This window comes from Flavobacterium sp. RHBU_3, from assembly GCF_046613565.1.
Lineage (GTDB): Bacteria > Bacteroidota > Bacteroidia > Flavobacteriales > Flavobacteriaceae > Flavobacterium.
This window is the reverse complement of record NZ_JBKJHC010000008.1, coordinates 115,344-173,014: the sequence shown is the minus strand read 5'-3', so window position 1 is coordinate 173,014 and position 57,671 is coordinate 115,344. Positions and strand designations below refer to the sequence as shown.

The window sequence follows — 57,671 nt, the reverse complement described above, 5'->3', positions numbered from 1 at the left end:
GCCGACTGGCTATCGTAAAACTCGTACTTACGTATATCGGCGCGCGAACCTATGTTCATCAGTTTTTCCTGCACGCTGTAGTTTACCGTTACCTTGTCTTTATTGGTATCAAAGGAAACCGACTCCTTGCTGCTTATAAGTGCCACATCGTCTTTATCGTACTTAGTATGCAGTTCTTTAGCCAGGGTAATATCCTCAGGTGTAGGGTCGATGTTTTTCTGCGCAGTGGCAACAGTAGCCACCAATAGCGCCGGGAGTAAAAAGCGTTTCATGCTAATAATTGATTGTACCGCCAAATATATAGCATTTCAGGATATTAACGAAAATTTAAGAAGGTTTTTAAAAGAGCTATCAGCCACAAGCAATAAGATATAGAGACCTACCCTTTAAAAACATTTATTGTATTAAAGGAATGATAAATCATCCACTTTCACAAAACGCTTTTCAAGGCCGTTCCGTTCAATAAAGTTATAGCCCAGATCCAACGTTTTGCTACCGTCTTCGGGCGGGAATTTGTAATAGCGGCCGTCGGTAATAACCATCTTATGTTCATGGCCGTACTGCATTTTATATTTTGAATTAAAAGTAATGGTAACCGTTTTAGCCTTGTCCAGTCCGGTTACCAGGGTATATTGTTCCAGCCACATTAGGATATATTCTTTTTCCCCTTCAGAAAAAATAACTCCCCATTCGGTCATTTCAGGATATTTTGAACGATACGGCTTAAGGTTTTTATCTGTAAACAGATAGATAAGGTTCCTGTAAGCCCACTGAAATTCAGCCGGGCTGCTTTGCTCGTCGTCCTGCACTTTTTTTACCGTTTTTCCATTTCTAATAAAACTAACGATAGCCGTAGCCCCATCAGACGCTTTGCTTGCATAAAAAGTGTCAAGTGATACCACATTAGCCTTTAAAAAATCACGCTCAAACTGGCTGTACTTCTCTTTGGTTACATTACCTTGAAGATAACCTTCGCTGCCGGTTATACTATTTGCCTTGTAGAGTACATTTCCTTTGCTGTCAATTTTCATACGCCCCAGCGAAGATATTACCTCAATGGCATCATAATGCTCAGCAGGATTAATAGCGTAATGCATCCGTGCCATTTTCACCACCTCGCAGCTGTTTACCCTTAGGGAAAGCATATCTCCCTTAAGATATTCTATCTTATATGCCTGCCACACTTTACCTGAGCCAAGCACAATTTTAAGGCTATCGGCACCTATGGTGTAGGTACACTTTTTCCCATCATAACCTACAACGATCCTGTCATTCAACGTATGTATTATCTGAAAACCGTGCTTATATTCGCATACGCCGTTTTCATAAAAGCCATAACCCAGCACACTTAGCCCGGGCGGCGGCGGCGAAAGTACAGAATCTCTACAGGCGGTTTCAATATACCCTGAAACAAACTTCCACTCCCCCACTATATCGCGCTTCAGCTGTTCCTCCTTTTCGTTTTTACAGGAAAAGAAAAGTAATAACAAGGGGAGGAAATAAAGTGTTTTCATGGTTTATGGTTTACTTGTAAATGTAGCATTTTTACCCCAGCTATGATTACTCTTTTTAAATTTCCGATTTCCATTTTACCACTTCTAACTTCCCTGCCATCAATCTGAAATCTAAAATCTGAAATCTGAAATCTAAAATGTATCTTTGCCGACTGTAAAAGAGTATCATGAAATTTGATTTAGTTACCAAAGACCCGCAAACCAAAGCCCGCGCCGGTGAAATAACCACCGACCACGGCACCATACAAACACCGATATTTATGCCGGTAGGTACTGCGGGTACCGTAAAAGGCGTGCACCAGCGCGAACTGAAAAACGACATTAACCCTGATATTATATTGGGCAACACCTACCACCTGTACCTGCGCCCGCAAACGGCCATACTGGAACAGGCAGGCGGCCTGCACAAATTTATGAACTGGGACCGTAACATCCTTACCGATAGTGGCGGTTACCAGGTATACTCGCTTTCGGCTAACCGTAAGATAAAGGAAGAAGGTGTAAAGTTTAAGAGCCATATAGATGGTTCGTACCACTTCTTTTCGCCGGAAAGCGTTATGGAAATTCAGCGTACCATAGGTGCCGATATTATTATGGCATTTGACGAGTGTACGCCTTACCCATGCGATTACCGCTACGCCAAGCGCAGTATGCACATGACGCACCGTTGGCTGGATCGTTGTATCACCCACCTGGAAAAGCTTCCGTTTAAGTACGGCTACAGCCAGGCGTTTTTCCCTATTGTACAAGGGAGCACCTATAAAGACCTACGCCAACAAAGTGCCGAATATATAGCCAATGCCGGTGCTGTGGGTAATGCCATAGGCGGACTAAGCGTGGGCGAACCTGCCGAAGAAATGTACGCCATGACCGATGTGGTGTGCAGCATACTACCCGAAGACAAACCACGTTACCTTATGGGCGTGGGTACTCCTATAAATATATTAGAGAACATAGCCCTGGGCGTAGATATGTTTGACTGTGTTATGCCTACCCGCAATGCCCGAAACGGTATGCTATTTACAGCTAACGGCACCATTAACATAAAAAACAAAAAGTGGGAAAACGACTTTAGCCCCGTAGACGAAATGGGCATAACGTTTGTAGATACCGAGTACACCAAAGCCTACCTGCGTCACCTGTTTGCAGCCGACGAGTTTTTGGGCAAGCAGATAGCTACCATTCACAACCTGGGCTTTTATATGTGGCTGGTGCGCGAAGCCCGTAAACATATTATAGCCGGTGATTTCCGTGAGTGGAAGGAAATGATGGTACGTAACATGAGCCAAAGGCTTTAATTGTTTTTAGTTGTTAGTTATTGGTTGTTAGGCCATTGAAATTATTAAGCATGATTACCATAAAAGGCCAACAACCAACAACCAACAACTATGAACCGACAACTGATAATAAAAAGTACATGAAAATAATAGACTGGTACATACTAAGGCGTTACCTTGTTACATTCTTTGTAATGCTGCTTATGTTTGTTCCCATAGGGATAGTTATAGACGTATCGGAAAAGGTAAACCGCATGCTGGAAAGCAAGGTGGCCTTTAAAGACATTGCCATATACTATGGTAATTTCACCATCTATTTTGCTAACCTGCTCTTCCCTATATTCCTGTTTCTGAGCATTATTTGGTTTACGAGTAAGCTGGCTAACAATACCGAGATTGTAGCCATACTAAGCTCAGGTATTTCGTTTAACCGTTTCCTTAGGCCCTATATCATAGGCGCCAGCATAGTATCCGTTATAGCGCTGCTTATGGGCTTTTTCTTTTTACCAAGGGCCAGTAAAGGGTACAACGATTTCCGCACCACACACCTTACTCGTAAGGAGGTGCGGCAAAGCACCGATGTTTACAAGCAGATTAGCGACAGCGAATACATATTTGTAAGCAGCTTTAACTATCAGAACAAAACCGGCTACAACTTTAACCTGGAAACCTTCAGGGATAACAGGCTGACAAGCAAAATAAGTGCTAACAGTATTCGCTACAACGAAAAAGACAGCACCTATACCCTAAGCAGCTACACCAAGCGTACCATAGGTTCACTGGGTGATATGATAGAAAAAGCACCGAGTAAGACGTTTAAGTTTAACTTTCAGCCGGATGACCTTACCCCTGCCATATATGCTGCCGAGACCATGACCTACGGCCAGCTAAGCGACTTTATAGACAAAGAGCGCCAGCGCGGTTCGGCTAACCTTAACTCATATCTGGTAGTACTGTATAAAAAGTACACCATACCTGTATCAGCCTTTATACTTACCTTAATAGCTGTATCGGTTTCCAGCATGAAACGCCGCGGCGGTATGGGTATGAACCTTGCTATAGGTATAGCCCTTGCCTTTACCTATGTATTCTTTGACAAGGTTTTTGGCGTACTTGCCGAAAAATCAACTTTTTCACCGTTTGTAGCCAGCTGGATCCCTAACGTTACTTTTGGTATACTGGCTTTTTACCTGCTTCGCAATGCAAGGAGATAATCTTAAAAACTACCTGCACCTGCACCTCATAGTATTTGTATGGGGCTTTACTGCCGTATTAGGCAAACTGATAAGCCTGCCTGCTTTTCAGCTGGTATGGTTTCGCATGGTTATAGCTGTAACTTTTATGTTGGCCTATGCCCTGATCATGAAGGTACCCTTTCGTATGCCCATGAAGGCTTTAATGCGACTGGTATTTGCGGGACTCATCATAGCACTCCACTGGTTTACGTTTTTTCATGCTATAAAGGTGAGTAACATATCGGTTACCCTGGCATGCCTTAGTACAGGGGCATTCTTTGCCTCCCTATTGGAACCGTTGCTGTACGGACGAAAGATTATTATATACGAAGTTATATTCGGGCTGTTTGTAATTGCCGGCCTGTACATCATATTCCATTTTGAAGGAAACTACCTTTACGGTATTCTTACCGCATTATTCAGTGCTTTTTTAAGTACGGTATTTGCCATCATAAACGGGAAATTTGCCAAAGAATACAATGCCACTGCCATATCGTTTTATGAATTACTGGGCGGTATTTTCTTCTTTTCATTATACCTTTTATACGACGGACAGTTTACACCAGGTTTCTTTGTATTGTCAGGTTCAGACTGGCTTTGGCTATTCCTGTTAGGTACAATATGTACCGCTTACGCACAGATAGCTGCTGTAAAAGTAATGGAAACCATTACCCCGTATACCATGATGCTTACCATAAACCTGGAACCTATCTATGGGATAATTCTTGCACTAATCGTATTTAGCGAAAGTGAAAAAATGAATACCTCATTTTACGTAGGCGCGGGTATTATCCTCATCACAGTGATTATCAACGGCGTGCTGAAAAACCGGAAGCCACAGGAGGGTTAATTGGTAATATTATCTATTTCGTATTAAACATAATTACTTATCTTTGTCACTTTCAACTTTTATTAAAATAAAATTTTGCCTCTACTATGGAATACCTGGATTTTGAGCTTCCTATTAAAGAACTGGAAGAGCAGTTAGAGAAATGTACCATCATAGGCCAGGAGAGCGATGTGGACGTATCGAACACCTGCAAACAGATAGAGAAAAAACTCGTAGAAACTAAGAAAAGCATATATAAAAACCTTACTGCTTGGCAAAGGGTACAGCTTTCGCGCCACCCTAACCGCCCATATACTATGGACTACATTAAAGCGCTTACAGGTGATACCTGGTTAGAGCTTTTTGGAGATCGTGCGTTTAAAGACGACAAAGCCATGGTAGGCGGACTTGCCAAAATAAACGGCCAGAGCTTTATGGTTATAGGCCAGCAAAAAGGTTTTAATACCAAAACAAGGCAGTACCGTAACTTCGGCATGGCTAACCCTGAAGGTTACCGCAAAGCATTAAGGCTTATGAAAATGGCCGAGAAATTTGGCATTCCTGTAGTTACTTTTATCGACACTCCTGGTGCTTACCCGGGCCTTGAGGCTGAAGAGCGCGGACAGGGTGAAGCTATTGCCCGAAACATTTTTGAAATGAGCCGCCTTAAAACACCAGTTATCTGCGTTATTATAGGTGAAGGCGCATCGGGTGGTGCATTAGGCATAGGCGTGGGCGACCGCGTATACATGCTGGAAAACACCTGGTACTCTGTAATTTCTCCTGAATCTTGTTCATCAATCCTTTGGAGGAGCTGGGAATACAAGGAGCAGGCTGCGGAAGCACTGAAGCTTACCAGCTTCGATATGAAAAAACAAAAGCTGATAGACGAAATTATACCGGAACCGCTTGGAGGTGCCCACTTTGACAGGGAAACAACCTTTAAAACGGTAGAAGAATACATAACCAAAGCCTACAACGAGCTGAAAGACTTATCAACAGCCGACCTTGTGGAGCAAAGGATGGAAAAATACTTTAATATGGGCGAATTCAACAAATAAGCACTGAATATCAACCCATTAAAAAAGAACTGTCCGAAGCCCCCGTGTTTCGGACTTTTTTTGTCTTATTAACAGAATTTCAAAAGTTATAAACAGGTTATAAACACCTGTCTATTAACAATTACTTAACCCTAAGGATACATTTTTAAGTACATTAGTGGAATGGAAAATATGAGGAACATCAATCCGGGAGTAAAGGTAGATAAGTCGACACTTATCAGCCTGGAAAAAGGCAAACTGCCACCACAGGCGGTAGACCTTGAGGAGGCCGTATTGGGTGCCATGATGATTGACAAAAAAGGTGTAGACGAGGTTATAGACATCCTGCAGCCCGATGCCTTTTATAAAGATGCCCACAAGCACATTTATGAGGCCATTGTACAGCTGTTTAACGACACCCAGCCTATTGACTTGCTTACCGTATCGGCTCAGTTAAAAAAGAATGCCAAGCTGGAAGCAGCCGGGGGCGACTTTTACCTGATACAGCTTACACAAAAAATTTCATCATCGGCGCACATTGAGTTCCACTCACGTATCATTCTGCAAAAGTACATTCAACGCAGCCTGATACGTTTGTCTAACGAAATTATTGAAGACGCTTACGACGAAACCACCGATGTGTTTGACCTGCTGGATAAAGCCGAAGGTAAACTGTATGAAGTAACCCAGGGTAACATTAAACGTAGTTCTGAAACAGCGCAGAGCCTTGTAATGCAGGCCAAAAAGCGTATTGAGGAAATTGCGGGTAAAGAAGGCCTTTCGGGCGTGGCAACCGGTTTCCACGAACTGGATAAACTTACCAGCGGATGGCAGCCGAGTGACCTTATCATTATAGCAGCGAGACCCGGTATGGGTAAAACCGCTTTCGTACTTTCTATGGCGCGTAACATAGCCATTACGTACGGGCACGGTGTGGCGGTATTCTCTCTGGAGATGGCATCGGTACAGCTTATTACCCGTCTTATTTCCAGCGAAACGGGGCTTTCGTCTGAAAAGTTGCGTACCGGAAAACTGGAAAAACACGAATGGGAACAGCTGAGTATCAAGGTAAAAGACCTTGAGCGTGCTCCGCTGTATATAGATGACACACCATCGTTATCGATATTCGACTTGCGTGCAAAAGCCCGAAGGCTGGCATCGCAATACGGCATCAGGATGATTATTATTGACTACCTTCAGCTAATGACTGCAGGCGGAAGCGGTAAAAACGGAGGTAACCGTGAACAGGAGATCTCTACCATATCGCGAAACCTTAAGGCTCTGGCTAAAGAACTTAACATACCTGTTATTGCACTGTCGCAGCTATCGCGTGCGGTAGAAACCAGGGGAAGCAGCAAGCGACCTCTACTTTCTGACCTTAGGGAATCGGGTGCGATTGAGCAGGATGCGGATATCGTATCGTTCATTTACCGCCCCGAGTACTATAAAATTGAGGAATGGGATGATGAAGAGCAATCGCCAACAGCTGGTCAGGCCGAGTTTATTGTAGCCAAGCACCGTAACGGTGGCTTGGATAACATCAGGCTAAAATTTATTGGTAGCCTTGGTAAGTTTGACAACCTGGACGACTTTAGTGCCTCTCCGTTTGACGAGCTGCCTTCGAGCATGAACAGCAGTGGCGGCGCTAACGACTTCCTGACCAAGAACCTGCCAAGCCCTAACGAAGCCTTTGGCAGCAACATGAACAGCAGTGCCAATGACGACGATGTACCTTTTTAGGAGCTACTGAGTTATTGAGCCGATGAGCTCCTTAGCACTTTTAGTGATTTGGACACAGAATACATTAAAACCAGAATATAAAAAACTAAGAAGCTATGTATCTAAGCAGCTTAAATAAAAACCTAAATATAACCAAGCATGAATAACAATATAGACGCGAACGAACTGATACTTACCGAGGAAATTTTAGCAATCACTGTAAAAGATGCCGAAATAGTAATCTCAGAGTAACAAATACAAAGTGCCTTTCGGGGCACTTTTTTATTATATTGCCTTACCAAAACTTCATTATGAAATTCCGTTTTTCTATAGCGCTTGTCTTTTTACTGCAATGGTGTTTCGCCCAAAAGACCTACGTGTTTTTCGGCTCGTATAATTGGGATAAGGAAAAACCCGGCATCTATGTTTACAGCCTAGACAACGCAAATGGCAAACTCATCCCAGTAACACCCTTAACGGCATAAAAAACCCGTCGTTTATTACCCTTGCCCCTAACGGCAAAACACTTTACAGCGTTACCGACAGCAAAACACCCGGTGCAGGCAGTGTAAGCAGTTATGATTTTAATGCGCAAACCGTCGCATTAACCCATACTTCCAGTCAGAGTAGCCTTGGTGAAAACCCGGTGTATGTTTCGGTACATCCTTCGGGTAAATGGCTAGCCTGTGCTAACTACACTGAAGCAGGACTTACGCTCTACCCTATTAACAATGATGGTACTATTGGCAAACCTATTCAACATATTACTTATGATAAAGGCAGCGGTATAAACCCTAAAAGGCAGGAAGCCGCACATGCACACTGTGTAGTGTTCAGCCCCGACGGAAAACAGCTTGTTGTGACTGACCTGGGTAGCGATACGCTATGGAACTATAGCTTTGAACCCACTCAAAACCCTATTGTATCTACAACAAAATTCACCGAAACCAAAATACCACCCGGCAGCGGACCAAGGCATATTACCTTTAATAAAAAAGAAGATAAACTCTATCTTATAGAAGAACTGGGTGGAGCCGTAGAAGTTTTTAATAATGAAAATGGAAAACTGACCCCAGCACAACGCATACCTGCACATGAGGAAAACAAGCGATTAACTGCTTTTGAAAGCTCAGACGTGCACCTGTCGCCCGACGAAAAGTTTCTGTATGCCAGTAATCGCATGGACGAAAACAATATAGCCATATACAGCGTGGATAGCAACGGGCAACTAAAAATTAAAGGTTACCAAAGCACCATGGGCAACCACCCGCGTACCTTTACCCTAACACCCGATGGTAACTTTGCAATAGTGTGTAATGTAAAATCCAACTCGGTTACCGTGTTTAAACGAGATAAAGTAACGGGCTTATTGCAGTATACAGGACAAGAGATACACATTGAAAACGTAACTACTGTAGCCGTGGGGAGTTATTAAATTTTGTATATTTGATAAAAACGAATTGTTATGGAAACAGTACACTTAAGGATAAATGAAGGAGTATATGAGCACGTTATGTGGCTGTTAAAGCAGTTTGACCCGAAGGATGTTGAGATTATTTCGGAGGAGTTTTTACGTACCAAGGCCGAGCTTGAAGAAGACTTGAGAGCCATAGAAGCCGGAGAAATGAAGATGTATTCTTTGGAAGAATTTGAAAAGGAAACAGACGAATTCCTGAAAAAATATGAAGATTAAAATCCTTCAAAGTTTTCGCTTAAAGTTTAATGACCAATTGCTTTATATAGCCGAGGACAAACCCGCCGCAGCTAGAAAATTTAGAAATGATGTACTAGAAAAACTAAAAGATGTACCGTCGATGCCTTACCGCAACAGGAAATCGATTTACTTTAACAATGAAAATGTAAGGGACTTAGTTTTTAAAGGATACATAATCATTTACCGCATCAAACCTGAACAAAACGAAATTGAAGTTTTCGGTTTTATAAAATATACCCGGGAGCCATAAACATAAAAGCCGCAATTACTGCGGCTTTTATGTCTTTTGTAAGTTGTGTGTAACCGCAAACTGAGACTGAGAACTGAGACTGAGAACTGAGACTGCTTACTGAAAACTACTCCTCGCCAAGCAATACACCCGAAACATTCCAGGCGCTAAAACTGCCGCCTTCGGGAGCACCCTGTGGAATTTGCACCTTTATGGTATGCGTACCGGCAGGCAAATCACCCAGTGAAATAAAGTTCGGATTTGTTACCGTACCCGGGCACCAGTTGCTTCGGCTGTAGTCTGACGACGAAAGACCGTTATCAAAATTACCCGAAGCCGGGTTAAACAGGCGGTAACTGCCGCAATCCTGTCGCCATGGTATAAACGCAAAGGTTTCTTTGCCATCCAGCGAAATGGTGTTCTTTTTTGGGATAAACTCATCGCCGTTTTCCCAGCCGCCGTGGCCTGTGGTTATATAGCGCAGTCGGGCATCCTTTAGTGGTTTACTTAGCGTAAAGGTTACTTCAAGCCCTTTATCATTATTAAACATAGTGCTGTACCCCTGCCCTGCCATTTCCATAACGTTTACCGTATCAAACAACGGAATCGCTTTCGTAGACTTGTTGTACGTAAGTTCATCGGTATGTACGGTAATTTCAAGGTTTACTTTGTGTCCGCCTTTATCATAGTTGCCTATAAACACCCCCACATACAGTTCCTTACCACTCAGGTACGGAATCAGCTCGCTAATATCCTGACGATACGGCACGGCATTGTGCCACGTTTTCCCTTTTAACTGAATGGTATTGTACTGGCTGATGCCAAACGGTGTAAAAAAGCGCATTAATTCCAGCAGTGGTGTAAAGGTGGCGGTGCGCACCATGCCTGGGTATTTTTCACCGTTGCCGTTTTCGTACATCGGTAAGGTTTTGGCACCGTTGTTTAGTCCGTCTAAGAACGATTCCTTTTGATCCTGCGGAATTACAAAAACCGAACCGGTACGGTCGTATGCATCCCCTGCCGATTGCTCTATTAATTCGGCAAACACCTGGCTACCGGCTTTAATCTCCGGGAATTTTATTTTGCGCAGCGCAATGGTTCCGTTAGCAAAACGCAGTACGCTGTCGTTAGATTTAGAGGCATCGCTGAAATTTATCTGCTGCTCTGTAAACACCGGTATGGTAGTAAAACGCGCTTTCCATATCTGGTCGCGGTAGCTCAGGTTATCAGTCACCTTTGCATTGGCAGGTAGCGCAACCGTAGCAGGCAGGTGTTTCAGCTTTTCTACTTTAGTAGCCGTAACCACAAAGTTGTTGTTACGGTTGGTTTCCAGCACCAAACCAAGCTCCTGTCCCAGTACCGATGGCGCACCTTTTATCCCCAGGGCATCGGTGTACCAAAGCTCGATGGTATTGCTGTTAATGATAATTTTAGCTTTATGACAGGTGTAACCCAATATGGTTTTAGTATCGGGCAACAACTCGAAGATTTGCTTTTTTAGCGCAACGGTATCGCGCATGGCTACAAATATACCCGGCTTTACTTCGGCAAACTGTGTATAGGATGCAGGATGCTGCACCAAAACCTGTTCGGCAGGCAGGGCTGCTTTCTTATCTAATAATTGCTGGGAAGTAACCAGTGTTTTCTCCTTATCCGAAAAAACAATCACCGGATTGGTTTCATCTTGTACCTTGCCCAGATAGCTTTTCTGATAAGTAACCTTAATGGCTGTTGGGGCTTTTTGGGCGTAAGCCATGCAACCTGCAGCAAGTGCCAGCAGGGTTATAAGCTGTTTCATTGTGTTTGTGTTAGGAGGGCTAATTTCGGGATTTTATTTTTCTACAGTAGCATAATTTTACAGCAATACAAAGCACCTTTCATAGTCCTGTTTCAATCATCGTCACTTTCAGGCTCTTTTACTGAAACGGGAAGAGTACCATAATATTCATATTGATCTAAGATTCCTAAGCCGATGGATTTTTCCTGTGGCGGTATGCTTTTAAGTTTCCTGAACTCATTTTCCTGATCCCATAACGTACTTTCGGGAATTTTATAGCAATCATTAAGTATTGGTATGAACTCAGCCGAAAAAGGTTCAAATCCAAAATCAACAAAACCTGAATCCTTTTTAAATATCCACCAAGGCTTACGGGTATTAGGAAAATAATTGCGGTAAAAGAAAAACTTTGAGGAATCTATAACGCGTTCCCTGTTATATTCATAGTTTTTTTTATCCCTGATTTTAAATTGCCTGCGGGAGGTAACTAAATAAGAATCCTCTCGATTATTTTTTATAAGCAGTACACTGTAAACATCCAGGTCTTGATCTTTTAAAACTTTAATGATAGGATCATTAAACCGATTAAATTTTGAACCGTCTTTTTTCCTGAAAATTATACATATATTTTGTACGTATATATCTCTCAAAAGGGTAGATCCACCATCTAATGCTGGTAAAATATGGCTTACCCGAATACTGCGTACCTCATTGTTTTCACTAATATAAGGATATGGTTCTCCTCCATTCACATCCGGCAAATACAGTTTCATATCTTCATAGAAAGGATTAATCAATTCAATATTAAGTTGCTGTTCCGCAATTTTCCGAATTATAAAATCTTTAAATTCATTATACCCCATCGGGGTTTCCGGCCTAACAATAATTTTAAACGGATCTTCTACATAGGTATCCCATAGAAGATAATCATGATAAGGTGATTTACCATCTAAAAAACGATAGCAAATATTTTTTTTATCGTGTAGAGTTAATGTTACAGAACCAGGAAGGCCTCTAATATCCTGAAAACCCTTCTCATTATATTTTTTATGGTAAGCCATTACGGTATTATACCCGGCAGGGATACTGTCAAAATAATAGTAATGTTCCCTGCTATAATATCTCCCTTTTATAGGGGTTACGCCGTCACCTTCCAGCATAACGTTTGCGCGGGTAACGTATTTTTCGGTTAAGTTATCCTTAAGGTATACTTTTATTGCAGGTTGTTTAGCTTGCCCAAAGGATAAACAACAGGACAAAAACAGGAAAATTAAAAAGGTGAACTTGATACTCATAATAAAATAGTTGGTGGGTTAACTTCACAGGCAATTCATTTATAAAGGTACATTTTACTCAAACACAATTACATATTGCCGTAAAAAAACGCTTAGCCACTGCTTAACAACAACTTACAAAAGTGTAAATAAAACACTTATAACTAAAAGATTTTCAACAAGTTAAACACAAACTTTTGTTTGCCAAAGCGGAAAATAGGGCTACCTTTGCAGCGTTAAATTTAATCTGACAAATGAAACCTAACACACAACAACTAAACGATTTAACCGTACAGGTAAGGCGCGATATTCTGCGCATGGTACACGCCGTAAACAGCGGCCACCCGGGCGGATCTCTGGGCTGCGCCGAATTTATGGTAAGCCTGTACCAAAGCATTATGGACCGCAAAGACGGCTGGGATATGGACGGTAAGGACGAAGACATCTTCATTCTTAGTAACGGACACATATCGCCTGTATTTTACAGCGTACTGGCACACAGCGGGTACTTTCCGGTAAGCGAACTGGCTACGTTCCGTCTGTTAAACTCAAGGCTGCAAGGCCACCCTACCACACACGAAGGCCTTCCGGGCGTACGCGTGGCATCGGGTTCACTGGGCCAGGGAATGAGCGTGGCTGTAGGTGCAGCACAAACCAAAAAACTAAACAAAGACAACCATATTGTGTATACCCTACACGGCGATGGCGAACTTCAGGAAGGACAAAACTGGGAAGCTATTATGTATGCTGCTGCCTACAAAGTAGACAACCTTATTGCTACTGTTGACCTTAACGGTAAGCAGATAGACGGCCCTACCGACGAAGTATTGCCCATGGGCAGCATTAGCGCTAAGTTTGCCGCTTTCGGCTGGGAAGTGGTAGAAATTGCAGAAGGTAACAATATTGATGCTATCCTTACCGGTATGGCCGATGCTAAGGCAAAAGCCTTTAACGGTAAACCGGTAGTAGTGCTTATGCATACCGAAATGGGTAACGGTGTAGATTTTATGATGCACACCCACGCCTGGCATGGTAAAGCACCAAACGATGCACAATTAGCTACTGCTTTAGAACAAAACGCCGAAACACTAGGAGACTATTAGTATTTAAGAATTCAGATTTCAGATTTTAGATTGAGCTTCACTCATACCGGAATTTTTCCCGCAATATAAACGATGAGTGGCAATCTGAAATCTGAAATCATAAATCTGAAATCATAAATCTGAAATTACAATGAAAAAATATACCAATACAGGAAGTAAAGATACCCGTTCGGGATTTGGCGCAGGCCTTACCGAACTTGGGCAAACCAATGAAAATGTGGTAGCCCTGTGTGCCGACCTTATCGGCTCGCTAAAAATGGACGATTTTAAAAAGAACCACCCTGAGCGTTTCTTTCAGGTGGGTATAGCCGAGGCCAACATGATAGGTATGGCTGCCGGTATGACGCTGGGCGGCAAGATACCGTTTACCGGTACGTTTGCTAACTTCTCTACCGGTCGCGTATACGACCAGATTCGTCAGAGTGTTGCCTATTCAGATAAAAACGTAAAAATATGTGCCAGCCACGCAGGCCTTACCCTGGGCGAAGATGGTGCAACCCACCAGATACTGGAAGACATTGGCCTTATGAAAATGCTTCCGGGCATGACGGTTATTAATACCTGCGACTATGCACAGACTAAAGCCGCTACCCTTGCCATAGCCGAACACCACGGCCCGGTATACCTGCGTTTTGGTCGCCCAGTAGTACCAAACTTTACCGGCGAACTGGAGTTTGTTATTGGTAAAGCCATTTTGCTAAACGAAGGTACTGATGTTACCATTGTAGCTACAGGCCACTTGGTATGGGAGGCGCTGGTTGCCGCTGAAGCTCTTGAGGCTAAAGGCATTTCTGCTGAAGTAATAAACATCCACACCATTAAGCCGCTGGACGAGGAAGCTATCCTGAAGTCAGTAGGTAAAACCGGTTGTGTGGTTACTGCCGAAGAACACAACGTTATGGGAGGTCTTGGTGAAAGCGTAGCACGTGTGCTATCGCTTAACCACCCTGCACCGCAGGAGTTTGTAGCCGTGCAAGACAGCTTTGGCGAAAGCGGTACACCGGAACAGCTTATGGAAAAATACGGCCTTAACAGCGAAGCCATTATTGCCGCTGCCGAAAAAGCAATTTCGAGAAAGAAATAATTTAGTTTTTTTGATAGTTAAGAAGGTCCCGGGGCGTAAGCTTCGGGATTTTTTTGTTTTGAAGGTGCGTCAGGGATTGCTGTAATTTCTTTAATTTTAGCGAAAATCAATCAGTCACATGGACATCAGTAGTTTTCTGTATGAAGGATTAAAAATAAATGGGATTTTCATATACCCTGAAATTTTGTTTGAACAATTAGATGAATACCTAAATGATTATTTTATAAATGAACAAACTACAAATCAAAAAATCATTACTTACAAAAATATTGAGTTCTGTTTCATCGATGATAAGCTGTACTATTGGCAAATAGACACTTACGAACGAAAACTTCTACTCGGCAAAAACATTAAAGTATCAGGATTAGGATTTAAGGACTTCTTAAAGTTCCTGAACAAAAAGAAAGTAAAGTGGGCTATTACTCGCGAATTGAGTTTTGACAAACAAATAACAGTTAGAATTACAGAAACAAATGTTGATTTTGTGTTCTCTTTTGAAGAAAAAACAAGCGGTAAAATTGAAATAATAGGATATACACACCCATAATTCGATAGCTAATTTGTAATCCGTGCTTAAATACACTAAAGCATTATGAGATTGCCGCGCTACGCTCGCAACGACGGTGTGTGAAAAACGCAGTGAATACGTTTCCCTACCCCGATGGCTCGGATAAAGTAAATCCCGCCAACAGTAAAAACACTAACATACAAAAAACTCCTGCTGTGGGCAGGAGTTTTTCGTTATAAGGCTTATTGTATTATGGAGCCTGTCGGCAGGCAGCATCAAGGTATATCCTCCTGCGGTTAGGATCGGTAGTATTACCGTCGCAGCTCGGTACATTATCAAAGGTGTATGAGTTACCATTAGAAATGTATAACTCAGACTTAGTAGAGCTGCCATCGCCATCGTCATCGGCATCTATATAATCAGGGTAACCATCGCCATCGGTATCTACATAGCCTATATCGGTACCCGGGCTCATACCATACTCATAGCGGTTTTCTATACCATCGCTATCAGCATCGGTGTAGCCTACGGCATATAGCTTGAAACTAAATATAAGGCTGTCATACGATCCTACAAGACCACTTGACGAGTTATAATACGCAAGGCCCGAAGGTATAAACATAACACCCGCACCGTAGTTTTCGAAGTGCGCAGGGTCTATACTACCCGGCTCATCTACATACGTACCAGCGCCAAACAGTGGCAATATCTCCCTCCAGCCTGCTACGTAAACATCTTCGTAAAGGTTAAGCGGTGCTTGTGGAAAAGGGTCATAGTCAAACATGGTATCATCAAGCAGGTGCCCTCTGTACGATACCAGTACATCATCGGCACGAGTAGGTTTATCACCTGCACCCTCATTAAGGCTAAGGTAATAAATACGATAAGTAACTATGTTTTTAGACTCGCTGTTACCTGCAAGAGCCGAAGGCGTAAAATCTACATACTGCAGTGGGTACTGTTGCTGATCCCATATAGACACCTGTGAAGCGGGATTGTCTATACTGTCCAGCACTATATTAAATTCGGCATCTACACTCTTAATATAGTGGTTTTTAAGATACTTTTCTATACTGTCTTTTTCAGAGGCATATTGCTCGGTATAGTCGCGTGGCGGAGTCACATTGTTGTCGTCTTTATGGCACGAAGCCGTAAAGCCTATCACCGTTACCAAGGCAATTGCCAGTAAAAATCTCTTCATATTAATTTTTTTTCAAGGGTGCAAGATACGATTTTCCCGTATTTTTGTGTTGGTAATAACACCGATTTTTAAGAATTAGTATGAGGATTGATAAATATTTGTGGTGCGTGCGCTATTACAAAACCCGCAGTATAGCCACACAGGCCATACAAAAAGGGCATGTAACCGTAAACGGGCAGCAGGCAAAGGCATCGCGTGATGTGTTTCCGGGTGATAAAGTAACCGTGCGCCGCGACCAGATAAATTATATACTGAGCGTATTAGACATACCGGCAAACCGTGTAGGCCCTAAACTGGTAGATATGTACCGTAAGGACGAAACCCCTGCCGAAGCCTTTGCCCACCTGGAACTACTGAAGCTGAGCAAAGAACACTACCGCGCCAAAGGTACGGGCCGCCCTACCAAAAAAGACCGCCGTGAACTGGACGACTATACCGGAGAAGATGAATGGCCGGATGCCGATGAACTATTAGCCGATGACTAAGCTGGATAAAAACTACTGGGAAAACCGCTACCAAAGCGATGATGCTAAATGGGATGCCAAGCGCGTTACCACCCCGATAAAAGATTTAGTAGACAGCCTCACCGACAAAAAGGCTCATATACTGGTACCGGGTGCCGGCAACGGACATGAGTTTGAATACCTCATCAATAACGGGTTTACCAATACCTACATGCTGGATATAGCCGAAAGCCCGCTTAAAAATGCCATTGCCCGCCTGCCACAGGTAGAGGCTTCATGTTTTATATTGGGAGATTTCTTTGCGCACGAGGGGCAATACGACATCATTATAGAACAAACCTTCTTCTGTGCGCTGGATCCGGCGTTGAGAAGTGAATATGTTGCCAAAATGCACAGCTTACTGAAACCGGGCGGCATACTGGCAGGGTTGCTTTTTAACTTTCCACTTACACAGGAAGGCCCACCCTTTGGCGGAAGCACAGACGAATACAACACCCTGTTTGGCAATCTGTTTCATATAAAAACGCTACAGACAGCCCAAAATTCGATAAAACCAAGACAGGACAGGGAACTGTTTTTTATCTTTGAAAAAAAATAACAACACAACAACTATGAATGTTATCCTAAACAGCAAGGAAATAGAATATAAAACTAGGCGTATAGCCTACCAGATATACGAAACTTTTGTAGACGAAACCGAAGTGGTTATAGCAGGAATAGCTAATAACGGCTATATTTTTGCGCAGATGATAGCCACTGAGCTTGCCAAAATATCGGATATAAAGCCGATACTGTGCGAAGTTTCCATAAATAAGCAACAACCCCAGGAGCCGGTTAAAACATCGCTTACAGCAGACGAATATGCTAATAAAGCACTAATACTGGTAGACGACGTGCTAAACAGCGGCACAACGCTTATATATGGTGTAAAACATTTCCTTGATGTGCCCCTAAAGAAATTCAAAACGGCGGTACTGGTAGACCGTAACCACAAACAATACCCCGTAAAAGCCGACTTTAAGGGACTATCGCTTTCTACCTCCATGATGGAGCACATAATAGTAGAGCTTGAGGGCACCGAGCCTTATGCGGCACTGCGCTAAAGCAGGCTCATAATTTCGTCGGCTACCTGTGCGGGCGTTTTTCCATCGGTTTTTACTACATGACGGGCGTGGTTATAAAAATAACTACGCTCAAAAAGGTGCTGCCCTATAAACGATTCCAGCTCCTCCCCTTCCTTTCCTGCCAGTAGCGGGCGTGTATTGCCCTGCGCCTTAGTACGGCGTATTACTTCGGCTATCCCGGTTTTAAGGTAAATAGATATTACATCTTCGCGCTGCAGCAGCAAATGATTGTTTGCATAGCAGGGTGTACCACCACCTAAAGCCAGTACAAAATCAGTATCGCTATCTAAAAGTTGGGTCAAAGTTTCGTGCTCCAAACGTCGAAATTGTATTTCACCCTGCTGCTTAAAAATGTCCGAAACGCTTTTTTGGGTGTTTTTTTCAATCACCTCATCCAAATCCAGACAGTCAATTTCGGCAGCTTTAGCCAATAATCGGGCTGTTGTGGTCTTTCCGGAACCCATGTACCCACATAAAATTATCTTTTTCATATTAATAAGCCTTTACTAAACAGGCGATTGAAGAAATTAGTCAAAAAAAACTCAAATTTATAATAAAAACGCTTTGATAAATAAATAATACATCCGTATATTTGCACCCGCATTCAGGAAGTGATATACACTTTGATTTATTGGACTCGGTAGCTCAGCTGGTAGAGCACATCACTTTTAATGATGGGGTCCTGGGTTCGAATCCCAGCCGGGTCACAAGAAGACACTTACTGAAATGCGGAGACTCGGTAGCTCAGCTGGTAGAGCACATCACTTTTAATGATGGGGTCCTGGGTTCGAATCCCAGCCGGGTCACTAAAAGAAGTTAAGCACATCGCTTAACTTTTTTTGTTTATATTTACTACTATCGGCCATGTGGAGAAATTGGTAGACTCGCCATCTTGAGGGGGTGGTGCCGCAAGGCGTATGGGTTCGAATCCCATTGTGGTCACTTTTAGCTGTTTTTAAAATAGCGAATTTATTTCAAAAAAGCTCAAAAAGCCTGCAAATCAACAGTTTGTAGGCTTTTTTTAGTTTTAAGCATATCGCAATATTTTTAAAAAAGCTCCTAAATATTGTGGCAGTAGTGTGGCACCTGGAGTTTTGAAAAAAAGCGCCACAACTTTTAGCTTACACAGCTGTTAACCAAGCAGTTAAACTGCTTAACGACTTGATTTTAAAATACTATAGTTCGACCTTTATGTTTAATTAAATTGTTGAATTATGTTAGAGAACAGTTTTAGGCTCACATTTTTTTTAAAGTCACCCAAGAAGGTGACAAGCCAGAGATTAATTTATTTGAGGATCACAGTTGATGGTATAGCGAAAGAGACATCAACTAAACAAAAATGGGATGTTAAACGTTGGGACCAGCATTCTTGCAGAGCTACAGGCAATAAGGAAGACGCTAAGGCAATTAATTTTTATCTTGATACACTCACCAATAAAATCGTTCAATTTAAGGCAGAGCTAATATTGAATTCCCATACTATAACTGCGCAGCGCATTATTGATTACGTACTCGGAAGAGATGTTTCAAGGGCGAAGTTACTGGAGGAATTCCAACAACACAATGATGAATTGAAAGCTCTTGTAAGTACCGGAGAATACGCAATTGGTACACATAAGAGGTTTGTAGTGGCAAAAAACCACGTAAAAGAATTCATTGAATTTAAATATCGTACTGAAGATATCGAATTCAGGGATTTGAAATATGAATTCATAAAAGACTATGAATTCTATCTCAAGACGGTAAAGCACTGCAACAGTAATACGACTCTAAAACATATTACCTATGTAAGAAAGATGGTAATTAGAGCCTTGCACAGGGAAATAATTCAGAAAGACCCCTTTGCCAGTTTTAAAGGCAAAAGGACGAAAGTTCTTAAAAGTCCCTTAAGCCTCGAAGAACTTACGGCAATAGAGGGCTACACCTTTGCAACCAGAAGATTAAGTGTAATACGGGATGTATTCATTTTTCAGTGCTATACCGGACTGGCTTACGTAGACGTATTTAATCTAAAGCATAGTGACATTAAAAATGGTATTGATGGAAAGTTATGGATCATTAAAACACGTCAAAAGACAGCAAGCCCTTTTCACGTGCCATTACTGCCGCAGGCCATTAAAATTATGGAACGCTATAGAGAAGACCCTGTATGCCAGATAAGAGGAACTGTACTTCCTGTGGCTTCAAACCAAAAAATGAATGAATATTTAAAAGAAATTGCAGCATTATGCGGGCTTACATGCAGTCTTAATACCCATAAAGCTCGAAGAACATTTGGTAGTACTGTCACCCTAGCCAATGGTGTCCCTATTCATGTGGTTAAGGAGATGCTCGGGCATAGTTCCGTTAAACAGACCGAAGAATATGCAATTACTGAACAAATGGCAATAGGAAAGGAAATGGAAGTATTAAAAGATAGATTAACCGACCCTGACGAAAGGCAATTATTAGATAATAATGAAATTATAATTCAATTAAGAAAGGAAATTGCGGATCTGAAATCAAAACTTGCAATTCAATAGTCTCAAAGTTTTTATGCTTTTATGTATCATAATTAGTAAAGCCTGCAGCCATTAAATGCAGGCTTTATTTTATATATATTGTGGAAATATCTTCGATGTAGAACTTTTTGTGGCACCGAAAAGATTTTAATAAAGTGCCACACTTTGTATATAATCGTAAAATATACAATTAGTTATAAATAAATATTATGACGAATTCGACTTTTAATATTGTAAGTGATATACAAAATACGACCTAATTATTGAGATTATCTGCTAAATAAATCTCCATCTTCCGGGAGAATATTTTGCGAAGTACAATTATATGTGGCACCGCCAAAATTCTAAAAAAGTGCCACAAATCATCCGGTATTTCACCGTAATACAGTATATTACAAGATTCATTTATACCGATATATAACTACTTTTAATAAAAAAAGGCAATCTATTTATTGAGATTGCCTGCAAAATCTATTTCGCTATGAAGTATTGGATGGTAGGACGGTCTATAAATTATATAGCCAAAAGCCTGAAGATCCTTAAAATATTTATGATAAGTAGGAATTGTACTTATATGGGATAACGCCATAATCTTACTCCTACTCACTCTAATGGCAGTCTTTTTATTCTGCTTTAAAGCCAGGACAATTATTGCATACAACATAGAAATGTGCCAGGCATTCAGCCTATGATCCACCTCAAGCAATCTAAGAATTTTTGCTAAATCACTTATTCCCATTTCGTTGATCATCATTAAATAATTTTTCAATATCACTTTTATTGTAATAATAGGATCCCAAGACCTTTTTAAAGCGAATTTTTCCCATTACCCGTAAGTTTTGCAGTGAGGCGGGAGACATATCAAGCAACTTTCTCACAACTTTACTTTTAACCCATTCGAGGCTAAATTCCGTCTTATCCTTTGGCATCACCTCCGTGAGAGCCTCTCGAAAACTACTGATCATTAACAAACCAAATTGCCTCAAATCTTCTTTTGTTACCACTTCATTCATAATTACATCTTATTTAAGATCTATATTTTCTCTCTCATAATATCAAGGTCTGGGAGCAGGAAAATTTTGCTGGGCTGATTTTTCTTAAAAGAGGGCTCATACCTTATGTAGCCGTATTCCGCCAATTGCTTTATATATTGGTGATACGTACATTGAGTAATTATTTTCGCTAACTCCATAACCTGATGGCTGTACAGGCAAAGCGGATCTTTACTCCCCATTTTTCTCCAAATGCATAACAAAGCGGCATATAAGCCTACATGCCGCATCGTTATACGGGGGTCTTTCACTACACTCTCCCAAAAATTAAAAAGTACATCCATGGGCTTCATAGCTTTAAATACGCTGCTGCCTTTTCTTACTTTCTTTTTTCTCAGGCTCACTATCGCTATCCAACTTACTAGCCTTTGCGTTCTTGGCCGATTGCTCTTTGCCTTCATTTTGTTCCTGGCTGACAGAACGCTTGGCATCAACGCGCTGTAAATTAGCATCGTAGATATTGATATTTTTATATTGCGGGTTTGCTTCTATGTACTGCTTAACTTCCTGTCCTTCTTTCAGGAAAGTAGCAGCCTGTAGGTTTCCTTTCTTTAGCGAGTCAATTAGTTCGGCCTTATATTGATCATTTAGAAGCTCTTTTATAGGATGCTTGGCAAGCTGTGATTCAATATCATAGCCGTAGTTTTTGCCGTATTGGAGTTGTTTGTAATTTCCGCGATCATCTGTATTTTTGAAGTCGTACTTAATCCAAACATTATAATCCTGGCCTTCCTTCGTTTGCAGGTCTTTATTAATAGACCTGCCACTTAACAGGTTATAAGCTTCCTTCATGGTAATTGTGCCTTTATTGTTGACAAATATGTTTTGCTGCAGCACATCGGCATTTTCCCTTTGAAGTTTAACGTTATAGGAATTAAAGAAATACATATCACCCTGTTCCGACTTTTTAAAGTTGAGCGTGGCCTCAACTTTATCTTTTCCATATTCGTTATTGTAGATTAACTTAAACTCAGGTAATTGCTGGTTAATTTTCTGTCTTAGTTCATATTCCAGACTATCTCCGAAGCCTGTATATTTTACCTGATCTTTCAGGTAATTGAAATTGTTCTCGTTCATAACTTTATTATTTTGATTATTATTTTCTTTTTCGAGGCGCTGTAAACGGGCAGTGACCATTGCTGAAATATCTACCAATCCGGCATCTGTAAGAAGTAAGTTTTCATCTTTTAAAGCCTCACTCATCGTACGGTATATAGTCTTGACACCCATAAATTCATAAAAGTCTATGTCGGTGGACATTTCGTAGCAGTATTCTGCTGCGTCATAAGATGTTTCAAAACAGACAAGTTCATCTTTACTTACTGGTCTGGAATCATTAGGGAATGCCACCGCTACATTCCCGCCCCAATTTTGTTCTACCAGATAGTCCAAAATTTCTCTATATTGACTGCTGCTAATTTTCATTTTATAGATGCTTGGCTTTTACTACAGTCTTGTTTTTCACTCTAACTTCCAGGTGCCTGCCTCCATCTTTCTCCATAACCTGCAGGATCACCTCCTTTTTATCAGGTATTGTAAACTTCGGGGCGACAATTACCACAGTCTCTTCCGTCAGCCCTTTTATTACAGAAACAGGATTGTATACATACAATTGTTCAATTTCATTTTCCTGTGATGCTGTTCGCTTGGCTTTCTTTTGATCCCTTATAAACAGCCTCAACTGCCCGATATCATAGTTAATATTTGTTTTATTTCTAATCCTGACTTTAAAGAAAAAAAGGTTCTCGTGCACATAAAATCCCTCTACAAATAATTTTGCTCCGTCATTGCCATTCGTTATACCGTAGATGTCTCTTTTCAATAATGCAGCTGTTGTACTTAACTCCTTTGCCAGTGCCTCATTGTATTCTTGTGTAGCATTTACTTTGCCATTTGTATAATCAAGGTTAAGCTGGGTAGTAGATTCATTATAACCTACGCTATAGGAATACAATTTCCCATCGCTCGTAATCACGGTAAGGTTTGTGGCTTCAAAACATTCCCTCCCGGCCTTTACCTGAAGGATATTTTCCAGGCCTTTGGCTTTCTGCACCAGCACATCCCTACTGCCACGGTCTACGCTTTTGATGGCAAAAGGGTAAATAAGGTTTGTTGTTTTGCCTACAGCGATAGTTAATGATTCAGGTCTTATTTGTACATAATCTGAAGCGGCACTTTCCTGTGCCTGAATGGTTAATGCAGACAGCATTACCAACACAATTGCAATAAACTTTTTCATAGTATCGGAGTTATTTCTTATTAGCTTTTTCATCATATAATAGCACCTGGTATCCGGCCTTAACCATAACTTTTACCAGTTTCACTTTCTTACTGAGCAATGTCTTACCTGCTTCGATACCAGCTCCCATCGCCTGGGACGACCACGAATCATCAATAGTGGTTACACCCAGGGATTGTACCGAGCGGTCAGCAGAACTTTTGGCAACATCGCGGGCAATGGCTCCGGGAATATAGATCCCTTCCATGCCATCCATATCGTACACCTTAAGATCTACCCGAAAGATTGAAGTATCGTATTGCAGGCTCTCGATGTTTACGGTAAGGCGTTCTCCTTTTAGGGAAACTGTGCCAAAAACAAAGTGGTCTTTAGGAATTGTAATACCATTTATCATAATGTCAGTTGTTAGCCTGATTTTGATCACGGCACCATTTACCAAGGTTTGTGTTTCATGTACGACCGCTGTAATGGCATTGCCAACATTGTTGTCTACCATTTCATTGTCTAGCGAATAAAAACCATGACTTTGGTAATTGTTTATGCTACCAAAATTGCGAACCCCATTTTCCAGTACCGATACATTTTCAGGGTTACCGGAGGCTTTTACCGGAAATACCTGCCCACGCATTTGTTCAGATTGCTCCTGAAGGCGTTGCTGTACACGTTCCGGATGCTGGATATCAACTATCCTTTCCAACATGGAACCGAGTTGTTGCAATTCAGGATCTGCTTCGGATGGCTGGTTCATCGATGCCATCATTGACTCAAGGCGGTTAATTTCAGGATTTGTACCTGCTTGCTGCGATCTGGCCGTTGGTTTATTCTTTACCGGTTGCTGTAGTGCTGGATTGTCCAGTGCCCTTTGAAGGGCTTCAAGGCGCGCATGTACTTTTTCTTCAGCCGGGCTGCGGTAAGCCATACTGTTTAACTCTCTTGATGAAGGCTTTTTCTGAATGGGTTCCTGCACAAGGTTGTCGTCTTCCTGAAACGCTTTGTTTGACCCTAAATAGGCTGCGCTGCGTTCATTTTTAGCTTTTCCTTTTAGTGAATCTTCCATTGCCCTGTCATAATAACTCAGCTTATCCAGCGCTTTGTCATCCTTGAAATTTGGATTGGGCAGGTTGGCGTTGAAACCTTTTTCTAACGGCGAGGTAGCAGCGATCGCTGTCGTTGAACCTCCACCCAAAGCCCAGAAGAACAGGCTAAGGAATGGCAAAGCCATAATCGGCAGCATTAAAAACAATTTGCGCTGCCTTAAATCTTTCGGGGTCAATACTTTCTTTTCCATAATCCTAATTATTTTGTTTTGTAATATTCTTCTAACATTTTCAAAGTATCTAAAAGTCCCGGTCGGTAACGCACTATACTGTCGTACTGTGGTTTTCCACTTGGGGTGTTCTTAAGGCTGTCCATGACAAAAAGCAAGTGTTTCATACGTGCTATTTCGTCACTCTCATCCCCATCACATTTAATAATAGGCTTACGCGAATCAGGCCTTGAAATCGAATGAATAGGTATTGCTTTCGTATGATTGACAACAGTAAATCCTTTTATGACTAAAAAGCTACTGTAGGCACAGCAAAAAAGGCAGAGCACAATAAGTACTATCTTTTGCTGGCTTATCGAGAGTCTACCAGCCAGCTTTACCATTTGCCTCACCCACCATTCTTTTATATTCCTTTTTTTCTCAACGAGCCAAATTGCTACCGGGCTTGTTGGTGTTTCCTGTTTCTTTTGCTTACAAAATACCATATGCCCTTATTTTCGGTTTTCAGTAGCAATATCACGGTTCTCTATGGTAGCCCAGTGTTCAATCAGGAAGCCGTGCGGGTTGTTGTCGCTGCGCGACACATTCCTGAGCGCACCTTCGGTAATCAGGCTGCGGGTAACAGTGGTTGTAGCCCTTGTGATCTGCTGGGTAGCGTAGCACCTGAAGTGATAGGGATAGCTTTTTATATCCACCTGTACGCTGTCAACCTCAATGCCCTGACTGATATTCCCGGAAATAATCCCGGCATAATAACCCTTTTCCTTAAGGTCGTCGTACACCCTCTTAGCAGTACCGTCGGCAAGGTTTAGGGCCTTATTAATATTGGTACGTATTACATTCTCGTCCGGGTCAAGGGTAAAAAAGAACGTATGGAATGTCTTTACATGGTCACGCGCCTCTACCGGTATGTTGTCTTTTCGGTCCGCAGCGAAGGCCTCTATAGCTTTACCATTAGCCAGTATGTAGATCTTGCCCTGCATCCGGGACACCAGGCTAAAGCTCTTATACAGGCTGAGGGCAGCAACACCAAGGCTACAGATAATTAATACCAGGCTAAAAATTCTCACATACCGGAATGCGCTGTCGATGTTTTTCATTTTTGTAAACATAACCTCTGGTTTTAATTTCCTTTTAGTTTATCTGCCATATATCCTCCTGCCATTGCCGCGCCCTGTCCTGTTGCTTTCGCTCCATCTACCACGAGTTTCGCCCCATCAGTTGCCGCTCCGGTGGTATATTGCCCGGCACTTGCCGAAGTACTGGCAGCGGTACTGTAGCTTGCACTTAAAATACTTGTTGTTTTTTGCGTTAGGGCACTGCCTCCGGCGGCATGGACGATGTAATTGGCTACCGAGGGTACTGTAAAGTAGCCGATAATACCGATGATCATAAATACCATATAGGCCATGTCAGTTCTGCTGAAAAAGGTATCCCCATAGTTCCCAATCTGGTCAATGTCAATTTCCAGCATCTTCTCCTGTATCTTCCCGATGATGCCCCCGAAGATATTGGCTACCGGCAGCCAGAGGAATATATTTAGATAGCGTGCCAGCCAGGCGCTTAGGGTATTGTGCAGGCCATCAAAGACCGCAAGCCCAAATACTAAAGGCCCTAATATTGATAATACGATAAGCTGGAAGGTGCGCAGGGTATTGATACACAGCGCAGCTGCTTCAAACAATATGCGAAGTACCTCGCTCATCCATTCCTTTACCGAATTCCTGAAATTATAGGACATCTTGGCTGCAGCAAACTTTATATCATTGCCGATACCCTCAAAAAAACCTTCGTCATCCGGGTCGGCATCATCATGGGTATATTTATACCAACGATCGCGGTCGCCACTACCGTCTTCACCTACATACATCTGCCAGACATCGCTATTCATAATAGCTTCTTCTTTCTTTTGCAACAATACTTCAATGGCCTGGTTGGAATTCTCGACCATAGCAGCAGTAGCAGTAACGGTAGGTTTCATTACCCCGTTTATCATGGCCAACACCGAAGGGAATATCGTGATGCAGAATCCCAGTACAAATGGGCGGAAGAGCGGGTAAAAATCTATTGGTTCTGCCGCTGCCAGGTGCTTCCATACCCGGGAGGCGATATACCACAATGCAGCAAACCCGGCTATGCCCTGGGCAACACCCATAAGGTTAGTACATAAGGGCATCATTTCATCATAAAGTTCCTCAAGCACCCCATGCAAGCTCTGCATCTCATCGGCCATACCTTGGGCGAAGGCTCCAATTGGGAATAGGAGTCCCAGGGCTGCTGTAAAAGCAACCGTTCTATATCGTTTCATAAGCCAAATTGTTAAGGGGTTAATTCATGCAGTCTTTCCATTTTTTGTACGTCATGATGCTCTTTGGCACGCTGGATGGAAAGCACGGTTGTATTGTTATTAAAGTCCCTTAGGAACATAAGCTTGTCCTGCATATCTTCATAAATACGGTCGATGGCTTCTAATCGTTCATTGTCGCTCATGCGCGCCTGCCCGGCGGTGACTACGACCAAAAGCTCATCAAGGTTACGCAGGCTTTGTTCCACCAGATTATCATACACCCTGCCAATATAGGAGAGTTCATCTCCGTTAAAGTTGCCACTTCCCTGGTAACGGCTCAAGGCATTGCCCTGTTCGTTAATCAACTTGATTTGCATTTCGATTATTTCGGTTACGCGTTTGTAATTACGGACGGTTGGGCTGACTTCAAGCAGCGCATCCAGAAAGGCTTCGTGCAGGCTAAAATTACCTTGGGTTAAGTCCTTTACGGTGTTGTAACCCTTAGTCAGTATCTCATAACCCTTTTTCATGTCCTTTAGAATTTGCCTGAACTGTGCAAGCTTCTCAATATTAAGCGCCAGTTGTTGCAGTTCCTGCGCCTGTGCGCTTACCTTGCTATAAGGTAACAGCAGCACCAATAGTAATATCACTAACTTTTTCATACGCATGCTTTTTAAAGTCCCTGTAACCTTTGGGCCATTTCCGCATCTACATTCTCCTTCTTGCGGGACTGGACCAGTACTTTGGCCTCACCGGTAAACTGTTCACAAAAGTTATATGCATCCAGCATCTTTTCATACAAGACATCTATGCGCTCAAGGCGTTCGCTGTCTTTCATGGTCAGTTGGTTGTCGGTCGTAACCGCCTCCAGTTCGTCGAGTACCGTTTGGCAGTCATCCAACAGCCTCGCAAAAACACGTTCCAAATAGTCCATTTCATCGCTACGGATGTACTGATTCCCTTGCAGGAAATCCCTTGTATCACCACAACGTTCCAATATCCTTCCCTGCAGGAGCAGCGTCTTACCGACACTTACATAACCCTGTACTTCCGGGTTGACATGCGCCAGTGCATTGAAATAATCGGTATGCAGGTTAAATTCACCTCTTTTAAAATCCCCGATTACATCCAGCCCTTTCTTTACAACGGAGTAGCCCTTTTGCACATAACCGATATAGACCTGTAGCGCAACAATCTGTTCCATCATCGTTTTCACCGTTTTGTTCTGCGCTTGTACCGGAGTTGCAATACATCCAAAAAGCAGTATCATCAGCATCATCTTTTTCATAACATTTTGATTTTAAGGTAATCCGTACATTCTTTTGATTAAATCCACATCCGCTTTACTGCGCGCACGTTGCAGGCTAAGCAGCATGTTCTGTTTGTTAAACAGTTTGAGGTCGTCGTAATTTGCTTCAATACGGTCTGCCGCTGCGTTAATCATTTCAAGGCGCTCAGCATCGCTCATAGAAGTGGTAAAGGATTCAACAACCATAAAAATCACATCAATATTCTCTATGCTTTCACCCAGTATACCGTTGTATACTTTTTCCATATAAGCTATTTCATCACTGGTAAAATGGTCGTCCTGCTGCAAAAGCCCCCATGCGTCCTGATATTCGCTGACAAGCCGCTGCTGCTTATCCACAATATCACGGATACGCTGGTAATACGAAACCATGGCCTTTACTTTCATAAGCTCTTCATAGTAGCCTTTGTAAAGTTCCTTTTGTTTCTCCGTCCACTCGGATATCTCATCCAATTTGAGCTTTGACAAGGCATTTTCAATCTGCTTCTGAGCATTCTGTAACCAGATCGTTTTGTTTTGTAACCTCTGGATTCGCAAGTCAATGGCCTTGATAATTTTCTTTAAGGCTTCCTTTATAATGGTCAGCAATGGTAACGCGGCTGCGCTACTGGCTTCTGCCGCAACTACCGGAGCCGCTGCTACAGGCATTACCGATGAAAACAACAGGGTAAGGCTTAGCATCACTATTAAAATCTTCTTTTGTACCATCGTGGTATTATTTTGTATTCCTCATTTCATTAGCCAGGGCGGCAATGCCCTTTTTAATGTCCCCTCCAAATTTTTGGGCGTAGGCCTGTACTTTTACCTTTTCGGTCTCTTCGGTAGTATAGGCCAAATATTCTTCCAGCGACACCTCTGTACGGTAAACTTTCGAGAGTACCCCACCAAGGGAAATAAAGACTTCCTTGTACTTGCGGGACGGATCGTTCGCTTTGTTAACCGACAACACCAATGCTTTCTCCTTTTCGGTAAGGCCAAGCAGCTCCTGTATCTGGTCAAACTTGTTTTGGTACTTGCTTTGGTCGAGCAGTATCTTGCAGTCACTGTTGTTTATAATCGCCTGCTTTACAATCGGCGAGGAAATGATATCCTCCACTTCCTGGGTTACCACAATAGCCTCACCAAAGAACTTACGTACCGTCTTAAAGAGGTATTTGATATATTCCGCGAAGCCCTCTTTCATTAAGGCTTTCCAAGCTTCTTCAATCAGTATCATCTTGCGCATGCCTTTCATCTTGCGCATCTTGTTGATGAATACCTCCATAATGATAATGGTTACCACCGGAAACAGTATGGGATGGTCTTTGATGTTGTCGAGTTCAAAAACGATGAAGCGTTCCTGAAGCAGGTTCAGGTTTTCGGTGGCGTTCAACAAATAATCAAACTCACCGCCTTTGTAATAGGGGCGCAGTACGTACAGGAAATTATCCACATCAAAATCCTTTTCCTTTACCTTATCACCTTCCAATACCGCTACATAATGATCCCTTAAAAACTCATAGAACGAATTGAAACTCGGGAAGAGGCCTTCATTGTTATTCAGGTAGCTATAATAGCCGCCAATGGCATTTGACAGCGCAACGTACTCACTACGCTTAAAGGCTTCATCATCTTTTTTCCATAGTGCTAAAAGCAGCGTCTTAATACTTTCTTTCTTCTCAGTATCCAAAGTATCGCCTTCCCCGATATAGAATGGATTGAAGCGTATGGGATTGGCCTCGGTATACGTGAAATAATAACCGTTTACCATATCGCACAGTCCTTTGTAACTGTGCCCGACATCCACCAGAACAATATGGGCTCCCTGCTCATAATAGCTCCTTACCATATGATTTGTAAAGAACGATTTGCCGCTGCCCGATGGGCCCAGGATGAACTTATTACGGTTAGTACAAATGCCCATCTTTACCGGTTCATCACTAATATCTACATGTACAGGCTTACCGTTTAGGCGCTCGCCCAAGCGGATGCCCATAGGGCTAAGTGATGAGCGGTAACCGGTTTCAAGGTTAAAAAAACAGGCGGCCTGTTCGGCAAAGGTGTCAAAAGTGTCATTCATCGGGAAGTCCGCCGCATTGCCGGGCATACCGGCCCACCATATCTGTGGTGCACCCACGGTTTCCTGACGCGCCACCGCATCCATCTGCGCCAGGGCTGAGGATACCATATTCTTTATGTCTTTCAGCTTATCCTTAGCATCGGTCCAGGCAAGTATATTGAAATGGGCTTTGACCGGAAGGCGTTGCTGGCTAATCGCCTCATTCAAAAAATCATTAGTGGCATCACGGGCTAGACTGTTTTCTCTGCTGTAACCCGAAAGCGATTGTAACCTGAGCCTTTTTGCTTCCATTTTCTGGATGGTCTTTTGCGGGTCATCCAAAAAAAGGTACTGGTTGTAGATATGGTTACAGGATAACAATTGCCCCAGTGTTGAAGCAAAACCGATACTGAACTTGGTACGGTCAGTGGAATATTTATCGTAATTAATACGGGAACCACAAAGGCCCGGCAGGTCAGCCGCATCGGCAAGGGCGTATAATTGGCTGTACTTATCGTTTACACGCAAGCCATCTTCAAAGGCAATGTCGCCAAAGACAAAAGGATGCGGGCGCTCGGCCAAGAGACAGTACTGCTCAATAAATCCCATATTGCTATGGCTGCTGGAGAGTTCCTTTTCTGTAAGCCTTTGCAGGGTTATAAATCCACTGTCTTCTAATATCCTTTTAAACTGTCCGGCACTGTCTAAAAAATCTTGCAAAAGCTGAGGATTTAAAGTCTCTTCCGGGACTATACTGCGCTTGAGCAGGCTGGAAAATATCGAGTTTACGCTCTTACGTCCCTCTGGTTTTTTGGTAAGCATGATGTAGCAGCTGTGATCTAAGAAAGGTCGCTCATTAAAAAATCGCTCGCTGCTCTGTGAAAGAAAGCTGTTGTCCTGTTTTGAAAAATCAGCTTTATAATGGCTTTCCAAAAACCAGTCCTGCTTGTGAAATACTGTATGCTTAGGTAAGACTTTTAATGCCTTGAGCCATATCTGGTGGAACGCCTCATATTCCTGATCCGACAGGGTAAAAAGTTCCGGCAACGCTGCTTTAAATACAATCGTTACATCACCCTGCTTTGACAGAATACAATCATGCTCTACAGCCATAATGGGCAGTATCTTTTCGATATCCTTTTCCATATTACTTGCTTTTTTGGTTTAAGAAAAATACCGTTCGGCTTTTCAATTTCAGTACTCCGGGAAGCTGCTTTTTGGCCAGTGCTTTCATAAGTCCATACTCCCCATATTTATGACTGAGGCGGTAGATGTGCATTACCGATAAGGTTCCTGCCACTCCGATTACACCAATACAAACCAACGATGGAAGCCCAATAATGTACATGATGGCAAAAACTACCATCAGGGCTACGACCGCTCCGCCCAGATACCAGATATACTGCGCCTTGAGCCCTTTAAATTCAATACTTTGATTAATCCCTTTATTTACTTGATATACGCTTGCCATAACTTTAAAATTTCATTCGGTTGTTCTTGCGCATTTGGGCGTACATTTTCTCGTCCATCCTGTTCCTTTTGGCTGGTTTTTCATCCTTCACTTCAATAGCACTTTGCCCGTTATCCGGTATTTTTTGGCTTTGATCGCCGGAAATACCATCTTCAGACTGCAACTGCTTTTCCTGTATCTTCAAGGCTATATCCCTTTCAAGAGCTGCCAATTGCACTTTCATGCCCTGTAACTCCGCTTCTTTCTCAAATGGCTTTTGACAGAGCTTTTCCAGCTTAGGGATTTGGCTGCTGATGTTTTCCACTTCCTTGGCATATTTATCACTCAGTGGCTCTGCCCGGTCAATCGCATTGAGGAAGTACCGTGCCGCCAGCTTTGGGTTGTCAATATTGGGTGCGCCCTTGTTGTAGGTGTATTTGACACCATCAACTTCGCGCTGGGCAAAAAATACGTTTGAGTATTTAAAGCTGTAACGGTCTCCCTCCCTAAACATCTCCCGTTCATGCCTGATATACAGGTTAAAACCATACAAAGAGCCAATATGTTTGCCGTCTGCCTCTCCGGGCTGTGGTGTCCACTCCCTGTAAAGCTGTATGATGAATTTGCCTACATCATCCGGGCTTGTGATGTGCCGGCCTTCCAAAAGTAGCGGGTTGGCTTTTGTGCCATCCGCATCATAGACAAGCCGGTCTTTATAAAAAAGCGCATCAGCCTGCAGTTTCTGTAATGTGGCAGTTTTCGATTCTTTCTCATTATTCAAATATTCGAGTTGGTTTTTATTAACTGCCAGTTCCTTATAATGTGCCAGGCGTAACCCTTCCAAAACGGCTACTTTCTTTTCAAGCTTTGATTTTTCAAGTAGCGAGGTATCCCCGGAAAGTATGGCGATGTACTCCGAAAAGTTCATACCGCTTTGCTCATCCATCGAACCCTCGTCGATCGTGCGGACATTCAGCTCGCAATTTTTCATCTGGCTGATGAACGTCTGCTTGTTCTTTAGAAGGTTAAACTTGTAGTTATCCAGCGACTGCTCAGTTGCATAGATGTAGTTTTGCACCTTATTTCCATAATGTTCCTTTGCGATCCAATTGCCCTGCCGTCCGCCACGTCCGTTGCGCTGCTCAAATTCTGAGGGCTTCCACGGTATGTCCATGTGGTGCATGGCCACTACGCGCTGCTGTACATTCAGCCCGGTTCCGGCCTTGTCAGTGCTGCCGATTAGTACCCGTATTTCTCCGGCATTCATTTTCCGGAACAATTCGGGCTTTTGTTTGTCCGTCCAGTCGTGGATAAAGGTTACCTCTCCCGGTAACAGGCCCAAATCCCTGACGAGTTTGTCACGAAGTGCGTCATACAAGTTAAAGGCATCAGATTTTGGTGTACCGATATCACAGAACACTATTTGTGTCCCCCTGTAAGGCGTACTGTCCTGGTAAATTTCTGCTATTTTACGGGCACAGGTATTGACCTTATTATTGGGATGGTCACTGTAACCATCATCAATCAGGCGCATGTCGGCAGCCATCTTTTTGGCGTAGTTCGTAGCAATCAGCATCCTGCCCATATCTTCTTCGCGGGTAAGGGGTGCCCGCCCGATAAGACGTGCATCACCACTCTTGGCAAACTGCATTAGCCTTTGGATAAAATCGGCCTGCTCGGGACTGGGTGGTATGTTGACAAGTGTCTCTGAAATTTCCGGGCGGTCCAGTTGTATGTGCTTTGCCGTTTTATAATCTGTAATCTCATTATAAAAAAGAGCGAGCTCCGGCACCTTGATAAAATGCCTGAAGCGTTCCTTAGCTACAATCTCATTGGTGACACTGAACTCAAAGTCTGTGGTCTTGCGCGCATACACCGCTGCCCAGGCATCAAAATTGGATATACGTTGGCGTTCCATTTCTTTCGGCCTCATATATTTGAAAATAAGGTACATCTCCGTCAGGCTGTTCGATATTGGGGTACCTGATAAGAATGTAGCACACAGGTCACTGCCATACCGGTCCTGGAGTGTGCGCACCGCGAAAAGCATGTTAAGTGCTTTTTGGCTGCCCTGCATATTGCCGAGCCCGGCCACACGGTTGTGCCGTGTGGTAAAGGTTAGGTTCTTGAACTTATGCGACTCATCCACAAATAAATGGCTGACATTCATCTCTTCAAAATCAATCCCTTTGTCCTTTTTCTCCTCCATTTCCCTCTCAAGGGTTTTGAGCTTTACATCCAGGTTATTCCTGCGTACCTCAAGCCCCTTGCGCATCTTTTTGGAGATATCGCCGCCGAGCTCGATTACTGTATCAAGGTCTTTTTCAATACTGGCGAGTTCCTGGTTAAAGATACTTTTCTGGATATCGGGCGACTGCGGCACTTTACCAAACTGGTCATGGGTCAGTATGATACAGTCCCAGTTATTATTCTTGATCTCATGGAAGAGCTGTGTCCTTCTAGAGGGGGTAAAATCATTTTCTACCGGAAACAATACCCGCGAACCCGGATAGGCCTGTTTGTAGGTCTTGGCAATCTGGCTCACATTCGACTTTAGTGCCAATATCATAGGCTTGGGCGAAATACCCAGCCGCTTCATCTCGTGCGCTGCGACCACCATGGTGAGGGTTTTACCTAAACCAACCTCATGATCTACCAGAGCGCCACGGTTTTGGATGATCCGCCAAATGGCATTTTTTTGTGAGCTGTACAAATCATCAATACCGAGTGCTTTTCGGTCCAATCCGGGAAAGGTCAGGTGGCTGCCGTCGTACTCGCGTAGGCGGTAGCAGTTGAACGTATCGTTGTACTTTTGCTCCAGTTCCTTTTTGTCGCTTTGCGGTAAATCTCCGAGCCAATTAATAAAGCCGTTACGTATGGACTCTATCTTTTGGTGGGCCAGTTGTATCGCTTCGTTATCCGGCAACCTGAACGTTTTGCCATCTACACCTTTTACCTCATAGGTAAAAAAAGGTGCAGTATTCTCAAGGGCGTGCTCCAGCATGGTATAGCCATAGGTAGTCCTGCCACTTTTAGGGGTTACCGCATACTCATTGTCCACCTTGGTATTATGTCCCATGGTTACCTTAAAGGCATCCAGCGACTCAAAGTAATTTACCTGTACCTCCGTTTCAAAGAACTCCGTGGCAAACTTCTCGTAATAGTGCTCCGGTATCCACCGCTCACCGAGGTTAAAGTCCAGCAACTCAAAACCAATTCGCTCGGGCTGAACTTTTTCGAGTGCTTCAACACTTTTATGGAATTGTATGTTGTCCGGTTCCGATTCCAAAGCTGCTTTAGCTAACTCTAATTTCTCTACCACATTGCCGCTCAGGTACTCATCCTGGGTTTCAAAATCACCTGTGGATGGGTTCAGATAAATATGGTTGCCCAACTGCTGTATAGCCTCTTCCCCTGTTAGGCTGGTCGCTGCTGTAATAAAATCCAAATCCACTTTCCCGGTTTCATTGAGCCCACGGGCAAGTGCTTCGACTACATCATCCGTATAGTAGCGTTCTTCCTTTTGTATCAGGGGAGCCGTCAGGATATCCGCTTTTACAAAATTTCCTTCCTCTTTACGCTCCAGTGAAGATAGCATCGTAATCCCAAAAGCGCTGTCTTCCATGATAAGCCTGGCATTGGAGGCATGGTTTAGTAGCCCATATTGGCGTGTAAAACCCTCGTACGCCTTATTAAGGCTTTTGCGAAGCTCCTCATCCGGTACTCCGGACTGCTCACGTGCAAACAGTATCTTGTACATATCCCTAAGCTGTACATATTGATTGAATAGCACAACATTTCCCTGGCTTGCCAACGGGTAGAAATCCGCTTCTTTCGTTTCCGGCCTGATATTACGCAATGTACCTACAGCACCATCAAGCACGACCAATGTACCCTCAGTATAAAAAGGCTTAAGTTCAAGTTCCAGTGGTTTCTCTTCTTTCAGCCTGAAGGCTTTTTCCAAAAGTGCATCGCCCTCATAGCGGTACTCATGACCGAACTTTTGCAGTTGGTTGGACACCGAAGCGATCTCATGGGTTAGAAGGCCCGCGTTCATCCAGTTGGCGGGCATCGGCTGTAACTCTTTGACATTCGCATACAACTTGTACAGGTACTGCCTGGATTTTAGCATCCTTGCGGCAACCAATATCACACTTTCATGCTCCGGGTTGTCCTGGGTGCGGATGGTGCTCAGGATACGCCCCGACTTTTTATCCACTACCGTGGCATCCATTTCATTGATGTAATCGGCTGCACGCCCCAGGCTTTCCGCAGGCAAGGTATCAAACAGGCCTAACTGTATCGGCGCGTCCATTTCCTGACGCTGCGGCATCGCCGTATAAGTAAGTTTAGGTTTTGCATCCACCCTTGGGACATAGTCTTGTAATGACTCTTCAAACTTTTTACTGCTGAGCCTTGCCTGCAAACCTTCACGTATGGTTTCGGCCAGCTTTTCTGCAATACCGTCCAAGGAACCATTTTGCCAAACCTCCTGGTGGGGCTTGCCGTACTGGTCAGTACCCGCCTTGACTTCATTGCCAACAATAAGCTCCGGACGTTCCAGCAGGTAGCGGTTAATGTCGTAAGTGCCAAAACTGTTTTCTGTTTTTACGGACTGTACCAGTAGCTTTTCATCCTCGGATAAACGTTGCTTGGCCGAGTTCTTCTGTACAATCAGCAGGTGGCTGGGTGCCTGGGTGTTGCCCGTATCGCTCATCAGGTTATCGGGCATGACACTCACACTTATAAAATCAGCATTTACGAACAGGTGTTCCCGAGCCGCATGGTTGGAAGGGCTGTCCAAAAAAGCATTGGTGGTCAAATACGCCATGACACCACCCTCGGCCAGCTTGTCCAGCCCCTTGGCAAAAAAATAATTGTGTATCCTTCCAGATAACGCCTTATCCGGGAATGCCGGATCATAAACACCGAAATTCCCAAAGGGTATGTTGCTGACTACAAGGTCATACGTGCCGTTGTCATCGGTCGGTGCTTCTTCAAACGGACTTTGGAAAGTGGTGATTGTGGAATTATTGCTGCTGTTTACAGCCGCCAATACTAAAGCACTGAGCTTATCCTTTTCCACGGCTGTTATTTGCTCCAAGGAACCAAAAACCTTCTCTGCTTCAGTAATAAAAATACCCGCACCAGCTGAGGGCTCGTAAAGTCTTTTGGGCGTAAGCCCCGCTTCCTTGAGCGTCTCGTATAAGGCCCTCGGCACTACTTCCGGGGTATAGAAAGCAGTCAGCACACTGTTACGTAATGAGCTTACAACCTCATGGTAGCCCTGCTCACCAAAAGCATCTTCAAGAATGCGGTGCAGGCGCATCATCTCGGGGTAAAGTTTCATATCGGACTTGGTCGCGCCGTTAGCGAGCCAGCCCTGCTTGTCGCCTTTTGGATAGAGTATTGGCTTGATACCCCCAAATCCCGCATAGCTTTGTAAAGCCTGCTGCATGGCATCGGTCAGCACAGCACCGTTATCCCAGGCGATAGCTGCTTCAATAGCCGCAATATTACCCTGCAATTTTTCCCTGACATTGTACGCCATAACCTCATCCTTTCATCACCATTCATGCTCCGCATACAAAAAGCCATACAAATGGCCGATCACCGCATTCCGGATATCCGGATCTCCTTCATTATGGACTGAAAAGCCCATCTCATCCAACAATTCCCTGCAATACTCCAGCATGTTAATGACCTCGCAGACCAGTATCCCCGAATCGCCATACAGCGCCGCCTCGTCGGCAAACTCTTCTTCAAAGATGCCTTTCAGGTACAAATAGCGGGATGGCTTTAAGTCCCCGGTGAGGGCATCCAGGCAGCGCGCCTGGATAAAGTATTTGGGATAATCGTCTTGCAGCATCTGGATAGCCATCGGCTGTACCCCGCGTACCTTTTCGTCAAGATATTTACTAACGGCATAATTCTCCTGTAGATCGTACATCAGCTCCGGGTTGTGCGCAACTATATAGTCCCACAACGCCTCCTTTAACAGCGTTTCCATAACGCATAACTTTACACGCCGAAGAACGACTGGATTACTGTAGCCACCACCACAAGAAAAATACAACTGCCAAACCAGGCTGCCGCCACCTTGCTCGTATCCTGGTCACCGGCATTCCATTTCTGGTACACTTTGACAGCCCCGATAAGGCCGAGCACCGCGCCAATGGCGTACATAAGGTTACAGCCCGCATCAAAATAACTGCGTACCTGGTCATTAGCCTCATTAATACCGGCAAGGCCGTCCTGTGCATTCACATGCTGTACCGTAAACAGTACCGCTACCGTCAGGGCGCAAATGATGCGGCCCCTTCTCAAAAGTTTCCTTCTCTTTTTCATACTACATTCCTTTTAGATTATACATTAAGAAAGCGGAGGGATTACGGTTGCCTCGTTCCCACAGTTTGTCACGTATCTGCCTATCGCGCCGGGATGGGCAGGCGAAATACCTCCGCTTATTTTTTAGCTACTACCAAAGTTGTCTTAAATGCTGCTCTGTAAATTGGAAAGGCAAGTTGCCACGAGCGATTTCGGATAGTATAAATTCATTGACCTGGCTTTTAAATACCGACTGCCCCAGCAAAGGATATTCAGCCAGCAATAGCCGGAGGTAATTTGTGAATTCTTCTTCCACCACTGTACTTTGTATTTCTGAAAATAACTTTTTTAGGCGCCCTATTAGGTGGTCAACTTCCTGAAAAGTATCATCTTCAAGTTCACTTATACGTATCGGTGGGGTTGTTGGCTGATCAATAAAGATATTCTCACTGGGAGTTGCCCCATCTGAAAGCCTATTGCCAGAGCCTGCCTTTTTCTTGCCGTGAAAAAATGCGAGAAGTTCAATTTTATAATATCTCAAGCCTACATAAATATACCAGGTTAGAGATACCAGGGCAAATGCAATGAGGTAATTACCCCAGGAAATAGTTGTAAACATACCTTTTCATTTTATCGTTCAACATCACGTTTGTAATATAGTAAGGTGATGTCCCGTATGTTTGGGTAACATTTACAGGACAAAGTAACGGATGAAATAAAAGCATATCAAGTACAATTTAGGGTACAACGGTAAAGTTGTACCCTAATTAAATTTACAAATCCCTGATTTTTTTTATGAGCTGCTGTAACAGATCTATTGTGCTTTCCCTGTCTTTCTCATCGAAGAGATAGGACTTGCTCCGAATGGAATCCGGCGATAAATCACTTGTTCGTAAGCTGGAAAGATGCGGAACGACAGCTTTAAAAACTGCCGAAAGTGAAGGGGCTCTTACGAGTTGCGCCTGGTCGGCTGCCCGGAGCAAGATAGCCAATTGCGTAGCTGAAAAGGTACAGACGATTTTCGGCAAAACTTTGAGATTAGGAGGGGCCAGCCCCTTATAGGCTTTACCATAGGGCAGCGCTGTACTGATTTTTCCCTCAGAAATTAATGAAAGCTGGCTCTCAAACCATCCGCTGATCATTCCTTTTATATTTTCTTTCCCATGATGCAATGCGATATGGGTGTTGCAATACAAGCGTTTGAATTTCCTGTATTTCTTACTTAAAAAAGCGGCTTGTTCCCCTGTAGTTTCTAGTGTACCGGCAAAACCGGTAAGTTCACGGGTGTAATATTCAAGGTACCCCAGGCTATTATAGTTCATGTATATAAGCAACTCATGCAATGCCTTTGGCATTTGCCCCATCTTGACAGACTTGGATAAACCTTCCATTTCCGTAATGAGTTCCTTGCGATAAAGAAGTGCACGCAAAGGCAAATGCCGGTGCCGCTTGGCATGGATAAAACGCATAATGTTCTCACGTACAAAACCATATAGCTTTTCCGCACCAGCCTCCCTATAACTGCTTTCCATTTCCTTGAGCCGGGACTTCCACTGCTTTTGAGAAAGTGAAACATAGTGGGCAGGAAGTTCAGATTCCGGATTCAGGTAAGCAGAGAAACGTTTTTCTATAAACAGCAGCATATCGTTAAGGATTTTGTGAATCCTTACAAAAAAATCCTCTCTGGATAATGCTTCCTCCTGCTCAAGGAATTCATCAATGAGTAATACCATCGCCCGATGGTATTTTTCGATGAGAAGGCATACCTGCTTTTCTTTCCTAAGCCTGAAGACAGCATTCGATAAACTCACTTTGAAGTTTTCAGACTCCTGCTGTATCTCGCCAATTATATGTTCTAAATTCGATACTGTACTGCTCATGCCAGTATCATTTGAGCCAAGCCTTGCTACAAGGCGCTCAATTTCATAGAGTAAATAGCCTTGTGCCATATCACTACTATTTATATACTATGCCTGCCAAATAAGCCAGCCTGCTCAAAAGCAGGCTGGTTCATCTTTGGCACATGGTCTTTATAATTGCGTGGCAGCCTCAAAACTCACGGAATACACTATCGATGAAGCAATGTCGTAACCGGCTCCCTGCGCATCTGCCATTATTCCCGTTATCAGCAAATCCCAATCCTTGTCTTTAGGCTTTTTACGGTAATAGGTACCATAACGCTGCAGGGAAGTCAAAGTTAAAATGAATTGTTTTTCGCTGTTGGTATATGCTGAGGAACCGACAACCTGGTTTTCAAAAGTGACAATATAATTGTAAAGGTTTTCAAAATCGACATCATGGGCATCAAGTAATCCTTCAAGAAAAGCCATCACCTGAACTTTATTTTGTGTTGAAAGCGGAAAGCCCAGGACAATATCGTCAAGTGTCGGGGCACTTTGCAATAGTTCATCCAGTTCTGTTGTAGTCGGCGGATGAAAGGAAGCGGTCTTAAAGGTATTGAATCCATTACTGGCATGGGCCAGATCGGTGACTGTCTTAAGAAGGTTCTCCTGCGAGATGCCTTTGGGTACGCCATTCATTACGCCATCCAGTACTGCATTACGCAGAGCCCCTGCATCGTCATAGGGATTAAGGGGGTTGGCTGCTTCTGATAGGGCGGCGGATTTTGCGCTGTAAGCGGCTAACGTATCGGAGTCTGTAGTTGTGTCCGGGGCACACGATACAAGCAATAGTAACGCTATTGCAAGTAATGCATTTTTTTTCATGTTTAGTAACTTTTGGATTAGTAAAAGCATCTGATGCTCCCGGGTGGCGACAAATGGCTGGACTGTTTGAATTCAGGACAAAACAAACTCAAGCACAAGAGCTATGCAAGCCTGTAATTAACAAATTCCAGAATATATGAGTGTTAAATTCCGGAATTTCATAGTGAAATATGAGCCTTTTGCTTATTATTATGGAAAATGTAGGAACGACACTTTTAATTTGCAAGCCCCTGATTATAAACCGTAAATGAGATACATGCGCTGAAAAACACCACTTATGTTACGAGTTATACTGCCTTTGTTTTGCCTTTTATTTCCGCTTTTTGCTTTTAGCCAATCCCAAAATCATAGTGCAAAAGATACGTTAATCAATTTATCATTTGCTTCTTTGCAGGAGAAGCTCGATGATGCCACAACCCAAAGCACCGCCTTTGCTTATAGCAATGCTATTATTAGAAAAGCAAAGAAATACAACAACGCCCAATACCTTGCGCAAGGATATAAAAATAAACTGCACCTGCAAGAGGCCTATCCTGTGCGCTTACAATATGCAGACAGTATGGTACAGGCGAGTAATACCCTGGATAAAAAAGCACAGGCAGCAGCTTTGCTTACAAAAGGGGCAGTCCACTATAGCGCAAGAAAACATATCCCCGCTTTGGAATGTTATTTAAAAGCAGGGGATCTTATCACAAATGATATTGAGGATCCCTTATATTTTAAAACCCTTTATTGCATCGCACAGGTGAAGTATTATTTGGGCTACTACGGCCCCGCCATAAATCTCCTACACCCACAACTTACTAATTTTAAGAAATATGAGCCGCGCGGCTATATCAATGCCCTCCATCTTATAAGCCTATGCTACAACCGCCTTGGACAATATGAGGCATGCACAGCTATAAACAGGCAAGGGATAGCAGAAGCTTCAAGGCAAGAAGAGTCAGAAATGCTACCCTATTTTCTACACAGTGAGGGGGTCAACCTCTATTTCAAAAAGAATTACACTACAGCTATCAGGCACCTTCAGAGTACACTTACTTTTCTTGAGTCCAGGGAGGATCAGTACAATATAGCAGTAGCATACTATTATATGGGCAAGATAAGGGAGGCTTTAGGTCAGGAGGATAAAGCGTTGGATTGCTTTAAAAAAGTTGTAGGGGTTTTTAACCAAACCCACTACCTGCGCCCGGATCTTTTACCTGCGTTCTCCCGGTTGATTAGCAATAGTAAAAGCAAGGGAAACATTGAAGAACAGCTTCAATATACCAATGCGCTACTCTACGCAGACAGTACCCTGCATGCCGACTACAAATACCTTGCCTGCAGGCTTTCGAAAGAATTTGACTCAAAGAAACTCCGGGAGGAAAAAGAAATGCTTAAGAAAGCATTGGCCCATAAAGGACACGAAAGTTCCATCTGGATAATAACCTTTTTCATTACCCTTGGTATGGGTCTGTATATTTGGTGGCTTATAATACAAAGCAAAAAAACAAAATTTACGGCTATGAAAGCCCCGGAGAATGAAACCGTTAAAACAAACACCTCTGCTTCAATTAAAGAAGAAGTTCTCATCGTATTGTTAGAACGCCTCAGAAAATTTGAAGCTGACAAAAAATACTTAGGTCGGGATATGAACCTTGCACGTATGGCAAAGTTACTCGATACCAATACCAAATATGTCTCCAAACTCATCCATGAACACCGCGGAAAAAAGACGCCTGATTATCTCAACGACCTGAAAATCGACTATTTGGTTCAATTGCTTGCAACAGATAAAAAAGCACGAAATTATACGCATAAGGCCTTAGCCGGTGAAATCGGCTATAGCACCACTATAAGCCTGCATAAAGCATTTCTTAACCGGATTGGAATTCCTTTTACCGAATATATGGAGGCCTTACAACAGGAAGCCCTTAGCATTACCTATCCTGAAATAAACACCAACTCCAGTGGCGCTCATCCAAGTACTCCCTTATAAAAGTGATTACGCCCGGGGCGCGTTCTCTAGCTACATCAAAGAAATGGATGTGTAAGTCCGGGAACTTATCGGCCAAATGAATAATATCAGTATATCCCCTCTGTATTAAAATCCCCCTGAAACGCAAAAGCTCCTGTTGCTCTTGTGGCAGTAGTTCCCGCTTTGTTTCAAATGCAATGCGTGTAAACATAGAAATCTATTTGTTATGGAGTTTCTTGACATCATTACGAATCTCATAGAGTAAATCACGTATGCCTTCCGGTGAAATATCATCCGGCTTGAAAGCCTTTGTATCCATACTTAAAACAAACGCCCAAATTTCCAGGATATCAAAATAGCTAACCTTGTATGGCGCGTAAAAAGGATTATCTGAACTTAAAATCAGGCTGTCGCCCTCTATGGCTGCAACCCGTTTATATACAATCCCTTCGGTTTTAGTAAGAAAAATATAAGTACTCCCTATCCTGACAGCCTCCCTGTCATCAAGATATTTTCCCACTACGAAGGAACTTTCTCGATACGGCGGCATAGAATCCCCCTCAATAGCAATAGCCCTGAAGGTACCGTCTCCCAAAAAGGGTAGCGAGATGTGTTGCAGGCTTTCTATAAACTCTGGATCGCTATAACCAGTCAGGTAGCCCGCTTTGGCTTTATGAGGCACAATTTCGATGATGCTCTCGCCTTTAAAATCTACAGTGACAGGCAGAACAATGCGGTTGTCGTCCAGTCTAATAAGGCCTTCCATATCAACTTTCCTGATATCTGTGGTTAGTAACAAGTCGATACTAACATGGTAATATTTCGAAATGCGTTTCAGTATATCATAGGGTGCCTCAGACGTCCCGGACTCGTATTTGACATACCGTGACCGCGCTATAAGAAGCGCCTCAGCCAGCTTTTCCTGCGAAATACCTTTTTGGGACCTCAGGAACCTGATGTTGTCGGAAAATAAAGACATGTGATAAATTGTTGCTATTTGGAACTGCAAATATATATTATTTTGTTGCTATCTGGTCTAATTTTGTTTCGTACAAAGAAGAATTATTTATGGAGCGTGCGATAGTACATATGGATTTAGATACTTTTTTTGTGTCTTGTGTAAGGCTGCAAAACACTAGCCTTGAAGGGATTCCCCTAATTGTTGGCGGTGGCGACCGTGGTGTAGTAGCATCCTGTTCCTATGAAGCACGCCGCTTTGGGGTACACGCTGCCATGCCCATAAAGATGGCCCTACGGCTATGTCCTGAAGCACGCATTATCAAAGGTGATATGGAGTTATTTTCTCGATACTCCCATACCGTTTCACAGATTATTGAGGAAAAGGCTCCTGTTATGGAAAAAGCTTCTATCGATGAATTTTACCTTGACATTACCGGGATGGATAAGTTCCACGGTTCCTACAAGTGGACCAACCAGCTCTCATCACTGATTACGCATGAAACAGGTTTACCCATAAGTTTTGCGCTGTCTGTAAACAAAACCGTTTCCAAAATTGCCACCGGGGAGGGCAAGCCAAAAGGCAATCTGGAAATACCCCAGGCTTTGGTGCAACAATTTTTAAATCCATTATCAATACGCAAAATCCCAATGGTGGGCGATGCGACTTTTAAACTCCTGTCCCGTATCGCGATCCGAAACATACAGACCCTCGCCGAGATGCCTGTTAACGTGTTACAGGAAATGATCGGCAAAAACGGCATTGAATTGTGGAGGAAAGCCAACGGTATTGATAATAATCCAGTGGAACCCTACCGTGAACGTAAATCATTATCTACCGAAGATACCTTTCATCAGGATACAACCGACCTGGTTTTCCTGCGCTCAGTACTGTGCACTATGGTAGAACGTTTGGCTTACCAATTGCGTAGCGAGCAGTGGCTTACTGCAAATATCACAGTAAAGATCCGGTATTCCAATTTTGATACCGAGACACGCCAGGTGAGCCTACCTTATACTTCGTCTGACCACATACTAACTAAAGCCGTATTGGAAGCTTTCGAGAAGCTCTACCAACGGCGGATGAGCCTGCGGCTTGTGGGTATCCGCTTCAGCAGGCTGGTACGGGGCTCCTACCAAATTAACCTTTTTGAAGATACCCAGGAAATGATGTCACTGTACCAGGCTATGGACAAGATCAAAAACCGTTTTGGAGCCAACGCCGTGATGAGGGGCAGCGGTATCTACCAATCTAAAGCTTTGTAAAATGTATTTGAATTGCCACTCCTTCCATAGCCTGCGCTACGGGACAATTCCCGTAGGCGATTTGGTAGCCCAGGGCAAAAGCCTTGGCGCTACGGCTATGGCATTAACTGATATCAATACAGTTACAGGTATTTACGAATTCTATAAAGCTTGTAATGAAGCAGGTATTAAACCCATTGTCGGTATGGAGTTCAGGGAGAATAATAAACTACTGTACATTGCCTTGGCAAAAAACCGTTCAGGGCTGGCAGAGATCAACCTCCACCGTACAAAATATAACCTTCAGGGATTACCCGTACCTGCTTTCGCGCCTGACTTTAGGGATGTGTTTATTATCTATCCGACAGATAACTTTCCGGAGAAACTTCGGGACTTTGAATATATCGGCCTCCGTAATGAAAAGCTTTCCGTACTGATACGCCCCGAGTGGAAAACAAGGCTGGATAAGATGGTTGTATTGCAGCCGGTCACCGTCAGGAATAAACTAGAGCATAACCTGCATCGCATCCTGCGCGCCATAGACCTCAACACCCTGGGCAGCAAGCTCACCCCGGAGGACTATTGCCGGGAGGATGAGATGATGGGGGTACAGGAGGAAATAATGGCAGGCTACAGCCAATATCCCAAAATACTGGAGAACACCTTTGCAATCATTAACGAGTGCCATTTCCACTATGAATTTGGGGTGCCCCGTAACAAAAAGCATTACACCGCAAACAGGGATACCGATCTGGAATTGCTGACGAGCCTGGCGCACCAAGGGATGGTAAAAAGGTATGGAAATGATAATATTTTGGCAAAGCAGCGCGTTGAGAAAGAACTTGCGGTCATACACCAGCTGGAGTTCAGCGGCTACTTCCTCATTACCTGGGACATTATCCGTTACAGCAATTCCATGGGCTTTTTACACATAGGCCGTGGCAGCGGTGCCAACAGCATCATTGCCTATTGCCTGGGCATTACCGACATATGCCCGTTGGAACTGGATCTGTATTTTGAGCGCTTTTTGAACCTCAACCGTAAAAGCCCACCAGATTTTGATATTGACTGGTCCTGGAAAGAACGCGATATAATACTGGACTATATCTTTAGGCGTTACGGCGCTGACCATGTAGCATTCTGCGGTACTAACGTCGAATTCAAATACAAGTCCATATTCCGGGAGGTGGGCAAAGTTTTTGGCCTGCCCAAAGAGGAACTGGACGCCCTCTCGGGAACTTCTATGGACCGGCACGATAAAAATGATGTGGTCAGGCTCGTACACCGCTATGGCATGATGATGGAAAAATACCCGAACCAGCGTTCTATGCACTCCTGTGGTATCCTTATTTCCGAAGATCCTATCACGGATTTTACGGCCCTGGAGATGCCACCCAAGGGATTTCCTATAGTACAGTTCGACATGCACGTAGCCGAAGAGATCGGATTTGACAAGTTCGATATCCTCTCACAAAGGGGGATCGGGCATATTGACGATTCGGTAAAGCTGATAAAAAAGAACCGGGGTATTACCGTAGACATACGCGATACATCCCTTTCCAAAGACGAAGCTGGATGTAATGAATTCCTGGGCCGGGGCAAAACCATCGGTTGTTTTTATATCGAAAGCCCTGCCATGCGTGGGCTGCTTAGAAGGCTAAAGTGCGACAATTATAAAGTACTGGTTGCAGCATCATCCATTATACGCCCCGGAGTAGCCCAAAGCGGAATGATGAAAGAATATATTTTTCGTCATAATCACCCGGATAAATTCGAGTATTTCCACCCGGTTTTTGAACAGCAACTGGGCGAAACCTACGGCATCATGGTCTATCAGGAAGATGTGATCAAAATTGCATTGCATTATGGCGGGCTTGCCGCTGCTGATGGGGATATACTGCGGCGTGCCATGAGCGGCAAAGGGCGTTCTAAGGCTGCGCTTCAAAAAGTGAAGGATAATTTCTTCGCCTCCTGTGCCGCCAAAGGGCATCCGGAACAATTAAGTGCCGAGATCTACCGGCAGATTGAATCCTTTGCGGGCTATTCCTTCTGCAAGGCACACTCAGCCTCCTATGCCGTGGAGAGTTACCAAAGCCTCTACCTGAAAGTACATTACCCCATTGAGTTCATGGTCGCAGTCATCAACAACCAGGGGGGCTTTTACCGCACTGAAGTCTATGTCCATGAGGCGCGCATGTCCGGGGCTTCCATCCACAATCCCTGTGTCAACAAAAGTGAGGTGGAAACCACACTCTATGGCAAGGATATCTATCTGGGATTTATGCACCTGCAGGGATTGCAGGGCGAGATTGCACGCAACATTGTAGCAGAACGCGCTGCTAATGGAAACTACAGTTCGCTGGAGGATTTTATCAACCGCATCCCGATCGGCATCGAAGGGCTGCAACTGCTGATCTACATCGGGGCTTTTCGTTCTACAGGTAAAAACAAGAACGAGCTTCTGGTCACCGCAAGGCGGATCATGATGCACTTTAAACCCGAGAACCGCCAGCCTCAACTGCTTCCGGAGCCGGTACGTGAATACAAGCTCCCGGAGCTCAGGCGTTCGCCCTTTGAGGATGCTTTCGATGAGATTGAGTTACTCGGCTTCCCGGTTTCGGTAACGCCATTTAACCTTTTGAAGACTGGCTACAGGGGCACCGTAATGGCCCGCGATTTGGTACAGCACCATAAGAAACAGGTCAAGATGCTGGCCTACCTCGTTTCGCGCAAGCATGTGCCCACCAAGATGGGTGCTATGTATTTCGGGACATGGATCGACGCTAATGGAGAGTTTTTTGATACAGCACACTTTACAGGCAGCTTAAAACAATATCCCTTTAAGGGTGGTGGTTGTTACCTGCTCCTCGGTACGGTGGAAGTAGATTACCATTTCCCAACCATTACCATATCCAAAATGGAGAAAATGCCTTTTATCACCGACCCTCGGTACAGGGAAACCGATGCCGAGAGCACCAGAACACAGGAAAAACTGCGGGAAGATGTATCCATGACCCATCGCGCTCCCTATCCTCAAGAGCAGGAAATTAACCTGCCAAGACATAAGATGTACGAAACACCGCAAAAGAAAACAGTATGAAAATGACCCAATATGCCATAGTAGATATTGAGACCACTGGCGGCAATGCCAGTGGTAGCCGCATCACCGAAATTGCCATCATTATCCACGACGGCAGCCAGGTGATTGACCGCTTCGAAACGCTGGTCAACCCGCAAAAAGAGATACCCTTGCCCATATTTGCCCTTACCGGTATTAACAATGACATGGTAAAGGATGCGCCCATCTTTGACGATATAGCCGAAAAGGTATATGAGATGCTTTCAAATCGCATTTTTGTGGCACATAATGTGAACTTTGACCATTCTTTTGTCCGCCATGAACTCAGCAGGGCCGGGCTACAGTGGACTGCCAAAAATAAGCTGTGTACAGTTCGAGCGGCACGCAAGATCAAACCGGGCCTACCTTCCTACAGCCTGGGGAACCTTTGCCGATCCCTGGATATACCTTTATTAAAGGCTCACCGTGCGGGCGGGGATGCAGATGCTACTGCTGTGTTGCTATCCCGACTGCTGCTATGGGATGTTGAAGCCGTGATAGAGAAAATGATTAAAAAGAACGCACAAGACCAGCGGCTGCCACCCAACCTGCCACCAGAGGATTTTGATGCCCTGCCTGAAAAACCGGGGGTGTATTATTTCTATAGCAGCGAACGGAAAGTCATTTATGTAGGTAAGGCAAAGAACCTGAAAAAACGCGTGGCACAACATTTCTCAGGGCACAAGATTACCCCGCAACGCCAGCACTTCCTCAGGGACATTCATGGAGTTTCATTTGAGATATGTGCCTCGGAATTTATGGCCTTGCTACTCGAATGCTGCGAGATCAAAAAGCTGTGGCCCATACATAACAGGGCATTGAAAAAATTCGATCCTAAATTCGGATTATATGAATATGAAGCGCGCAACGGTTATAAATATCTGGCCGTAGGAAAACTGGTCAAACATCAGCACTACCTTGAGATGTTCCACTCCCTGCATGAAGGAGTGGACCTGCTTCTAAAGCTTGCAGGGCAGTTTACAATTGACTACCGGTTTATCCACTATGGGGCATCTTCTGCAAAAACAGCGATTAAAGACGCTACTTCGCTACCCGATACGGAATATCACAATGATGCGGTGAGCAGGGCGCTGGACTTTCTTGAAGGTTCCCGGCCAAGCTATGCTATTGTAGATAAAGGGCGAAGCCTTGAGGAGCGCAGCTGTGTATGGGTGGAAAAAGGCCATTTTTATGGTATGGGCTATATCAGTTCTGATATAGCGATTACCTGTATTTCGGACATTAAAGAGCATGTAACACCGTATAATAGCAACGGATATATTATGCAGCTTATCAATGCCTATACTGTCAGGTATCCGGGAAAAGTTCTAAAACACGGACAAAATGAAGTAACCCGGACCTACAGCTATGACACTATTTAACGATACCGACCTTTTTACAACCGGCAGCAGCCCTAAAAAATATCTTGAGCTGCCGGATTTGGAATTAATGCAGTATGATGGGTTCATACCAAAGCAAGAGGCTGATAGCTATTATATACAATTGCTTCAGGATACACCATGGCGGCAGTACCAGATGCCGATGTATGATAAAATGGTTACGGCACCACGCATGATTGCCTGGTATGGCGAGCAGGAAGAACCAGGGGGAAATACGCTACCATGGACTCCCGTACTTTTAGCATTGCGCAGGAAAGTTGAACAGGAAACAGGGCTTAAATTCAACGCCGTGCTTTTAAACCTTTACAGGGATGGAAATGACAGTGTGGCCTGGCATTCCGATAAGGAGCAAAAGATTGGCCGCAACCCCAATATAGCATCGGTTACCTTTGGACAAACCCGGCCTTTTAAGTTTCGGCACAAAACCAATAAAGAAATTGGGCAGGTTGAGATACCATTGCATCACGGTACTTTGCTACTTATGTCCGGAACAACAAATACGTTTTGGGAACACCATATCCCAAAATCGGCAAAACGCTTACTTCCCAGGATTAATTTGACTTTTAGGCAAATTAAAATTTTACATCAATGACATAGTAATCATGTTTGGAATTCTACATGCATAAAATATTGACAATAAGGTGCTTATGACAGATAAAAGAAATATCCGTATGTCTTTCCAGAAGAATAATACGGAACATAAAATGCTAACTTTACAGCTAAAAAAGCTGCTTCCTATTTCAGGATAAAAACAACCAATAATTTATATAAACGGCGACATAAATAATGAAAAAAAAACATCTTGAAAGGGTTGCATTCTTTTCAAAAGAAGATTGGGCGGCGGGCCACAACCTGGGGCGTGCTGAAAAATTGTTGGAATCCATTAATCTCAGTGATGCTCTTGATATCAACGACCTTCTCGAATTGTACCATGTGAAATTGTACTTCGACAACGATATGTTTTTATTAAGTTGGGATGATACACTAAAAGGTAAATTCAATGCAAGAATCAATCAGGCCTGGGCACTAATAAAAAGCTTTTGGCTGGGTATTGACAATGAAAATGTGATGGGGTACATAAACCAGTTGGAATTCAACTATAAACCCTCCTTTTGGGAACTGGTGGACTACTTTCAGGTCTACAAGAAAATTGACAAGGCTGTTTTTGTCAACATCATGGATACGTTTTCTTTCCAGATATCGTATATATTGGCCTGCAAGAACATCGTACAATTCTTTGACCGGGAAATAAGATCTTTTTTGATGAAACATCCCACCTCGGCCGAGTTGCTGCTTTCAAGGCTTGAGGAAAAGCATACAGGGAAACGGCCCGAAGCGTACTTTCCAAAAAGCTTAAATCTTGCCGACCGGGAAGCCATTATGGATAGCTATCTCAATGGGCCAGATCCCAATGTAAATTACGTGAGGCTGATCGAAAAGTGTAAGGATTCGCCTCAGTTAAAGCTCTCTGCGAAATTAAGGCTAAAGGCAAAGCGGACGGCAGCCGCCCTGAACACTACGATTTTCGAGAAAGGACATTCATGGAAAGAAGGCGTTCAGGTCTCCATTTCTAAAGACCAGCAAGACCCCGTAAAATACTCCCGTAAACAGGGTATTCTTGAAGTGTGCTACGGCGAGGATTTCTTTAACCGTAACAAAACAGATATTTCACTATTCCAGGTTTTCAGAAGGCTTTTTGCCTACCTCGACCTTACGGGGCTCATTACCCTGGTAAGCAAGGAAAGCGAGCTTGATACGCTGGAGAAAGTACTTATGCAATCAAAGCACGAGTATGTGATCGGCACTACTTACCAAAGAAAAAGCATGCTGGCCTATCTTCAGCTAGTAATCTATGCCGATTATCTCAACAGGCGAAGCCTTTCCCTGGAAGTAATAATTGAGTCTGTAGTCACTGATTTTTTTAAAGCGCAGCATCAAATTACCCTTCAGTTTAAGTTTCCCTCAGGCAATGCTACCTATCTGGAGAAGATCCGTACACTTGCTCCCGATTTCGAATTCCTACTGCGGCAGTACCAGGCTTTTGTTAAAGAAGGTGAAATCGATATGGAGCTGTTACAGATTAACTCAGTACCGCTCTATTTTAGCGAGATACCAAGTCTGCTCCCAAAAAAGTACGCATATTCGGATCATGAAAAGATCCGTTACCTTAAATATTTGTTCTTTTCGGACCAAAGCCTACTGCATTATGTGGAGCCCTTTAATAGTCAATATAGGAACCTGTATGACCTTTTGGTTAATGAAGAAGTAAATATTGAAAATTTCGCCAATTTTCAACAAGCGGAAATTCATAGGCTGATTACCGATGATTACTTGCGCCTTGACGCAAATAATGTTGTACGTATTAAGCAATCCTATTTTTTGTTTGTCGTAGGGGAATTGTACACAAATAACGTGATTAGTTACTGGCACTATCCCGATGCCATACGCAGTGTAATTGACGATATGGCCGTAAATAATCTCCTAGTCTTTGAAAGTACCCTGTTCACTAAGGAAGAATTGGGATACTTTAATTATCATCTAAATAAGAAAGATTACACCAATGGTATTGATTTGAGAAATAAATATGCCCATGGCACAAACACGACTTCAGAAAAAGAGCACCAGTCGGATTATTACATCCTATTAAAATTACTTATTTTAGCGGTATTAAAAATTGAAGACGATTTGCTGCTTCACCAACAATTCAGCTAATTAAAAATAGCTCGTAAAAATGCTTAACACAGATTACCAAATCAGGCATTTGTCATGGTTGGTTACGTAAAGACCGGCGACTACATTAAGATAACAATTCAATAGGTATGATAATAAATTTATAAGAGAAGGCATGAACAAGAAACGGATTGCGTTACTTAAGGAAAACGTCTTTTAATCATGATAGCTTTTCTTGCAGTACAGAAAGGTAGCCGAGAATGAGTAAAAGCAACTTGCACACCCACTATTAAAATTACTATTTTTGCTTTCCTTTATAAATAAATTATCATGAACGAATTACTGGAACAAATCAATGCCGAAATCGCAACATTCCAAAAGGAATCGCAAGCAAACGCCGAAGGCAATAAAGCGGCAGGCGGGCGTGCACGCAAAGCAACACTGGAATTAACCAAACTCTTCAAAGACTACAGGAAAGTGACTATTGAAGAGGCTAAAAAGTAATCCTGCAAAGCTCCCGTTTTTTAGGGGGCTTTGTTTTATTCATCCTGCCACATCCTTTGCATATGAAATTATATGATTTTCTCGCTCTTGATGATAATAACCAGTACCAGGCCGTCTGGGAACAGGGCAGGCATGTCGATGATATTATTGTGGATAACATCCATTACCAGCTTTACAGCATTAATGATTTCTTTGTGGAAATTCATTACAACCCCGCAGACAATAAAATAGTTGGAAAGCTGCCTTTTAAACAAGGCGAACCTTTGGATAAATACCTGCGCAGTCTTGAGCTTTAATTAGCGATGGATCCCTTCTGCCTGAATCTGTTAAACAGAACATCATTGCGTACTATTACCATTGATTTATAGATGTAAAATAATTTTTATTTAACCTTAGTTGGAGGCATTGAACTTCATAATTTTTTCGAGTTTTTTTCTTCGCCATTTATAATACCAGTTGGGCACTAAAGTACTGTCCTTGCGATTACAATAAATTTTGTCCTGAATGCCGCGAAGTTCTTCCATGGAGGGATCACCCTCTCTCGCTTTAAGCTGAAGTACCGTTTTCTTCAAATCCGCGGATACTGTGAGGGATTTTTTATTTTCTACAATTATTTTTAATGTTAGTGAAATCATAGGCAACACCGGTACCAAAACAACGGTAATATATTCACTTACCTTGTTGCCTGCTATTAATGAAATAACTAGGGATATTACGAATATAGAAATACAGGTCAGGATATTTGCCATTTTAAAATGTTCGCGCAACTTCCCGTCATAAAATAGATTAGTTTCCTGACACAGTAAGATAGCGCGCTCTTTTGATAAACCTTCAAGATTAATATCATACCAGTTTTCTATAGGTGACTTCGGATCTGGTTTATACTCTGATACGCTTTCCCTGATTATGTAACTTTCCAGTTCAGACCCGCTATTTATTTTGTTCCATGGCAATTCATAAAGTGTACAGTCAAACTTTTCCTGAGCCTTGGCACCAGAGGTACGCAGCCCCGAAACATAAAAATTAAAAAACAGGATATCGGCAAAAACAATGAGTATAGAAGCTATACCTAAAAAAGCATTTAACTCAAAACCTAGGTTTTCCTTAGGGATTAATTTAAGGAAACTAAAAGTGATGGTTAAAATTACAGTCACTACGATCTGGATACCAAAAGCTACTTTAGCCCTGCTGTAAAGCACACTGCTGGCCTTAAGATAATCAAGGTTAACAGGAAGGTTTTGTTTTTGTAGTATATCGTTCATTAGAAACCTTATTTATAAATAGGGAATTCATTTCCAAAGATAGCAATCCATTTGCCTATGGCCTCACTCATTTTGCCTTCGCTCTCCAACTTTAGAGCTTCAAGGGAAAGATGGTAGTCCGTCTTGGCTTTGGCTTGGATTGAATTTCTTTCATCATTTGTCAGATGGTTAATGTCGTCCTGAAAACCTTTCGGGTCTTTTAAGGACTTATGGACATTATGAAAGATGTAGGCAAAAATAGTAGGCAGCTCCGCATTCGGGTACTTTGAACTTCTAACGCCCGAGGCGTAATAATTTAAGATCATGTTTTCCAGGAAATAGGATTTCATAGTAGGCATTGTGGGACGTTTTGTCCAATACTTAATAAGCCGCACCACATCTAATACCGATACCTGTTGGCCAGCATTCACATCCACCATACGTTTTTGATCGACTCGGGGATCCGTAGCCTTCCAATTCCCCTTGCCGTCCGGGATTAGATAAAAGGACGAACCGTCCGGAAGCGGGTTGGTAATGAAGCATGGCACTATATCATAGACCCACTCGTATGACTTCAAATTAAGGGTTACAGCCTCCTGGTTTCTTTTGATTTCCGCTTTATCATAAAAGGAAACCTTAGAGAGGTATTCCTTGAATTTATTGATAACCTTAATGGAATTCAATGTATTGGTGCCATCGTTGCACAGGGCAAGCTGCCTAGTGGCATTATTGGGAACGGAGATCTCGAACCTGTCGCTGTATTCCGTGCGCCAGTTGCCCTGGGCGTGCAAAATGATCATCAGATCAATGTCATCCAGAGGCCTGATTTTAGTTTTCCTGGCAAAAGAACCATAGTCAATACGCACATCGGGATGCAGGTAAAGGAATTTACCATCATCCGGAAATTTCTCGATTTCCGCTACCAAGGTATTTTTACTGGCTTTTGCGACGTTTGAACGGCTTGTATCCAGACGGACGCTGTCTTTCATGAACTGGTCAAAAGCATCATTTACAGTTGTTGGCATACTTTTTTTGGAGTTCTATATTAAAATCTCTACAGAAAATTAAGTTAAAATTAGTAATTCCTCAAATAAATAAATATACCTAATAATAGGTAATTTTATAGTTGCCTTAGCACTGATAAAACTTAAAAACCAAAATTGATTGCACTAAAACAGTTCTGTTTTATCTTTATCGTATGAATCCCGAAGAGATAAAACGCTATTTCGAAAAAAATCCACCGCCTTTGGAAATCCAGTGGAAACCGTGGGCAAAGATTACCGATAGCCAGAAATTCTTGGATAACTGTTATATAACCATCAGCAACTACAAGGGCACTATTGAAAACTGCCCCGCCTGGTGGAGGCTCAAAGAATTCTACCAGGATATGCTCGATAGGGTAAAACAACAAGAATAGCACGGGGCACCTTCACGCGCCCTATGCTTGTATCTTTTCCCTGTGGAAAAGGATGCCGCGGCGGTCACGGGTGCATAATCTTACAGTGAGCCAACTTCACTATTTCAAATCTGGGACTCTTCAATAGCTCGGTTAATCGTCGATACCCTACTGAGCAAATATTCGCCAAATTCAGTGGTAATTCGTAATTTGTCAGCACCCCGGTTTAAACTTCCGTAACTGTTTTTACCACTGGGTGTAATATTGAATAGCCCTTTATTAAGAACCTCTGCCCGTTGGTTAGTTGCCTTTATATTATACTGTATCCAGAGGCCTCCATAAAAAGGTGTCAGGTTCTCACCGATCACATAATTAGGCCAGCGGTCATTGGGGTCACCGGTGTTTAGTATTCCCGATTTCACCCGGTATACCGATAATATGTTTTGGTGCCCGACAGCATAGCAGATGAGGATGTCCCCGACCTTTACACCCTTTGGCTTTAACTTGGAGAAATGGAGTGGTTCCTCAAGGGTATCAAAAGCGCGATCTTTGGATATGGGATTTCCGCTAACCCCGATAGGTTTTAGCCAGTAGGTGGCCTTGCTACCAATACCATAGTAATTGCCTTTTTCCTCCAGTAAGAACGTAAGGTCGAGCGAAATCGTATTGCCCCCCGGTTTGGGAATAGGATGACCAGCAATCTGTTTCAGGCAGGCATCAATGACCGACTCGTCCAGTTCCTTGTAAAGGACTTTATCCAGCACACCCTTTTTGACCCTGCCGGCCACCTGGCTATCAGTAACCAAGATTCCCCACTCATTATTGAGCCGCAAACCATTATGGGTAAAATTAGCGGAGGTGATTATAGCCCGTGCCTGCTGATTATCATACTCAGCTACGAATATCTTCCCATGAAGGCTGTTTTCAATTAGCACAGAAAACGTTATCCCTAATGCATTTAGTCTTTGGTACAGGTATTTAAAATAACGAACCTTGGAGTATTGGTCCTTATCGAAGGCCTTAAGGGTAGTGACAAATGTCAGTTTCCTCAGGTGGGGTAACCTCTCAAAACGAAACAGGTTGGGGTCATCAGTGATAAATGGGCTTATGACCGTGATCTCTAAAGCTTCTTCGAAAATAACATGCAAATGATGCAGGTGGTTTTCCTTGGTAAGATTACTTAGTACTTCCATGGGCTTTTATAGTTGCAGGTGATACCGGCTGTGGCTGTAAAACAGCAGAAGGAGGCAATGCTCGGTTAATTTCTACAGGAGGGTGCATCGATTTTAGGAGTTCCTCATATTGTACCTTGTCAATCTTCACTTCCTGCTCAGGCTTGTCCTTAAGGTTGCTCCATATATTGAACAAAAAAGCCACAAGGGCTACCCCTAAGGCAATCTGCGTAAATAAAATTTGCCTGCGGAAACGCTGTTCATCCCTTGGGACATAGCCATTTTCGCAAAACCTTTTGAACTCTTCGGTGGTGTAGATTTCCTTATTGGTATAATCACAAAGTAATGATATCACATTAGGGTCATTAAAGGAATACCCAACCGATGGCAGGTTACCAACACACCGCCCAAACTTCTGTGCCGCCCTGCTGTTTGTACCTCTTTCGAGAAGTAGGATATAGCCGTCTTTTTCTAACATTTTTATCAGGCTGACAACATGAAGCACCAGTAAAGAAATTTCTTCCGTTTTGCTGATGATCCAATCGGTTTCAGCCTTGGTGGGGGTTGCATTGTTGATTGTGAATTCCAGCGATGCCGACATCGGCGTATGGCTTACCAGAATGCAGGTATTGACTAGCTCCCTGTCTATAATATTACCGATGTAATTATTCGCCCCACTGCCCGCAAGTATACGGTCGCAGAGTGTCTTCTCCGTTTGGT

The 57,671-nt window shown here is 43.2% G+C and carries 53 protein-coding genes, 3 tRNA genes and 1 pseudogene (2 of these 57 cut by a window edge); 27 read left to right on the top strand and 30 right to left on the bottom strand.

Annotated elements, in window-relative coordinates; genetic code table 11:
* On the bottom strand, nucleotides 1-272 hold the start of the coding sequence (locus tag ACLI1A_RS12820) for a transglutaminase-like domain-containing protein (RefSeq protein WP_411409068.1). The gene continues 1,627 nt to the left of window position 1, outside the view; only the first 272 of its 1,899 coding nucleotides appear in the window; the start codon lies at nucleotides 270-272; its stop codon lies beyond the left edge, outside the window.
* A 132-nt stretch (nucleotides 273-404) separates the two neighbouring features.
* Nucleotides 405-1,514 (bottom strand): DUF6438 domain-containing protein, encoded by a 1,110-nt coding sequence (locus ACLI1A_RS12815; protein WP_411409067.1) that lies wholly within the window; start codon nucleotides 1,512-1,514, stop codon nucleotides 405-407.
* A 167-nt stretch (nucleotides 1,515-1,681) separates the two neighbouring features.
* Between ACLI1A_RS12815 and tgt the strand changes: the two genes are divergently transcribed.
* The 8 genes from tgt (at nucleotide 1,682) to ACLI1A_RS12775 (ending at nucleotide 9,578) form a co-directional block, all read left to right on the top strand.
* On the top strand, nucleotides 1,682-2,812 hold the full coding sequence (gene tgt, locus ACLI1A_RS12810; protein WP_411409066.1) for a tRNA guanosine(34) transglycosylase Tgt: 1,131 nt from the start codon (nucleotides 1,682-1,684) through the stop codon (nucleotides 2,810-2,812).
* A 119-nt stretch (nucleotides 2,813-2,931) separates the two neighbouring features.
* The gene (locus ACLI1A_RS12805) at nucleotides 2,932-4,005 is read left to right on the top strand and encodes an LptF/LptG family permease (protein WP_411409116.1); all 1,074 of its coding nucleotides are present in this window, start codon (nucleotides 2,932-2,934) and stop codon (nucleotides 4,003-4,005) included.
* A complete protein-coding gene (locus tag ACLI1A_RS12800) occupies nucleotides 3,992-4,876 on the top strand; it encodes a DMT family transporter (protein ID WP_411409065.1) in 885 nt (294 codons plus the stop codon). Before ACLI1A_RS12805 ends, ACLI1A_RS12800 begins: the two co-directional genes overlap by 14 nt.
* Before the next feature lie 86 nt (nucleotides 4,877-4,962).
* Nucleotides 4,963-5,916 carry an acetyl-CoA carboxylase carboxyltransferase subunit alpha gene (locus ACLI1A_RS12795; protein ID WP_411409064.1) on the top strand — a complete coding sequence of 318 codons (954 nt, stop codon included), beginning with the start codon at nucleotides 4,963-4,965 and terminating at the stop codon, nucleotides 5,914-5,916.
* A gap of 162 nt (nucleotides 5,917-6,078) precedes the next feature.
* Complete coding sequence (gene dnaB, locus ACLI1A_RS12790; protein WP_411409063.1) at nucleotides 6,079-7,635, top strand: replicative DNA helicase; 1,557 nt, start codon at nucleotides 6,079-6,081, stop codon at nucleotides 7,633-7,635.
* 460 nt (nucleotides 7,636-8,095) lie between these two features.
* The gene (locus ACLI1A_RS12785) at nucleotides 8,096-9,049 is read left to right on the top strand and encodes a lactonase family protein (RefSeq protein WP_411409115.1); all 954 of its coding nucleotides are present in this window, start codon (nucleotides 8,096-8,098) and stop codon (nucleotides 9,047-9,049) included.
* A gap of 30 nt (nucleotides 9,050-9,079) precedes the next feature.
* Nucleotides 9,080-9,307, top strand: coding sequence for a hypothetical protein (locus ACLI1A_RS12780; RefSeq protein WP_411409062.1), 228 nt, complete (start codon nucleotides 9,080-9,082; stop codon nucleotides 9,305-9,307).
* Nucleotides 9,297-9,578, top strand: a complete 282-nt coding sequence (locus ACLI1A_RS12775; RefSeq protein WP_411409061.1) for a type II toxin-antitoxin system RelE/ParE family toxin — start codon at nucleotides 9,297-9,299, stop codon at nucleotides 9,576-9,578. Before ACLI1A_RS12780 ends, ACLI1A_RS12775 begins: the two co-directional genes overlap by 11 nt.
* Before the next feature lie 106 nt (nucleotides 9,579-9,684).
* Here the strand turns inward: ACLI1A_RS12775 and ACLI1A_RS12770 are convergent, their stop codons facing one another.
* Both ACLI1A_RS12770 and ACLI1A_RS12765 read right to left on the bottom strand, forming a co-directional pair.
* Nucleotides 9,685-11,355, bottom strand: coding sequence for a PNGase F N-terminal domain-containing protein (locus ACLI1A_RS12770; RefSeq protein WP_411409060.1), 1,671 nt, complete (start codon nucleotides 11,353-11,355; stop codon nucleotides 9,685-9,687).
* A 92-nt stretch (nucleotides 11,356-11,447) separates the two neighbouring features.
* Nucleotides 11,448-12,629: a hypothetical protein gene (locus ACLI1A_RS12765; RefSeq protein ID WP_411409059.1), complete on the bottom strand. Its 1,182-nt coding sequence runs from the start codon at nucleotides 12,627-12,629 to the stop codon at nucleotides 11,448-11,450.
* A gap of 233 nt (nucleotides 12,630-12,862) precedes the next feature.
* Here ACLI1A_RS12765 and ACLI1A_RS12760 point away from each other — a divergent pair, with 233 nt between their 5' ends.
* The 3 genes from ACLI1A_RS12760 to ACLI1A_RS12750 all read left to right on the top strand — a co-directional run bounded on the left by ACLI1A_RS12760 (nucleotide 12,863) and on the right by ACLI1A_RS12750 (nucleotide 15,342).
* The gene (locus ACLI1A_RS12760) at nucleotides 12,863-13,711 is read left to right on the top strand and encodes a transketolase (protein WP_411409058.1); all 849 of its coding nucleotides are present in this window, start codon (nucleotides 12,863-12,865) and stop codon (nucleotides 13,709-13,711) included.
* A 130-nt stretch (nucleotides 13,712-13,841) separates the two neighbouring features.
* Nucleotides 13,842-14,795: a transketolase family protein gene (locus tag ACLI1A_RS12755; protein WP_411409057.1), complete on the top strand. Its 954-nt coding sequence runs from the start codon at nucleotides 13,842-13,844 to the stop codon at nucleotides 14,793-14,795.
* A 118-nt stretch (nucleotides 14,796-14,913) separates the two neighbouring features.
* Entirely contained in the window at nucleotides 14,914-15,342 is a 429-nt protein-coding gene (locus ACLI1A_RS12750; RefSeq protein ID WP_411409056.1) for a hypothetical protein, read from the top strand.
* A 211-nt stretch (nucleotides 15,343-15,553) separates the two neighbouring features.
* Here the strand turns inward: ACLI1A_RS12750 and ACLI1A_RS12745 are convergent, their stop codons facing one another.
* Nucleotides 15,554-16,504: an FKBP-type peptidyl-prolyl cis-trans isomerase gene (locus ACLI1A_RS12745; protein WP_411409055.1), complete on the bottom strand. Its 951-nt coding sequence runs from the start codon at nucleotides 16,502-16,504 to the stop codon at nucleotides 15,554-15,556.
* 80 nt (nucleotides 16,505-16,584) lie between these two features.
* Between ACLI1A_RS12745 and ACLI1A_RS12740 the strand changes: the two genes are divergently transcribed.
* The 3 genes from ACLI1A_RS12740 to ACLI1A_RS12730 are packed head-to-tail and all read left to right on the top strand — an operon-like array spanning nucleotide 16,585 to nucleotide 18,071.
* A complete protein-coding gene (locus ACLI1A_RS12740; protein ID WP_411409054.1) occupies nucleotides 16,585-16,989 on the top strand; it encodes an RNA-binding S4 domain-containing protein in 405 nt (134 codons plus the stop codon).
* Nucleotides 16,982-17,566 (top strand): methyltransferase, encoded by a 585-nt coding sequence (locus tag ACLI1A_RS12735; RefSeq protein ID WP_411409053.1) that lies wholly within the window; start codon nucleotides 16,982-16,984, stop codon nucleotides 17,564-17,566. Before ACLI1A_RS12740 ends, ACLI1A_RS12735 begins: the two co-directional genes overlap by 8 nt.
* A 13-nt stretch (nucleotides 17,567-17,579) precedes the next feature.
* The gene (locus ACLI1A_RS12730; protein WP_411409052.1) at nucleotides 17,580-18,071 is read left to right on the top strand and encodes a phosphoribosyltransferase family protein; all 492 of its coding nucleotides are present in this window, start codon (nucleotides 17,580-17,582) and stop codon (nucleotides 18,069-18,071) included.
* Here the strand turns inward: ACLI1A_RS12730 and ACLI1A_RS12725 are convergent.
* Entirely contained in the window at nucleotides 18,068-18,583 is a 516-nt protein-coding gene (locus tag ACLI1A_RS12725; RefSeq protein WP_411409051.1) for a shikimate kinase, read from the bottom strand. The two genes, ACLI1A_RS12730 and ACLI1A_RS12725, sit on opposite strands and share 4 nt — an antisense overlap.
* A gap of 143 nt (nucleotides 18,584-18,726) precedes the next feature.
* On the opposite strand from ACLI1A_RS12725, the gene ACLI1A_RS12720 reads away from it, so the two are divergent.
* The 4 genes from ACLI1A_RS12720 to ACLI1A_RS12705 all read left to right on the top strand — a co-directional run bounded on the left by ACLI1A_RS12720 (nucleotide 18,727) and on the right by ACLI1A_RS12705 (nucleotide 20,614).
* A tRNA-Lys gene (locus ACLI1A_RS12720) sits at nucleotides 18,727-18,799 on the top strand.
* Nucleotides 18,800-18,825: 26 nt separating this feature from the next.
* A tRNA-Lys gene (locus ACLI1A_RS12715) sits at nucleotides 18,826-18,898 on the top strand.
* A 54-nt stretch (nucleotides 18,899-18,952) separates the two neighbouring features.
* Nucleotides 18,953-19,034 (top strand) — tRNA-Leu (locus ACLI1A_RS12710).
* 272 nt (nucleotides 19,035-19,306) lie between these two features.
* The gene (locus ACLI1A_RS12705; RefSeq protein WP_411409050.1) at nucleotides 19,307-20,614 is read left to right on the top strand and encodes a site-specific integrase; all 1,308 of its coding nucleotides are present in this window, start codon (nucleotides 19,307-19,309) and stop codon (nucleotides 20,612-20,614) included.
* 704 nt (nucleotides 20,615-21,318) lie between these two features.
* Here the strand turns inward: ACLI1A_RS12705 and ACLI1A_RS12700 are convergent.
* From ACLI1A_RS12700 to ACLI1A_RS12615, 18 genes are all read right to left on the bottom strand, one after another.
* On the bottom strand, nucleotides 21,319-21,606 hold the full coding sequence (locus ACLI1A_RS12700) for a DNA-binding protein (RefSeq protein ID WP_411409049.1): 288 nt from the start codon (nucleotides 21,604-21,606) through the stop codon (nucleotides 21,319-21,321).
* 336 nt (nucleotides 21,607-21,942) lie between these two features.
* Entirely contained in the window at nucleotides 21,943-23,070 is a 1,128-nt protein-coding gene (locus ACLI1A_RS12695; protein WP_411409048.1) for a hypothetical protein, read from the bottom strand.
* 1 nt (nucleotide 23,071) lies between these two features.
* Nucleotides 23,072-23,884: a conjugative transposon protein TraN gene (gene traN / locus ACLI1A_RS12690; RefSeq protein WP_411409047.1), complete on the bottom strand. Its 813-nt coding sequence runs from the start codon at nucleotides 23,882-23,884 to the stop codon at nucleotides 23,072-23,074.
* Between the two features lie 10 nt (nucleotides 23,885-23,894).
* Complete coding sequence (gene traM, locus ACLI1A_RS12685; RefSeq protein WP_411409046.1) at nucleotides 23,895-25,172, bottom strand: conjugative transposon protein TraM; 1,278 nt, start codon at nucleotides 25,170-25,172, stop codon at nucleotides 23,895-23,897.
* Nucleotides 25,173-25,180: 8 nt separating this feature from the next.
* On the bottom strand, nucleotides 25,181-25,636 hold the full coding sequence (locus ACLI1A_RS12680; RefSeq protein ID WP_411409045.1) for a hypothetical protein: 456 nt from the start codon (nucleotides 25,634-25,636) through the stop codon (nucleotides 25,181-25,183).
* Nucleotides 25,637-25,642: 6 nt separating this feature from the next.
* Nucleotides 25,643-26,263, bottom strand: coding sequence for a conjugative transposon protein TraK (gene traK / locus ACLI1A_RS12675; RefSeq protein ID WP_411409044.1), 621 nt, complete (start codon nucleotides 26,261-26,263; stop codon nucleotides 25,643-25,645).
* Between the two features lie 11 nt (nucleotides 26,264-26,274).
* Nucleotides 26,275-27,459, bottom strand: a complete 1,185-nt coding sequence (gene traJ, locus ACLI1A_RS12670) for a conjugative transposon protein TraJ (protein WP_411409043.1) — start codon at nucleotides 27,457-27,459, stop codon at nucleotides 26,275-26,277.
* An 11-nt stretch (nucleotides 27,460-27,470) separates the two neighbouring features.
* The gene (locus tag ACLI1A_RS12665) at nucleotides 27,471-28,100 is read right to left on the bottom strand and encodes a TerB family tellurite resistance protein (RefSeq protein WP_411409042.1); all 630 of its coding nucleotides are present in this window, start codon (nucleotides 28,098-28,100) and stop codon (nucleotides 27,471-27,473) included.
* An 11-nt stretch (nucleotides 28,101-28,111) separates the two neighbouring features.
* Nucleotides 28,112-28,726, bottom strand: coding sequence for a hypothetical protein (locus ACLI1A_RS12660; protein ID WP_411409041.1), 615 nt, complete (start codon nucleotides 28,724-28,726; stop codon nucleotides 28,112-28,114).
* A gap of 12 nt (nucleotides 28,727-28,738) precedes the next feature.
* Nucleotides 28,739-29,455 carry a conjugal transfer protein TraI gene (locus ACLI1A_RS12655; RefSeq protein ID WP_411409040.1) on the bottom strand — a complete coding sequence of 239 codons (717 nt, stop codon included), beginning with the start codon at nucleotides 29,453-29,455 and terminating at the stop codon, nucleotides 28,739-28,741.
* A 7-nt stretch (nucleotides 29,456-29,462) separates the two neighbouring features.
* Nucleotides 29,463-31,931 carry a TraG family conjugative transposon ATPase gene (locus tag ACLI1A_RS12650; protein ID WP_411409039.1) on the bottom strand — a complete coding sequence of 823 codons (2,469 nt, stop codon included), beginning with the start codon at nucleotides 31,929-31,931 and terminating at the stop codon, nucleotides 29,463-29,465.
* Between the two features lies 1 nt (nucleotide 31,932).
* Nucleotides 31,933-32,256 carry a DUF4133 domain-containing protein gene (locus ACLI1A_RS12645; protein ID WP_411409038.1) on the bottom strand — a complete coding sequence of 108 codons (324 nt, stop codon included), beginning with the start codon at nucleotides 32,254-32,256 and terminating at the stop codon, nucleotides 31,933-31,935.
* Nucleotides 32,257-32,260: 4 nt separating this feature from the next.
* On the bottom strand, nucleotides 32,261-37,786 hold the full coding sequence (locus ACLI1A_RS12640) for a helicase-related protein (RefSeq protein ID WP_411409037.1): 5,526 nt from the start codon (nucleotides 37,784-37,786) through the stop codon (nucleotides 32,261-32,263).
* Nucleotides 37,787-37,801: 15 nt separating this feature from the next.
* On the bottom strand, nucleotides 37,802-38,245 hold the full coding sequence (locus ACLI1A_RS12635; protein WP_411409036.1) for a hypothetical protein: 444 nt from the start codon (nucleotides 38,243-38,245) through the stop codon (nucleotides 37,802-37,804).
* Between the two features lie 11 nt (nucleotides 38,246-38,256).
* Nucleotides 38,257-38,583 carry a DUF4134 domain-containing protein gene (locus ACLI1A_RS12630; RefSeq protein ID WP_411409035.1) on the bottom strand — a complete coding sequence of 109 codons (327 nt, stop codon included), beginning with the start codon at nucleotides 38,581-38,583 and terminating at the stop codon, nucleotides 38,257-38,259.
* 130 nt (nucleotides 38,584-38,713) lie between these two features.
* On the bottom strand, nucleotides 38,714-39,181 hold the full coding sequence (locus ACLI1A_RS12625; protein ID WP_411409034.1) for a hypothetical protein: 468 nt from the start codon (nucleotides 39,179-39,181) through the stop codon (nucleotides 38,714-38,716).
* A 154-nt stretch (nucleotides 39,182-39,335) separates the two neighbouring features.
* Nucleotides 39,336-40,511: a hypothetical protein gene (locus tag ACLI1A_RS12620; RefSeq protein ID WP_411409033.1), complete on the bottom strand. Its 1,176-nt coding sequence runs from the start codon at nucleotides 40,509-40,511 to the stop codon at nucleotides 39,336-39,338.
* An 81-nt stretch (nucleotides 40,512-40,592) separates the two neighbouring features.
* Complete coding sequence (locus tag ACLI1A_RS12615; protein WP_411409032.1) at nucleotides 40,593-41,288, bottom strand: hypothetical protein; 696 nt, start codon at nucleotides 41,286-41,288, stop codon at nucleotides 40,593-40,595.
* A gap of 277 nt (nucleotides 41,289-41,565) precedes the next feature.
* Between ACLI1A_RS12615 and ACLI1A_RS12610 the strand changes: the two genes are divergently transcribed.
* Nucleotides 41,566-43,269: a hypothetical protein gene (locus tag ACLI1A_RS12610; RefSeq protein WP_411409031.1), complete on the top strand. Its 1,704-nt coding sequence runs from the start codon at nucleotides 41,566-41,568 to the stop codon at nucleotides 43,267-43,269.
* A 196-nt stretch (nucleotides 43,270-43,465) separates the two neighbouring features.
* On the opposite strand, the gene ACLI1A_RS12605 is transcribed toward ACLI1A_RS12610, so the two are convergent.
* Complete coding sequence (locus ACLI1A_RS12605; RefSeq protein ID WP_411409118.1) at nucleotides 43,466-44,014, bottom strand: helix-turn-helix transcriptional regulator; 549 nt, start codon at nucleotides 44,012-44,014, stop codon at nucleotides 43,466-43,468.
* 81 nt (nucleotides 44,015-44,095) lie between these two features.
* Nucleotides 44,096-44,227: pseudogene (locus ACLI1A_RS12600) on the bottom strand (helix-turn-helix domain-containing protein); the annotation flags it as partial.
* Between the two features lie 89 nt (nucleotides 44,228-44,316).
* Between ACLI1A_RS12600 and dinB the strand changes: the two are divergent.
* The 7 genes from dinB to ACLI1A_RS12565 all read left to right on the top strand — a co-directional run bounded on the left by dinB (nucleotide 44,317) and on the right by ACLI1A_RS12565 (nucleotide 53,438).
* Nucleotides 44,317-45,471 (top strand): DNA polymerase IV, encoded by a 1,155-nt coding sequence (gene dinB / locus ACLI1A_RS12595; RefSeq protein ID WP_411409030.1) that lies wholly within the window; start codon nucleotides 44,317-44,319, stop codon nucleotides 45,469-45,471.
* A gap of 1 nt (nucleotide 45,472) precedes the next feature.
* The gene (locus ACLI1A_RS12590) at nucleotides 45,473-48,550 is read left to right on the top strand and encodes a DNA polymerase III subunit alpha (RefSeq protein ID WP_411409029.1); all 3,078 of its coding nucleotides are present in this window, start codon (nucleotides 45,473-45,475) and stop codon (nucleotides 48,548-48,550) included.
* Entirely contained in the window at nucleotides 48,547-49,950 is a 1,404-nt protein-coding gene (locus tag ACLI1A_RS12585; RefSeq protein WP_411409028.1) for an exonuclease domain-containing protein, read from the top strand. The genes ACLI1A_RS12590 and ACLI1A_RS12585 overlap by 4 nt, the downstream gene beginning before the upstream one ends.
* A complete protein-coding gene (locus ACLI1A_RS12580) occupies nucleotides 49,937-50,560 on the top strand; it encodes an alpha-ketoglutarate-dependent dioxygenase AlkB family protein (RefSeq protein ID WP_411409027.1) in 624 nt (207 codons plus the stop codon). The genes ACLI1A_RS12585 and ACLI1A_RS12580 overlap by 14 nt, the downstream gene beginning before the upstream one ends.
* A 194-nt stretch (nucleotides 50,561-50,754) precedes the next feature.
* Nucleotides 50,755-52,680: a hypothetical protein gene (locus ACLI1A_RS12575; RefSeq protein ID WP_411409026.1), complete on the top strand. Its 1,926-nt coding sequence runs from the start codon at nucleotides 50,755-50,757 to the stop codon at nucleotides 52,678-52,680.
* Between the two features lie 288 nt (nucleotides 52,681-52,968).
* Nucleotides 52,969-53,142: a histone H1 gene (locus tag ACLI1A_RS12570; protein WP_411409025.1), complete on the top strand. Its 174-nt coding sequence runs from the start codon at nucleotides 52,969-52,971 to the stop codon at nucleotides 53,140-53,142.
* 62 nt (nucleotides 53,143-53,204) lie between these two features.
* Nucleotides 53,205-53,438, top strand: coding sequence for a hypothetical protein (locus ACLI1A_RS12565; protein WP_411409024.1), 234 nt, complete (start codon nucleotides 53,205-53,207; stop codon nucleotides 53,436-53,438).
* Nucleotides 53,439-53,534: 96 nt separating this feature from the next.
* On the opposite strand, the gene ACLI1A_RS12560 is transcribed toward ACLI1A_RS12565, so the two are convergent.
* Both ACLI1A_RS12560 and ACLI1A_RS12555 read right to left on the bottom strand, forming a co-directional pair.
* Nucleotides 53,535-54,404: an S-4TM family putative pore-forming effector gene (locus ACLI1A_RS12560; protein ID WP_411409023.1), complete on the bottom strand. Its 870-nt coding sequence runs from the start codon at nucleotides 54,402-54,404 to the stop codon at nucleotides 53,535-53,537.
* 8 nt (nucleotides 54,405-54,412) lie between these two features.
* Nucleotides 54,413-55,408 (bottom strand): hypothetical protein, encoded by a 996-nt coding sequence (locus ACLI1A_RS12555; protein WP_411409022.1) that lies wholly within the window; start codon nucleotides 55,406-55,408, stop codon nucleotides 54,413-54,415.
* A 173-nt stretch (nucleotides 55,409-55,581) separates the two neighbouring features.
* On the opposite strand from ACLI1A_RS12555, the gene ACLI1A_RS12550 reads away from it, so the two are divergent.
* The gene (locus ACLI1A_RS12550; protein ID WP_411409021.1) at nucleotides 55,582-55,800 is read left to right on the top strand and encodes a DUF6965 family protein; all 219 of its coding nucleotides are present in this window, start codon (nucleotides 55,582-55,584) and stop codon (nucleotides 55,798-55,800) included.
* 104 nt (nucleotides 55,801-55,904) lie between these two features.
* Here the strand turns inward: ACLI1A_RS12550 and ACLI1A_RS12545 are convergent, their stop codons facing one another.
* Both ACLI1A_RS12545 and ACLI1A_RS12540 read right to left on the bottom strand, forming a co-directional pair.
* The gene (locus ACLI1A_RS12545; protein ID WP_411409020.1) at nucleotides 55,905-56,972 is read right to left on the bottom strand and encodes a restriction endonuclease PLD domain-containing protein; all 1,068 of its coding nucleotides are present in this window, start codon (nucleotides 56,970-56,972) and stop codon (nucleotides 55,905-55,907) included.
* Nucleotides 56,956-57,671: the 3' portion of a hypothetical protein gene (locus tag ACLI1A_RS12540; RefSeq protein WP_411409019.1), read on the bottom strand. It continues 13 nt past the right edge of the window; the window shows 716 of its 729 coding nt (coding positions 14-729); the start codon falls outside the window, past its right edge — the gene reads right to left on this strand; its stop codon occupies nucleotides 56,956-56,958. Before ACLI1A_RS12540 ends, ACLI1A_RS12545 begins: the two co-directional genes overlap by 17 nt.

Excerpts from the sequence above, each read along its gene's own strand:
- ACLI1A_RS12815 (WP_411409067.1), bottom strand. The coding sequence starts at position 1,514 with ATGAAAACACTTTATTTCCTCCCCTTGTTATTACTTTTCTTTTCCTGT.
- tgt (WP_411409066.1), top strand. The coding sequence starts at position 1,682 with ATGAAATTTGATTTAGTTACCAAAGACCCGCAAACCAAAGCCCGCGCC.
- ACLI1A_RS12805 (WP_411409116.1), top strand. The coding sequence starts at position 2,932 with ATGAAAATAATAGACTGGTACATACTAAGGCGTTACCTTGTTACATTC.
- ACLI1A_RS12800 (WP_411409065.1), top strand. The coding sequence starts at position 3,992 with ATGCAAGGAGATAATCTTAAAAACTACCTGCACCTGCACCTCATAGTA.
- ACLI1A_RS12795 (WP_411409064.1), top strand. The coding sequence starts at position 4,963 with ATGGAATACCTGGATTTTGAGCTTCCTATTAAAGAACTGGAAGAGCAG.
- dnaB (WP_411409063.1), top strand. The coding sequence starts at position 6,079 with ATGGAAAATATGAGGAACATCAATCCGGGAGTAAAGGTAGATAAGTCG.
- ACLI1A_RS12780 (WP_411409062.1), top strand. The coding sequence starts at position 9,080 with ATGGAAACAGTACACTTAAGGATAAATGAAGGAGTATATGAGCACGTT.
- ACLI1A_RS12775 (WP_411409061.1), top strand. The coding sequence starts at position 9,297 with ATGAAGATTAAAATCCTTCAAAGTTTTCGCTTAAAGTTTAATGACCAA.
- ACLI1A_RS12770 (WP_411409060.1), bottom strand. The coding sequence starts at position 11,355 with ATGAAACAGCTTATAACCCTGCTGGCACTTGCTGCAGGTTGCATGGCT.
- ACLI1A_RS12765 (WP_411409059.1), bottom strand. The coding sequence starts at position 12,629 with ATGAGTATCAAGTTCACCTTTTTAATTTTCCTGTTTTTGTCCTGTTGT.
- ACLI1A_RS12760 (WP_411409058.1), top strand. The coding sequence starts at position 12,863 with ATGAAACCTAACACACAACAACTAAACGATTTAACCGTACAGGTAAGG.
- ACLI1A_RS12755 (WP_411409057.1), top strand. The coding sequence starts at position 13,842 with ATGAAAAAATATACCAATACAGGAAGTAAAGATACCCGTTCGGGATTT.
- ACLI1A_RS12750 (WP_411409056.1), top strand. The coding sequence starts at position 14,914 with ATGGACATCAGTAGTTTTCTGTATGAAGGATTAAAAATAAATGGGATT.
- ACLI1A_RS12745 (WP_411409055.1), bottom strand. The coding sequence starts at position 16,504 with ATGAAGAGATTTTTACTGGCAATTGCCTTGGTAACGGTGATAGGCTTT.
- ACLI1A_RS12740 (WP_411409054.1), top strand. The coding sequence starts at position 16,585 with ATGAGGATTGATAAATATTTGTGGTGCGTGCGCTATTACAAAACCCGC.
- ACLI1A_RS12735 (WP_411409053.1), top strand. The coding sequence starts at position 16,982 with ATGACTAAGCTGGATAAAAACTACTGGGAAAACCGCTACCAAAGCGAT.
- ACLI1A_RS12730 (WP_411409052.1), top strand. The coding sequence starts at position 17,580 with ATGAATGTTATCCTAAACAGCAAGGAAATAGAATATAAAACTAGGCGT.
- ACLI1A_RS12725 (WP_411409051.1), bottom strand. The coding sequence starts at position 18,583 with ATGAAAAAGATAATTTTATGTGGGTACATGGGTTCCGGAAAGACCACA.
- ACLI1A_RS12705 (WP_411409050.1), top strand. The coding sequence starts at position 19,307 with ATGTTAGAGAACAGTTTTAGGCTCACATTTTTTTTAAAGTCACCCAAG.
- ACLI1A_RS12700 (WP_411409049.1), bottom strand. The coding sequence starts at position 21,606 with ATGAATGAAGTGGTAACAAAAGAAGATTTGAGGCAATTTGGTTTGTTA.
- ACLI1A_RS12695 (WP_411409048.1), bottom strand. The coding sequence starts at position 23,070 with ATGAAAATTAGCAGCAGTCAATATAGAGAAATTTTGGACTATCTGGTA.
- traN (WP_411409047.1), bottom strand. The coding sequence starts at position 23,884 with ATGAAAAAGTTTATTGCAATTGTGTTGGTAATGCTGTCTGCATTAACC.
- traM (WP_411409046.1), bottom strand. The coding sequence starts at position 25,172 with ATGGAAAAGAAAGTATTGACCCCGAAAGATTTAAGGCAGCGCAAATTG.
- ACLI1A_RS12680 (WP_411409045.1), bottom strand. The coding sequence starts at position 25,636 with ATGGTATTTTGTAAGCAAAAGAAACAGGAAACACCAACAAGCCCGGTA.
- traK (WP_411409044.1), bottom strand. The coding sequence starts at position 26,263 with ATGTTTACAAAAATGAAAAACATCGACAGCGCATTCCGGTATGTGAGA.
- traJ (WP_411409043.1), bottom strand. The coding sequence starts at position 27,459 with ATGAAACGATATAGAACGGTTGCTTTTACAGCAGCCCTGGGACTCCTA.
- ACLI1A_RS12665 (WP_411409042.1), bottom strand. The coding sequence starts at position 28,100 with ATGAAAAAGTTAGTGATATTACTATTGGTGCTGCTGTTACCTTATAGC.
- ACLI1A_RS12660 (WP_411409041.1), bottom strand. The coding sequence starts at position 28,726 with ATGAAAAAGATGATGCTGATGATACTGCTTTTTGGATGTATTGCAACT.
- ACLI1A_RS12655 (WP_411409040.1), bottom strand. The coding sequence starts at position 29,455 with ATGGTACAAAAGAAGATTTTAATAGTGATGCTAAGCCTTACCCTGTTG.
- ACLI1A_RS12650 (WP_411409039.1), bottom strand. The coding sequence starts at position 31,931 with ATGGAAAAGGATATCGAAAAGATACTGCCCATTATGGCTGTAGAGCAT.
- ACLI1A_RS12645 (WP_411409038.1), bottom strand. The coding sequence starts at position 32,256 with ATGGCAAGCGTATATCAAGTAAATAAAGGGATTAATCAAAGTATTGAA.
- ACLI1A_RS12640 (WP_411409037.1), bottom strand. The coding sequence starts at position 37,786 with ATGGCGTACAATGTCAGGGAAAAATTGCAGGGTAATATTGCGGCTATT.
- ACLI1A_RS12635 (WP_411409036.1), bottom strand. The coding sequence starts at position 38,245 with ATGGAAACGCTGTTAAAGGAGGCGTTGTGGGACTATATAGTTGCGCAC.
- ACLI1A_RS12630 (WP_411409035.1), bottom strand. The coding sequence starts at position 38,583 with ATGAAAAAGAGAAGGAAACTTTTGAGAAGGGGCCGCATCATTTGCGCC.
- ACLI1A_RS12625 (WP_411409034.1), bottom strand. The coding sequence starts at position 39,181 with ATGTTTACAACTATTTCCTGGGGTAATTACCTCATTGCATTTGCCCTG.
- ACLI1A_RS12620 (WP_411409033.1), bottom strand. The coding sequence starts at position 40,511 with ATGGCACAAGGCTATTTACTCTATGAAATTGAGCGCCTTGTAGCAAGG.
- ACLI1A_RS12615 (WP_411409032.1), bottom strand. The coding sequence starts at position 41,288 with ATGAAAAAAAATGCATTACTTGCAATAGCGTTACTATTGCTTGTATCG.
- ACLI1A_RS12610 (WP_411409031.1), top strand. The coding sequence starts at position 41,566 with ATGTTACGAGTTATACTGCCTTTGTTTTGCCTTTTATTTCCGCTTTTT.
- ACLI1A_RS12605 (WP_411409118.1), bottom strand. The coding sequence starts at position 44,014 with ATGGAAGGCCTTATTAGACTGGACGACAACCGCATTGTTCTGCCTGTC.
- dinB (WP_411409030.1), top strand. The coding sequence starts at position 44,317 with ATGGAGCGTGCGATAGTACATATGGATTTAGATACTTTTTTTGTGTCT.
- ACLI1A_RS12590 (WP_411409029.1), top strand. The coding sequence starts at position 45,473 with ATGTATTTGAATTGCCACTCCTTCCATAGCCTGCGCTACGGGACAATT.
- ACLI1A_RS12585 (WP_411409028.1), top strand. The coding sequence starts at position 48,547 with ATGAAAATGACCCAATATGCCATAGTAGATATTGAGACCACTGGCGGC.
- ACLI1A_RS12580 (WP_411409027.1), top strand. The coding sequence starts at position 49,937 with ATGACACTATTTAACGATACCGACCTTTTTACAACCGGCAGCAGCCCT.
- ACLI1A_RS12575 (WP_411409026.1), top strand. The coding sequence starts at position 50,755 with ATGAAAAAAAAACATCTTGAAAGGGTTGCATTCTTTTCAAAAGAAGAT.
- ACLI1A_RS12570 (WP_411409025.1), top strand. The coding sequence starts at position 52,969 with ATGAACGAATTACTGGAACAAATCAATGCCGAAATCGCAACATTCCAA.
- ACLI1A_RS12565 (WP_411409024.1), top strand. The coding sequence starts at position 53,205 with ATGAAATTATATGATTTTCTCGCTCTTGATGATAATAACCAGTACCAG.
- ACLI1A_RS12560 (WP_411409023.1), bottom strand. The coding sequence starts at position 54,404 with ATGAACGATATACTACAAAAACAAAACCTTCCTGTTAACCTTGATTAT.
- ACLI1A_RS12555 (WP_411409022.1), bottom strand. The coding sequence starts at position 55,408 with ATGCCAACAACTGTAAATGATGCTTTTGACCAGTTCATGAAAGACAGC.
- ACLI1A_RS12550 (WP_411409021.1), top strand. The coding sequence starts at position 55,582 with ATGAATCCCGAAGAGATAAAACGCTATTTCGAAAAAAATCCACCGCCT.
- ACLI1A_RS12545 (WP_411409020.1), bottom strand. The coding sequence starts at position 56,972 with ATGGAAGTACTAAGTAATCTTACCAAGGAAAACCACCTGCATCATTTG.